50 protein-coding genes, 2 tRNA genes, 2 pseudogenes and 1 riboswitch (2 of these 55 cut by a window edge) are annotated in these 55,931 nt (G+C 70.7%); of the genes and pseudogenes, 36 read left to right on the top strand and 18 right to left on the bottom strand.

What is annotated here, in order from left to right:
- Positions 1 to 1,025: the end of a glycoside hydrolase family 48 protein gene (locus ABD419_RS11600; RefSeq protein ID WP_344486245.1), read on the top strand. The gene continues 1,591 nt to the left of window position 1, outside the view; the window shows 1,025 of its 2,616 coding nt (coding positions 1,592-2,616); the start codon falls outside the window, past its left edge; it ends in the stop codon at positions 1,023 to 1,025.
- 248 nt (positions 1,026 to 1,273) lie between these two features.
- Here ABD419_RS11600 and ABD419_RS11605 read toward each other — a convergent pair whose 3' ends face one another.
- Entirely contained in the window at positions 1,274 to 2,308 is a 1,035-nt protein-coding gene (locus ABD419_RS11605; protein ID WP_344486248.1) for a DUF1349 domain-containing protein, read from the bottom strand.
- A 132-nt stretch (positions 2,309 to 2,440) separates the two neighbouring features.
- Between ABD419_RS11605 and ABD419_RS11610 the strand changes: the two genes are divergently transcribed.
- The 9 genes and pseudogenes from ABD419_RS11610 (at position 2,441) to ABD419_RS11650 (ending at position 13,218) form a co-directional block, all read left to right on the top strand.
- Positions 2,441 to 2,728: a hypothetical protein gene (locus ABD419_RS11610; RefSeq protein ID WP_344486251.1), complete on the top strand. Its 288-nt coding sequence runs from the start codon at positions 2,441 to 2,443 to the stop codon at positions 2,726 to 2,728.
- A gap of 223 nt (positions 2,729 to 2,951) precedes the next feature.
- Positions 2,952 to 4,793 carry a molecular chaperone DnaK gene (gene dnaK / locus ABD419_RS11615; protein ID WP_344486253.1) on the top strand — a complete coding sequence of 614 codons (1,842 nt, stop codon included), beginning with the start codon at positions 2,952 to 2,954 and terminating at the stop codon, positions 4,791 to 4,793.
- Positions 4,793 to 5,356, top strand: a pseudogene (gene grpE / locus ABD419_RS11620) (nucleotide exchange factor GrpE); the annotation flags it as partial. The gene dnaK and the pseudogene grpE, both read left to right, overlap by 1 nt.
- Before the next feature lie 283 nt (positions 5,357 to 5,639).
- On the top strand, positions 5,640 to 6,764 hold the full coding sequence (gene dnaJ, locus ABD419_RS11625) for a molecular chaperone DnaJ (RefSeq protein ID WP_344486256.1): 1,125 nt from the start codon (positions 5,640 to 5,642) through the stop codon (positions 6,762 to 6,764).
- A gap of 259 nt (positions 6,765 to 7,023) precedes the next feature.
- Complete coding sequence (locus ABD419_RS11630; protein WP_425556028.1) at positions 7,024 to 7,347, top strand: heat shock protein transcriptional repressor HspR; 324 nt, start codon at positions 7,024 to 7,026, stop codon at positions 7,345 to 7,347.
- Between the two features lie 124 nt (positions 7,348 to 7,471).
- The gene (locus ABD419_RS11635) at positions 7,472 to 8,854 is read left to right on the top strand and encodes a hemolysin family protein (RefSeq protein WP_344486261.1); all 1,383 of its coding nucleotides are present in this window, start codon (positions 7,472 to 7,474) and stop codon (positions 8,852 to 8,854) included.
- Complete coding sequence (locus tag ABD419_RS11640; RefSeq protein ID WP_344486263.1) at positions 8,851 to 9,870, top strand: hemolysin family protein; 1,020 nt, start codon at positions 8,851 to 8,853, stop codon at positions 9,868 to 9,870. Before ABD419_RS11635 ends, ABD419_RS11640 begins: the two co-directional genes overlap by 4 nt.
- Positions 9,871 to 10,032: 162 nt before the next feature.
- The gene (locus tag ABD419_RS11645) at positions 10,033 to 11,367 is read left to right on the top strand and encodes a coiled-coil domain-containing protein (RefSeq protein WP_344486266.1); all 1,335 of its coding nucleotides are present in this window, start codon (positions 10,033 to 10,035) and stop codon (positions 11,365 to 11,367) included.
- Positions 11,368 to 11,598: 231 nt separating this feature from the next.
- Entirely contained in the window at positions 11,599 to 13,218 is a 1,620-nt protein-coding gene (locus ABD419_RS11650) for a beta-N-acetylhexosaminidase (protein WP_344486269.1), read from the top strand.
- 192 nt (positions 13,219 to 13,410) lie between these two features.
- Here ABD419_RS11650 and ABD419_RS11655 read toward each other — a convergent pair whose 3' ends face one another.
- On the bottom strand, positions 13,411 to 14,346 hold the full coding sequence (locus ABD419_RS11655; protein WP_344486272.1) for a C40 family peptidase: 936 nt from the start codon (positions 14,344 to 14,346) through the stop codon (positions 13,411 to 13,413).
- A gap of 9 nt (positions 14,347 to 14,355) precedes the next feature.
- Positions 14,356 to 14,506: riboswitch (cyclic di-AMP (ydaO/yuaA leader) on the bottom strand.
- Between the two features lie 207 nt (positions 14,507 to 14,713).
- Here ABD419_RS11655 and ABD419_RS11660 point away from each other — a divergent pair.
- From ABD419_RS11660 to ABD419_RS11675, 4 genes are all read left to right on the top strand, one after another.
- Entirely contained in the window at positions 14,714 to 15,061 is a 348-nt protein-coding gene (locus ABD419_RS11660; protein WP_344486275.1) for a metal-sensitive transcriptional regulator, read from the top strand.
- Between the two features lie 45 nt (positions 15,062 to 15,106).
- Positions 15,107 to 15,316 carry a heavy-metal-associated domain-containing protein gene (locus ABD419_RS11665; protein ID WP_344486278.1) on the top strand — a complete coding sequence of 70 codons (210 nt, stop codon included), beginning with the start codon at positions 15,107 to 15,109 and terminating at the stop codon, positions 15,314 to 15,316.
- A 94-nt stretch (positions 15,317 to 15,410) separates the two neighbouring features.
- Complete coding sequence (locus ABD419_RS11670) at positions 15,411 to 15,593, top strand: hypothetical protein (RefSeq protein ID WP_344486281.1); 183 nt, start codon at positions 15,411 to 15,413, stop codon at positions 15,591 to 15,593.
- 11 nt (positions 15,594 to 15,604) lie between these two features.
- Positions 15,605 to 15,961 carry a hypothetical protein gene (locus tag ABD419_RS11675; protein ID WP_344486284.1) on the top strand — a complete coding sequence of 119 codons (357 nt, stop codon included), beginning with the start codon at positions 15,605 to 15,607 and terminating at the stop codon, positions 15,959 to 15,961.
- A 119-nt stretch (positions 15,962 to 16,080) separates the two neighbouring features.
- Here the strand turns inward: ABD419_RS11675 and ABD419_RS11680 are convergent, their stop codons facing one another.
- The 4 genes from ABD419_RS11680 to ABD419_RS11695 form a co-directional block, all read right to left on the bottom strand.
- A complete protein-coding gene (locus ABD419_RS11680) occupies positions 16,081 to 16,653 on the bottom strand; it encodes a peptidoglycan-binding domain-containing protein (protein WP_344486287.1) in 573 nt (190 codons plus the stop codon).
- Positions 16,654 to 16,873: 220 nt separating this feature from the next.
- Entirely contained in the window at positions 16,874 to 17,767 is an 894-nt protein-coding gene (locus ABD419_RS11685; protein WP_344486289.1) for a sugar ABC transporter permease, read from the bottom strand.
- Complete coding sequence (locus ABD419_RS11690; RefSeq protein ID WP_344486292.1) at positions 17,767 to 19,311, bottom strand: ABC transporter permease subunit; 1,545 nt, start codon at positions 19,309 to 19,311, stop codon at positions 17,767 to 17,769. The genes ABD419_RS11685 and ABD419_RS11690 overlap by 1 nt, the downstream gene beginning before the upstream one ends.
- Before the next feature lie 37 nt (positions 19,312 to 19,348).
- Entirely contained in the window at positions 19,349 to 20,584 is a 1,236-nt protein-coding gene (locus ABD419_RS11695) for a sugar ABC transporter substrate-binding protein (protein WP_344486295.1), read from the bottom strand.
- Positions 20,585 to 20,739: 155 nt separating this feature from the next.
- Here ABD419_RS11695 and ABD419_RS11700 point away from each other — a divergent pair, with 155 nt between their 5' ends.
- From ABD419_RS11700 to ABD419_RS11725, 6 genes are all read left to right on the top strand, one after another.
- Positions 20,740 to 21,741, top strand: coding sequence for a LacI family DNA-binding transcriptional regulator (locus ABD419_RS11700; RefSeq protein ID WP_344486298.1), 1,002 nt, complete (start codon positions 20,740 to 20,742; stop codon positions 21,739 to 21,741).
- A gap of 14 nt (positions 21,742 to 21,755) precedes the next feature.
- Entirely contained in the window at positions 21,756 to 23,306 is a 1,551-nt protein-coding gene (locus tag ABD419_RS11705) for a glycoside hydrolase family 13 protein (protein WP_344486301.1), read from the top strand.
- Between the two features lie 134 nt (positions 23,307 to 23,440).
- Entirely contained in the window at positions 23,441 to 23,770 is a 330-nt protein-coding gene (locus tag ABD419_RS11710) for a YciI family protein (RefSeq protein WP_344486304.1), read from the top strand.
- 130 nt (positions 23,771 to 23,900) lie between these two features.
- Complete coding sequence (locus ABD419_RS11715) at positions 23,901 to 24,170, top strand: FitA-like ribbon-helix-helix domain-containing protein (protein WP_344486307.1); 270 nt, start codon at positions 23,901 to 23,903, stop codon at positions 24,168 to 24,170.
- Positions 24,167 to 24,601, top strand: coding sequence for a type II toxin-antitoxin system VapC family toxin (locus tag ABD419_RS11720; protein ID WP_344486310.1), 435 nt, complete (start codon positions 24,167 to 24,169; stop codon positions 24,599 to 24,601). The genes ABD419_RS11715 and ABD419_RS11720 overlap by 4 nt, the downstream gene beginning before the upstream one ends.
- On the top strand, positions 24,598 to 24,795 hold the full coding sequence (locus ABD419_RS11725) for a FitA-like ribbon-helix-helix domain-containing protein (RefSeq protein ID WP_344486313.1): 198 nt from the start codon (positions 24,598 to 24,600) through the stop codon (positions 24,793 to 24,795). Before ABD419_RS11720 ends, ABD419_RS11725 begins: the two co-directional genes overlap by 4 nt.
- Positions 24,796 to 24,882: 87 nt before the next feature.
- On the opposite strand, the gene fbaA is transcribed toward ABD419_RS11725, so the two are convergent.
- Positions 24,883 to 25,905, bottom strand: coding sequence for a class II fructose-bisphosphate aldolase (gene fbaA / locus ABD419_RS11730; protein ID WP_344486317.1), 1,023 nt, complete (start codon positions 25,903 to 25,905; stop codon positions 24,883 to 24,885).
- 185 nt (positions 25,906 to 26,090) lie between these two features.
- On the opposite strand from fbaA, the gene ABD419_RS11735 reads away from it, so the two are divergent.
- The gene (locus ABD419_RS11735) at positions 26,091 to 26,291 is read left to right on the top strand and encodes a hypothetical protein (protein WP_344486320.1); all 201 of its coding nucleotides are present in this window, start codon (positions 26,091 to 26,093) and stop codon (positions 26,289 to 26,291) included.
- Between the two features lie 55 nt (positions 26,292 to 26,346).
- Here the strand turns inward: ABD419_RS11735 and ABD419_RS11740 are convergent, their stop codons facing one another.
- On the bottom strand, positions 26,347 to 28,425 hold the full coding sequence (locus ABD419_RS11740) for a S9 family peptidase (protein WP_344486323.1): 2,079 nt from the start codon (positions 28,423 to 28,425) through the stop codon (positions 26,347 to 26,349).
- Between the two features lie 150 nt (positions 28,426 to 28,575).
- On the opposite strand from ABD419_RS11740, the gene ABD419_RS11745 reads away from it, so the two are divergent.
- Both ABD419_RS11745 and ABD419_RS11750 read left to right on the top strand, forming a co-directional pair.
- The gene (locus ABD419_RS11745) at positions 28,576 to 29,484 is read left to right on the top strand and encodes an ATP-binding cassette domain-containing protein (protein ID WP_344486326.1); all 909 of its coding nucleotides are present in this window, start codon (positions 28,576 to 28,578) and stop codon (positions 29,482 to 29,484) included.
- Positions 29,481 to 31,352 (top strand): YhgE/Pip family protein, encoded by a 1,872-nt coding sequence (locus ABD419_RS11750; protein WP_344486329.1) that lies wholly within the window; start codon positions 29,481 to 29,483, stop codon positions 31,350 to 31,352. The genes ABD419_RS11745 and ABD419_RS11750 overlap by 4 nt, the downstream gene beginning before the upstream one ends.
- Positions 31,353 to 31,556: 204 nt before the next feature.
- Here the strand turns inward: ABD419_RS11750 and ABD419_RS11755 are convergent, their stop codons facing one another.
- Positions 31,557 to 32,318 (bottom strand): TetR/AcrR family transcriptional regulator, encoded by a 762-nt coding sequence (locus tag ABD419_RS11755; protein ID WP_344486332.1) that lies wholly within the window; start codon positions 32,316 to 32,318, stop codon positions 31,557 to 31,559.
- Between the two features lie 93 nt (positions 32,319 to 32,411).
- Here ABD419_RS11755 and ABD419_RS11760 point away from each other — a divergent pair, with 93 nt between their 5' ends.
- Positions 32,412 to 32,801: a VOC family protein gene (locus tag ABD419_RS11760; RefSeq protein ID WP_344486334.1), complete on the top strand. Its 390-nt coding sequence runs from the start codon at positions 32,412 to 32,414 to the stop codon at positions 32,799 to 32,801.
- 191 nt (positions 32,802 to 32,992) lie between these two features.
- Here ABD419_RS11760 and ABD419_RS11765 read toward each other — a convergent pair whose 3' ends face one another.
- Entirely contained in the window at positions 32,993 to 34,240 is a 1,248-nt protein-coding gene (locus ABD419_RS11765; RefSeq protein WP_344486337.1) for a glycoside hydrolase family 27 protein, read from the bottom strand.
- Between the two features lie 239 nt (positions 34,241 to 34,479).
- On the opposite strand from ABD419_RS11765, the gene ABD419_RS11770 reads away from it, so the two are divergent.
- Positions 34,480 to 34,556: transfer RNA gene (locus ABD419_RS11770), tRNA-Phe, on the top strand.
- Positions 34,557 to 34,722: 166 nt separating this feature from the next.
- On the opposite strand, the gene ABD419_RS11775 is transcribed toward ABD419_RS11770, so the two are convergent.
- The 3 genes from ABD419_RS11775 to ABD419_RS11785 form a co-directional block, all read right to left on the bottom strand.
- Complete coding sequence (locus ABD419_RS11775) at positions 34,723 to 36,222, bottom strand: hypothetical protein (protein ID WP_344486340.1); 1,500 nt, start codon at positions 36,220 to 36,222, stop codon at positions 34,723 to 34,725.
- Between the two features lie 169 nt (positions 36,223 to 36,391).
- Positions 36,392 to 37,681, bottom strand: a complete 1,290-nt coding sequence (locus ABD419_RS11780; protein ID WP_344486344.1) for a nucleotide-binding domain-containing protein — start codon at positions 37,679 to 37,681, stop codon at positions 36,392 to 36,394.
- Positions 37,668 to 38,249, bottom strand: coding sequence for an SLATT domain-containing protein (locus tag ABD419_RS11785; protein ID WP_344486347.1), 582 nt, complete (start codon positions 38,247 to 38,249; stop codon positions 37,668 to 37,670). The genes ABD419_RS11780 and ABD419_RS11785 overlap by 14 nt, the downstream gene beginning before the upstream one ends.
- A 298-nt stretch (positions 38,250 to 38,547) precedes the next feature.
- Between ABD419_RS11785 and ABD419_RS11790 the strand changes: the two genes are divergently transcribed.
- The 3 genes from ABD419_RS11790 to ABD419_RS11800 all read left to right on the top strand — a co-directional run bounded on the left by ABD419_RS11790 (position 38,548) and on the right by ABD419_RS11800 (position 40,726).
- Positions 38,548 to 39,114 carry a pyridoxamine 5'-phosphate oxidase family protein gene (locus ABD419_RS11790; RefSeq protein ID WP_344486350.1) on the top strand — a complete coding sequence of 189 codons (567 nt, stop codon included), beginning with the start codon at positions 38,548 to 38,550 and terminating at the stop codon, positions 39,112 to 39,114.
- A gap of 102 nt (positions 39,115 to 39,216) precedes the next feature.
- Positions 39,217 to 39,657, top strand: a complete 441-nt coding sequence (locus ABD419_RS11795) for a universal stress protein (protein ID WP_344486353.1) — start codon at positions 39,217 to 39,219, stop codon at positions 39,655 to 39,657.
- A 67-nt stretch (positions 39,658 to 39,724) separates the two neighbouring features.
- Positions 39,725 to 40,726, top strand: coding sequence for a 2-hydroxyacid dehydrogenase (locus ABD419_RS11800; RefSeq protein ID WP_344486356.1), 1,002 nt, complete (start codon positions 39,725 to 39,727; stop codon positions 40,724 to 40,726).
- 46 nt (positions 40,727 to 40,772) lie between these two features.
- On the opposite strand, the gene ABD419_RS11805 is transcribed toward ABD419_RS11800, so the two are convergent.
- Positions 40,773 to 43,151: a phosphoketolase family protein gene (locus ABD419_RS11805; RefSeq protein WP_344486359.1), complete on the bottom strand. Its 2,379-nt coding sequence runs from the start codon at positions 43,149 to 43,151 to the stop codon at positions 40,773 to 40,775.
- A 146-nt stretch (positions 43,152 to 43,297) separates the two neighbouring features.
- Here ABD419_RS11805 and ABD419_RS11810 point away from each other — a divergent pair, with 146 nt between their 5' ends.
- Complete coding sequence (locus tag ABD419_RS11810; RefSeq protein WP_344486362.1) at positions 43,298 to 44,536, top strand: GAF domain-containing sensor histidine kinase; 1,239 nt, start codon at positions 43,298 to 43,300, stop codon at positions 44,534 to 44,536.
- Here the strand turns inward: ABD419_RS11810 and ABD419_RS11815 are convergent.
- A complete protein-coding gene (locus ABD419_RS11815; RefSeq protein WP_344486365.1) occupies positions 44,529 to 45,170 on the bottom strand; it encodes a response regulator in 642 nt (213 codons plus the stop codon). The two genes, ABD419_RS11810 and ABD419_RS11815, sit on opposite strands and share 8 nt — an antisense overlap.
- Before the next feature lie 36 nt (positions 45,171 to 45,206).
- On the opposite strand from ABD419_RS11815, the pseudogene ABD419_RS11820 reads away from it, so the two are divergent.
- The 4 genes and pseudogenes from ABD419_RS11820 to ABD419_RS11835 all read left to right on the top strand — a co-directional run.
- A pseudogene (locus tag ABD419_RS11820) lies at positions 45,207 to 45,761 on the top strand (GNAT family N-acetyltransferase); the annotation flags it as partial.
- A gap of 39 nt (positions 45,762 to 45,800) precedes the next feature.
- Complete coding sequence (locus tag ABD419_RS11825; RefSeq protein ID WP_344486627.1) at positions 45,801 to 48,041, top strand: acetate--CoA ligase family protein; 2,241 nt, start codon at positions 45,801 to 45,803, stop codon at positions 48,039 to 48,041.
- A gap of 110 nt (positions 48,042 to 48,151) precedes the next feature.
- A complete protein-coding gene (locus ABD419_RS11830) occupies positions 48,152 to 49,432 on the top strand; it encodes an NAD(P)/FAD-dependent oxidoreductase (RefSeq protein WP_344486368.1) in 1,281 nt (426 codons plus the stop codon).
- Positions 49,433 to 49,495: 63 nt separating this feature from the next.
- On the top strand, positions 49,496 to 50,008 hold the full coding sequence (locus ABD419_RS11835) for a flavodoxin family protein (RefSeq protein ID WP_344486371.1): 513 nt from the start codon (positions 49,496 to 49,498) through the stop codon (positions 50,006 to 50,008).
- Positions 50,009 to 50,064: 56 nt separating this feature from the next.
- On the opposite strand, the gene ABD419_RS11840 is transcribed toward ABD419_RS11835, so the two are convergent.
- Positions 50,065 to 50,601: a hypothetical protein gene (locus tag ABD419_RS11840; protein ID WP_344486373.1), complete on the bottom strand. Its 537-nt coding sequence runs from the start codon at positions 50,599 to 50,601 to the stop codon at positions 50,065 to 50,067.
- Between the two features lie 228 nt (positions 50,602 to 50,829).
- On the opposite strand from ABD419_RS11840, the gene ABD419_RS11845 reads away from it, so the two are divergent.
- From ABD419_RS11845 to ABD419_RS11855, 3 genes are all read left to right on the top strand, one after another.
- Positions 50,830 to 50,912 (top strand) — tRNA-Leu (locus ABD419_RS11845).
- Between the two features lie 204 nt (positions 50,913 to 51,116).
- Positions 51,117 to 51,488, top strand: a complete 372-nt coding sequence (locus tag ABD419_RS11850; RefSeq protein WP_344486375.1) for an SHOCT domain-containing protein — start codon at positions 51,117 to 51,119, stop codon at positions 51,486 to 51,488.
- A gap of 65 nt (positions 51,489 to 51,553) precedes the next feature.
- Positions 51,554 to 52,384: a mechanosensitive ion channel family protein gene (locus ABD419_RS11855; RefSeq protein ID WP_344486378.1), complete on the top strand. Its 831-nt coding sequence runs from the start codon at positions 51,554 to 51,556 to the stop codon at positions 52,382 to 52,384.
- 70 nt (positions 52,385 to 52,454) lie between these two features.
- Here ABD419_RS11855 and ABD419_RS11860 read toward each other — a convergent pair whose 3' ends face one another.
- Both ABD419_RS11860 and ABD419_RS11865 read right to left on the bottom strand, forming a co-directional pair.
- Entirely contained in the window at positions 52,455 to 54,344 is a 1,890-nt protein-coding gene (locus tag ABD419_RS11860) for an alkyl/aryl-sulfatase (protein ID WP_344486381.1), read from the bottom strand.
- A gap of 45 nt (positions 54,345 to 54,389) precedes the next feature.
- A protein-coding gene (locus ABD419_RS11865) for a SulP family inorganic anion transporter (protein ID WP_344486384.1) crosses the window boundary here: on the bottom strand, positions 54,390 to 55,931 show its 3' portion. It continues 165 nt past the right edge of the window; only the last 1,542 of its 1,707 coding nucleotides appear in the window; its start codon lies beyond the right edge, outside the window; it ends in the stop codon at positions 54,390 to 54,392.

Consider the following 55,931-nt stretch of genomic DNA (forward strand, 5'->3'; position numbering starts at 1 on the left):
TCAACAACTGCCCCGACGGCACCGGCAAGAACTCGTTCCACTACCTGATGAGCTGGTACTACTCGTGGGGCGCCGGCATGAACGGCGACTGGTCCTTCCGCATCGGCGGCTCGGGCGTCCACCAGGGCTACCAGAACGTCATGGCCGCGTACGCCCTCTCCGAGGGCGGCCTGGCGCCGGACTCCCCGACCGCGGACGACGACTGGGCCCAGAGCCTGGAGGCGCAGCTCGACTTCATCGAGTGGCTCCAGGTTCCGGCCGGGGCCCAGGGCGCCGGCGCCATCGCCGGCGGCGCGACCAACAACTGGGGCGGCAACTACGGCAGCCCCACGACGTCGGCCGAGCACGCGGGCCTGTACTACGACGAGCAGCCCGTGTGGCACGACCCGCCGTCGAACCGCTGGTTCGGCTTCCAGGCGTGGGGCATGGACCGCACCGCGCAGTACTGCATGGAGACCGACGACGCCCGCGCGTGCGAGATCCTCGACAACTGGGTCGAGTGGGCCCTGGGCGAGAGCGAGATCACCGCGACGGACTACAGCATCCCGGGCGACATCGAGTGGAGCGGCGAGCCGGGGGCGGGCCTGTCCGCCACGGTGACCAGCATGTCGCAGGACCCCGGCGTCGCCGGCGCGTTCGCGAAGATCCTCTCGTACCACGCCGCGGCCACCGGCGACACCGCGTCGCAGACGGCCGCGTCGAACCTCCTGGACGCGCTGTGGGCCGCCAACGACGGCGTCGGCGTGACCCAGACCGAGGCCCGGGCGGACTACTGCCGCTTCGGCGACGAGGTCTACATCCCCGAGGGCTGGACCGGCACCATGCCGAACGGCGACGTGCTCGAGAACGGCGTCACCTTCATCGAGACCCGGTCGTTCATGACCGAGTTCGAGGGCTGGGACCAGGTCCAGGCGTACATCGACGGCGGTTGCACCGGCCCCGCGCCGGAGTTCAACTACCACCGCTACTGGCACCAGGTCGAGGTCGCGACGGCCTTCCAGACCTACGCCGCGCTCTTCGAGTAAGCAGTAAGAGGTAGACGGGCGGCCGGTCGCATCAGCGACCGGCCGCCCCTCGTCTGCGCTGCTGCCGGGGTGCTGCTGCCGGGGTGCGGCCGCCGCCATGCGACTGCCGGGGTGCTCCGCGCTGAGCACACAGGTCGGGTCCGCCCGGATCGACCGGCCCACCGGGCCCGACCTCTATGCTCAGCGGCGTCCGGCACCCCTCTGCCGGGCCGCTGCGCCCGCCGCGCGCCCTCGCGCGGCGGTGGAGTTCAGTCGAGGTCGATGTCCAGGTCCATGCCGGCGTCCCAGAACGTCTGGGCGACCGGGTGGGTGCTGGCGATGCCGCTCATGGCGGGGACGCCGCCGGGGAGGTACGTCGAGGCGATGGTGGTGTAGTCGACGCCGTCGTCGGCGTGGGCGACGGTCACGGTGTCGCCGGACCTGATGAGGCGCAGCCAGATCTCGTCGGACTCGGTGTCCACGGGGAACAGGGACCAGTCGGTGCGGCCGCGGGTGGTGACGGTGCTGATGAGGTGCTGCCCGCCGAGGTACTCCGCGCCGGTGCGGACCCAGTTGGACTCGTCGACGCGGATGGCCAGGGAGGCCTCGGCGTGCTGGTGGCGGTGCTCGGGGCGGAGGCGGAGGGCGATCTCGCCGTCGCCCTTGAGCTCGAGTCCGTAGATGTAGACGTGGTCGCGCTGGGGCTCGCTCCCGGCGCTTCTGACGAGGGTGGTCTTGCTTTCGAAGTAGGGACTGATCACTCCACCGTCAACCGTCCATTGTACTTCTTCTGAAGGAGACTGCATCACTCTATGATGCCACACGTGAAAGGGTCGTTTTACGACATAACGGGCATGGTAACCCAAAGTTAATCCGCAGTTAGGGTCGGTAACCGGACCGTAATGCCAGCTCAACAGGCATCTGCAAGCACTGAAAGCGGTTTGCGTTACGTCCCTTGGATAACGCTGGCAGATCCACTGGAGTCGCTTCCGAAACCCTTGTCCCGCAAGCTCACTCATTGCACGGCAATCGCGCGGAGTCCCATCCGCGCGCCGGTTTGCAGGCGACCGGTCCAGGCTACTCCCTCCGCGCCAATGGCGCCTCCCGCACGGGAGCGCCATTCCCGTTCCATGTGATTCGCGCGCGAATGCGAGATCGCCTCCGTATTGCGCGGCGCCGGGCGGACTAGAGTGCCGAGTGCTCATACCCGTGTCCTCTCGGGCTACTCGACCGTTAATCCGGATGGAGGAGTACGCAGGCACGGAAGCGAAGGCGAATGAGGAGATAGCGTGAGCATGCAGCATTCAACGAGGCCGGGGGCGCCGGAGTCGGAAGCGCCCGAAGGGCGCGGACTGCCGCGGCAGGAACGCACCGCTCCGCCTCGCCGCTCTCGCCACACCGCCGAACCCCCGGCCACCGCCCCCGGGCAGGGCTCCATGGTCGTGCCGATCCCCGCGCGCTCGCGCCGCGCCCGCCGCGAGCAGCCCTCGAAGCTCTTCTCGCTGGAAGAGCCGCCGCCACTGGAGGCGCCGGCCGGCATCACCGAGATCACCGGCTGGAACCTGGCCGCCGCCATGTGGCGCGACCACCTGCCCGAGCAGCTCCTGGGCATCGACTGCGCCTCCTGCAAGCAGGCGTGGCCCTGCGACACCTGGAAGATCGCGGACGACCTGCTCACCGAGTGCTGCGAGGCCGCCGGAGGGGCGCCCGCCGCCGCCCGCTGATCCCGCCTGACACAAAGTTGAGTCGACCTGACTCAACTTTAGTGTATTTAGTCACAATACCTGTGATCGCCTTGACAGTCGACGCGGCCCTGATGAACATTGAGTCTATCCGGCTCAACTTGGTTCTGGGTTCCCGCCCGGCCGCTTGAGACAGCGCCTTCCGCACCACGGTCTCCGACCCGGCGTGCGAGGGCATCAGTTTCGACTACGTCAGGAGATCAACATGGCACGTGCGGTCGGCATCGACCTCGGCACGACGAACTCCGTGGTCAGCGTCCTCGAAGGCGGGGAAGCCACGGTCATCACCAACGCCGAGGGGGCGAGGACCACCCCGTCCATCGTGGCCTTCGCCAAGAACGGCGAAGTGCTCGTCGGCGAAGTGGCCAAGCGCCAGGCGGTCACCAACCCCGACCGCACCATCCGCTCGGTCAAGCGCCACATCGGCACGGACTGGGCCGTCGACATCGACGGCAAGTCCTACACCGCGCAGGAGATCAGCGCGCGCATCCTCATGAAGCTGAAGCGCGACGCCGAGGCCTACCTGGGCGAGAACGTCACCGACGCGGTCGTCACCGTGCCGGCGTACTTCTCCGACGCCCAGCGCACCGCCACGAAGGAGGCCGGCGAGATCGCGGGCCTCAACGTCCTGCGCATCATCAACGAGCCCACCTCCGCGGCGCTCTCCTACGGCCTGGACAAGGGCGAGGAGGAGCAGACGATCCTCGTCTTCGACCTCGGCGGCGGCACGTTCGACGTCTCGCTGCTGGAGATCGCCGACGGCGTCATCCAGGTCAAGGCGACCTCGGGCGACAACCACCTCGGCGGCGACGACTGGGACGACCGGGTCATCCAGCACCTGGTGAAGACCTTCAACGGCCAGTACGGCGTGGACCTGTCCAAGGACAAGATGGCCATGCAGCGCCTCAAGGAGGCCGCCGAGAAGGCCAAGATCGAGCTGTCGTCCGCGACGCAGACCTCGATCAACCTGCCGTACATCACCGCCGGCCCCGACGGGCCGCTGCACCTCGACGTCTCGCTCTCGCGCGCCGAGTTCGAGCAGATGACCTCCGACCTCCTCGACCGCTGCAAGAAGCCGTTCGAGCAGGCCGTGAAGGACGCCGGGATCAACGTCTCCGAGATCGACCACGTCATCCTCGTGGGCGGCTCGACCCGCATGCCGGCCGTGTCCGACCTGGTCAAGCGCCTCATCGGCCGCGACGCGCACAAGGGCGTCAACCCCGACGAGGTCGTCGCCATCGGCGCGACCCTCCAGGCCGGCGTCCTCAAGGGCGAGGTCAAGGACGTGCTGCTCCTCGACGTCACCCCGCTGTCGCTGGGCATCGAGACCAAGGGCGGCATCTTCACCAAGCTCATCGAGCGCAACACCACGATCCCGACGAAGCGCTCGGAGGTCTTCACGACCGCCGACGACAACCAGCCGTCGGTGCTCATCCAGGTCTTCCAGGGCGAGCGCGAGATCGCGGCCTACAACAAGAAGCTCGGCACGTTCGAGCTGACCGGCCTCCCGCCGGCCCCGCGCGGGGTCCCGCAGATCGAGGTCACCTTCGACATCGACGCCAACGGCATCGTGAACGTGTCCGCGAAGGACTCCGCCACGGGCAAGGCCCAGTCGATGACGATCTCCGGCGGCTCCAGCCTCGCCAAGGACGACATCGAGCGGATGATGTCCGAAGCGCAGGAGCACGCCGAGGACGACCGGCAGCGCAAGGAGGAGGCCGAGGCCCGCAACATGGGCGAGTCGCTGGTCTACCAGACCGAGAAGCTCCTGGCCGAGTCCGGCGACAAGATCCCCGAGGAGCTCAAGGGCAAGATCAACGACGCCACCTCGGACCTGAAGGCGGCCCTGGGCGGCACCGACATCGAGGCGATCAAGCGCGCCACCGAGGAGCTGTCGAAGGTCAGCCAGGAGGCCGGGCAGGCCATGTACGCGGCCGCGCAGGCCGACCAGGGCGGCCCGCAGCAGCCGGCCGGCGGCGCGGGCGGCCCCGGCGCCGACGACGTGGTCGACGCCGAGATCGTGGACGACGACAAGGACCAGAAGTAGTGGCGGACGACAAGAAGGACGCCGACGACCCGCAGCCGCCTCCCGAGGACGGCGACGCCGCCGAGCCCGAGGCCGAGGACGAGCTGACGGTCGACGACATCCTGGCCGCCGCCTCCGACGACGGCCAGGCCGCCGACGACGCGGTCGCGGTCCTCCAGGCGACCCTGGAGGAGCGCACCCGCGACCTCCAGCGGATCACCGCGGAGTTCCAGAACTACCGCAAGCGCGTCGAGCGCGACAAGGCCCGCTCCGGCGAGCTCGCGACGGCCGGGGTGCTCCAGAGCCTCCTGCCGGTGCTCGACGACCTCGACCGGGCCCGGGAGCACGGGGACCTCAACGGCCCCTTCGGCTCCGTGGCCGACCAGCTCGTGAACGCGCTCACCAAGCAGGGCCTGGAGGCCTTCGGGGTGAAGGGCGACCCGTTCGACCCGCAGGTCCACGAAGCGGTCGCGCACATGCAGATGCCCGGCGTGGACGGTCCGACCTGCATCGACGTGATGCGCTCGGGCTACCGCCTCGGCGACAAGCTGCTGCGCCCGGCCCTGGTCGCGGTCGCGGAGCCCTCCGACGAGCCGGAGCCGGCCCCCGCGGCCGAGCCCGAGGAGCCGGAGGCCCCCGAGGCCGAGGCCGCCGACGCCGACGAGGCGCCCGCCGCGACCGAGCCGGTCGAGGCGGACGGGGACGCGGCCGAGACGCTCGGCGCCGATGAGGACGCGACCGGCGACGAGGCCCCCGCGGCCGCGGAGCCGGAAGCGGACCAGGAGCCGGAGCCCAAGGGCAAGAAGAAGAAGGACAAGGGCCGGGACCAGTAGGTCCCGCCCCCGACGAGAACAGAGGAGGCGTCCGGTGGCATCGCAGGAGTGGCTCGAGAAGGACTTCTACGCCGTGCTCGGCGTGCCGCAGGACGCCTCCAAGAAGGACATCGAGAAGGCCTACCGGAAACTCGCCCGGGAATGGCACCCCGACCACAACCCGGCCGCCGACGCCGAGGAGCGGTTCAAGGGCATCTCCGAGGCCTACTCGGTGCTCCACGACGACAAGTCCCGCGGCGAGTACGACCAGATCCAGCTCATGAAGTCCGGCCGCGGCGGCTTCGGCGGCGCCCACGCCGCCGGCGGGATCAACCTGGAGGACCTGTTCGGCGGCGGCGCGTCGTCCGGCGGGTCGTTCTCCGACATCTTCGGCGGCCTGTTCGGCGGCGGCGCGGGCCAGCGGCGCCGCGGCGGCGCCGCGCGCGGGAACGACCTGCGCACCAACGTGACCCTCGACTTCGCCGACGCCGTCAAGGGCTCCACCACGGAGCTGCGGATGCGCGCGCCCGGCGAGTGCGAGACCTGCCACGGCTCGGGCGCCAAGCCCGGCACCGCGCCCACGACCTGCCCGAAGTGCTCCGGCCGCGGGCTCGTCACCGAGAACCAGGGCGCGTTCAGCTTCGCGCAGCCGTGCCCCGAGTGCGAGGGCACCGGCACCGTCGTCACCGACCCGTGCACCGACTGCGGCGGCACCGGCGCCACCACCAAGGACCGCGCCATCACCGTCCGCGTCCCCGCCGGGATCGGCGACGGCCAGACCATCCGCCTCGCCGGGCGCGGCGCCCCGGGCGAGCGCGGCGGACCCGCCGGGGACCTCCTGGTCCGCGTCGCCGTCCGCACCCACCCGCTGTTCGCCCGCGACGGCGACAACGTGACCCTGCGGCTGCCGGTGTCCTTCCCCGAGGCCGCCCTGGGCGCCAAGGTGAAGGTCCCCACCCTCGACGGCCCGGTCACCCTGAAGGTCCCCGAGGGCACCCCGACCGGGCGCGTGCTCCGCGTCAAGGGCCGCGGCGTCCCCGGCAAGGGCGACCTGCTCGTCACCGTCGACGTCGAGGTCCCGTCCTCGCTGACCGCCGAGGCCCGCGAGGCCCTCGAGAAGTACGCGGCGGCCGCCCCCGCGGCCGACCGCGCCAAACTGGAAGAGCTGACGGGGCAGTGAGCCCCGCGGCGCTCGAAGGACGGCGGACCCCCGCGGGGGACCGCCGGAACAACCGGCGAGCCCTCCGGCGTTGTACCGAACGCGCGGCGCCCGGCGGCGCCCCGGGCCCCGGAGAGAGGAGTGAACCGTGAACGGAGCCATGCCCGACGGCACCCATCCGCGCGTGCGCATCGAGATCTCCTACGGCCGCGGCCCCGACGAGGAGATCGACTTCGACGCGAAGATCCTCGCGATCTCCGCGGCCGCCGAGCTCGCCGGGATGCACCCCCAGACCCTCCGCCAGTACGACCGGCTCGGCCTCGTCGAGCCCGCCCGCACGCCCGGCGGCGGCCGCCGCTACTCCGCGCGCGACGTCACGCGCCTGCGGGAGATCCAGCGCCTGAGCCAGGACGAGGGCGTCAACCTCGCCGGCATCAAGCGGATCATGGACCTCGAACGCGAGGTGCACGCGATCCGCGCCGAGGCCCAGGCCGTCGTCGAGGAGCTCCAGCGGGCCCGCCGCCAGCTTGCCGAGCTGCGCGCCCTCGCCGGCCCGTTCGCCCGCTCGACCGACATCGTCCTGTGGCGGGGCGAACAAGGATGACCGCTTTCCCGCCGGACCGGCCCCGTTAAGATCGCCCCATGCGACGAAGACGACGACGGTACCGAAGTCCGGGGCCCCGCTGCGGAACCTCCGCATCGGAGCCCCCCTCCCCGGAGCGTGAGCTGTGCTCATAGCGATCGGGCTGGTCATCATCCTGGCCGTCACGGCCGCCACGGGCTTCTTCGTGGCACTCGAGTTCGCCTACACCGCCGTCGACCGGTCCAAACTGGAGGACCTCGCCGCCGGACCGGACCCCAGGCGCGCCTCCCGGGCCCGCCGGGCCCTCAAGATCTGCGGCAGGCTGTCGTTCGCCCTCTCGGGCGCGCAGCTCGGCATCACCGTCACCGCCCTCTTCGTCGGCTTCTTCGCGGAGCCGTACCTCGGCGAGGGGCTCGCAGCGCTCCTCGGCGTCGCCGGCGTCCCGGCCGCCGTCTCGGTCACCGCCGGCACCGTCCTCGCGTTCGTCATCGCGAACGTCGTGCAGATGATCCTCGGCGAGCTCGGCCCCAAGAACCTCGCGATCGCCCGCACCGAGGCCCTCGCCCTCGCCCTCGCGGCCCCCACCGGCACCTACCTCACCGTGTGCGGGCCGATCATCCGCTTCTTCGACGCCGCGTCCACGCGCTTCCTCAACCTCCTCGGCATCCAGCCGGTCGAGGAGCTGGAGCACAACGCCACCGCCGAGGACCTCCACCGCATCATCGACGTCTCCCGCGACGAGGGCGCCCTCGACGCGGAGCTGTCGGTCCTCCTCGACCGCGGCCTCGACTTCTCCGACACCGTCGCCGAGCAGGCCATGACCCCGCGCGTCGGCGTCCAGACCCTCCCCGCCCAGGCCACCGTCGCCGACGCGGTCGCCGCGCTCGCCGACGGCCACTCGCGCTTCCCCGTCGTCGGCGACGACGTCGACGACCTGCGCGGCGTCGTCGGCATCAACCAGATCATCGCGGTCCCCCGCGCCGACCGCGGCGTCGTCACCGTCGCCGAGATCGCCGACCCCGCGATGCTCGTGCCCGCGTCCCTCCCGCTCCCGCAGCTCCTCGACCAGATGCGCGGGCGCCACCGCCAGCTCGCCTGCGTCGTCGACGAGTTCGGCGGCTTCGCCGGGATCGTCACCCTGGAGGACCTCGCCGAGGAGCTCGTGGGGGAGATCCGCGACGAGCAGGACCGCTTCGAGGCCGTCCCCGTCGCCCTCGCGGGCGGCGGCTGGCTCATCCCCGGGCGCTGGCGCGTCGACGAGGTCGCCGACGCCACCGGCATCCAACTGCCGCAGGGGGAGCACTACGAGACCATCGCCGGCCTGGTGATGGCCGAGCTCGGCCGCGTCGCCCACCCCGGCGACACCGTGGAGGTGCCGACCGCCGCGGCGGGGGACTTCTACGACGAGGACGGCGACGGCGAGGCCGACCCCGTCCCGCGCTCGGTCAAGCTCGTCGTCGTCTCCTCCGCCCGCCATGTGCCGCAGGCGATCGAGCTGCGGCCCGCCACCGGGGAGGAGGCGCCGTGAGCACCGGCTCCGCTCTGCTGATCTCCGCGGTCCTCCTGGCCGCCAACGCGTTCTTCGTGGCCGCCGAGTTCGCGCTCGTGGCCTCGCGCCAGCACCGGCTCGAACAGGACGGCTCCGCCGCCGCCCGGGCCGCCCTGCGCGGCACCAGGAACCTCTCGCTCATGCTCGCGGGCGCCCAGCTGGGCATCACCGCGTGCACCGTCGGCCTCGGCGCGCTCGCCGAGCCGGCCCTCGCGCACACCATCGAGGTCCCGCTGGAGCACCTCGGCCTCGAGGCCGCCGCGCACCCGATCGCCTTCGCGATTGCGCTGGTCATCGTGGTGTTCCTCCACATGGTCGTGGGCGAGATGATGCCGAAGTCGTGGGCGATCACCCACCCCGAGTCCTCGGCGATGGCGCTCATCTGGCCGTTCACCGGGTACGTGTGGCTGACGAAGCCGATCCTGCTGGGCCTCAACCACGGCGCGAACGCGATGCTCAAGCTGTTCAAGGTCGAGCCCGCCGACGAGAAGGCGCAGGCGCACTCCCCCGAGGAGCTGCGCTACCTGCTCCGGTCCTCGGCCGCCGCGGGGGTCCTCGGCGAGGAGGAGCACCAGATGCTCGCCCACGCCATCGAGGTGCAGCGCCGCGGCGTCGGCGAGGTCCAGATCCCGTGGGCCGAGGTCGTCACGATCCCCGCCGCCGCGACCGCGGTCGCCGCGGAGGAGCGCAGCCGCGACACCGGGCGCTCGCGCCTGGTCGTGGTCGACGCCGACGAGCGCCCGGTCGGGCTCGTCCACGTCCGCGAGGCCGTGCAGGCCGCTCCGGACGCGGCCGTCGCCGACCTCGCCGCGGCCCCGCTGCTGGTCGCCGCCGACACCACCGTCGCCGGCGCCGTCACGCTCATGAAGCGCCAGCGCGCCCAGCTCGCCCTCGTCACCGGCCCCGGCCGCGAGGTCACGGGCCTGGTCGCGATGGAGGACCTGCTGGAGGAGATCATGGGCGACTTCTACGACGAGACGGACGCGACCGCCTAGCGCACCGGGCACCTGAGCGGGCCTCGGCTTCGGCCGGGGCCCGCTCCGCGCGTCCCTGGACGTTTTCACCGCGACACGCGCGCCGGGCGTGTTCGTCGCGCGATTCGGGCCCTTCAGGCGTGATCATGATTCATCAACCGTTTCCTGTAGCTCTGGAAGACCATGTCGAAATTCTTCGAGGAAACCGGGCCCGAATTCGCCGTCTCCATGCGCGGCTACGACCGCCACCAGGTCGACGAGTTCACCTCCCGGCTGTATCAGAACATCAAGACCCACGAGCAGCACCGCGACGAGGCGGCGCGGGCACTGGAGGCCGCGGAGCAGCAGCTGCGCCGCGCCGAGGAGCGCATCGGCGCCCTCGAGCGGCGCGTCTCCGAGCGCGCCACGCAGATCGCCGAGGCCGAGCAGCCGACGCTGGCCGGGCTGGGCGCGCGCGTGGAGAAGATCCTGCGCGCGGCCGAGCAGGACGCGGGCGTCCAGAAGGCGGACGCGAAGCGCCAGGCCGCGTCCCTCATCACCGAGGCCCGCTCGGAGGCCGACGCGATGATGCGCGCCGCGCACGCCGAGGCCGCCGAGATCACCGCGACCACCGACCAGGACGTCACCGAGATCCGCTCGCGCGCGGTCAACGAGACGACCGAGCTGCGCGAGAACGCGCGCCGCAACCACGACCTCGCCGTCGCCGACGCGCACCGGGAGGCGCAGACCGCGCAGAGCCAGTCCCGCGCGGCGGCCGAGAAGGCCCGGTCGCAGGCGGAGCGGGAGATCGCGGTCATGCGGGCGACCTCGGAGCGGGAGATGACCGAGCTGAAGTCGATCGCGGCCCGCGAGTCCGACCAGCAGCGGGCCGCCGCCGGGCAGCTCCTGTCGGAGGCCGCGGAGTTCCGCAAGAAGAAGACGCAGGAGCTGACGCTGGCCGAGGCCGACCGGCGCGAGCGGGCGCAGAAGGAGGAGGCCGACCGGCACCAGCAGGCCATCGCGACCGCGCAGCGGATCGTCTCGGAGGCCGAGGACCGGCTGGCGCTGGCCGAGGAGCGGGCGCGCTCCGCGGAGAACCGGGCGGTCGAGCGCCGCGAGGAGGCCGACCAGCAGGCGAAGGACGCCGTGCACCGGGCGGCCGAGCAGGTCAAGTCGATCCGGTCGGAGTCCGAGACGGAGGCGGCGCGGCTGCGGCGCAGCGCCGAGGAGCGGGCCGCCGAGCGCGTGCATCCGCTCGCGGAGGAGGTCGCGGCCCTGGAGCGCCAGCGCGACAGCGCCGGTTCGAACCTGACGGACCTGCGCCGCCAGCTGGGCCTGGTCTCGGGGGGCGACGAGGAGAAGACGGTCTCGTCCTCACTGTCGAGCTCGTTCGACTCGCCTTCGGCCGGTTCGGGGTACGACTCGCCGTCGACCGCCGGGGTGTTCGAGTCGGAGTCGGCGCCGCTCATGCCGATCAACCGGCAGCGGGAGTCGCCGGAGGACCTGGACGCCACCCAGCACCTGCCGAAGGTGCACTAGCCGCCCCCGCCGCGCGCCGCGGTCGCCCGCGCGTCGAGCAAATCCGCTCGGTGCACTGGCCGACCGCGGCGCGGCCCTATATTATAAATAAACTGAACTAATTCGGTGGGAGCGTCGCGCCCCAGCCCGGGGCCGGGTCCCCTCCGAACCGGTTCCGCCTCGGCGTGGCCGCACCCTCGGCGACGCGCGCGAGCCGGACAACTGCACCTCGACCACAGGAGCCCCCGCACTATGCAGCGCCGCATCTCGCTGATCCCACAGCCGCAGCAGCTCACGGCCGCCGACGGCGACCTCGACCTGGCCACCCTCGACGCCATCGCCGCCGACCCCGAGCTGCACCCCCTCGCCTGGCTCCTGTCCGACCTCCTCAACCGGGGCACCGGCCTGCGCCTGACCGTGAACGGACCCGCCGACGGGGGTCGCGTCCTGCGGATGCGCCTCGAAGGCGACCGGCCCGCGGACCTGACGACCGCCGCCGAGGCCTACCGCCTCGACGTCACCGCCGACGGCGTCGACCTCGCCGCCGCCCACCCCGCGGGCATCGCCCGCGCCATCGCGACCCTCCGCCAGCTCCTCCCCGCCGACGCGCTCCGCGAGGCCCCGGCCGCCGCGCCGGTGCTGCCGCTGGTGTCGATCGTCGACGAGCCGCGGCTGCGCTGGCGCGGCGTCATGCTCGACGTCGTGCGGCACTTCCAGCCCAAGGACTTCGTCCTCAAGATGATCGACCGGGCCTGGCTGCACCGCCTCAACGTCGTCCACCTGCACCTCACCGACGACCAGGGCTGGCGCTTCGAGGTGCCCTCGCGCCCGAAGCTCGCCGAGACCGCGTCCTGGCGCGCCGAGACGAAGATCGGCCACGCCCGCGACGAGGCCTCCGGCTACGAGCCGACCCCGCACGGCGGGATCTTCTCGGTCCCGGACCTGCGCGAGATCGCCTCGTACGCGCGCGAGCGCCACATCCTCATCGTCCCCGAGGTCAACCTGCCCGGGCACGCCCGCGCGGTCCTCGCCGCCTACCCCGAGCTCGGGGCGGGCCAGGACAAGCCGGTCTCGCCGACGTTCGGCGTGTTCGAGGAGGTCCTGGAGCCGACGCCGGAGGCGCTCGACTTCGCGCTGGAGGCGTACACGGCCGTCGCCGAGGTCTTCGAGGGCCCGTTCGTCCACATCGGCGGCGACGAGGTCCCGATGACCCAGTGGGAGTCGTCCCCGGTGGCCCGCGAGCTCATGGAGCGCGAGGGCATGGAGGACGTGCGCGGGGTCCAGGCCTGGTTCACGAAGGCGTTCTGCGAGCGGCTCACCTCGATGGGCAAGCGCGTCATCGGCTGGGACGAGATCCTCGACGGCGGCGCCCCGGCCGAGGCCGTGGTCCACGTGTGGCGCAACGAGGCCTACGTCAAGAAGGCCATCGAGGCGGGCCACCAGGTCGTGGCCTCGCCCGAGCCGTACGCGTACTACGACCACTACGAGAGCGACGACCCCGCGGAGCCGCTGCGCATCCACGGGCTCACCACGGTCGACAAGGTCGCCGGCTGGGACCCGGTCCCGCCCGGGATCGACCCCGACAAGGTCCTGGGCATCCAGTGCCAGCTGTGGTCGGAGTACCTGCCGACCCCGCGCGACGTCGAGTACTCGGCGTTCCCGCGCCTGTCGGTCATGGCCGAGGTCGGGTGGACCGGCCTGGACGTGCGCAAAGCGAACCCGGTCCAGGACCGCCTGGAGGACCACCTGGAGCGCCTGCACGCCATGGGCATCGACTACCGGCCCCCGTCCGGCCCCGAGCGGTGGCAGCGCGGCGGCACCGGCCGGCGCGCCCGCTACAACTGGACCTTCGAGGAGCACCAGCCGGAATGACCGGTCGGTAACGAAAACGTGAGAAGCCCTTGCGTCCCGCTGGAGCGGATCGCAAGGGCTTCTTTACGATGGAGTGGTCCCCGGCGGCGGTGGGGCTATTGCGGGTCAGCAGCAGGGTCAGCAATCGGGAGCGCCCACGCCGCCGCCGGGGAGTCTGCGCCCCGGGGTCCGGGGCCGTCTCGCGGCGGTCGGCTACGGCCGGCCGTAGCCGTCGATCCCCATGATGTCGAGGTCGGCGATCTTCACGACGGTCGTCGAGTTGGGGGCGTGGATGATCTGGCCGTCCCCGATGTAGATCGCCACGTGGCTGAGTCCGTTGTAGAACACGAGGTCGCCGGGCTGGAGCTCGCTGCGGGAGATCCGCGCGGTCTCGTTCCACTGCATCTCGGTGTTGTGCGACAGGCTCACGCCGGCCGCGCCCCACGCGCCCTGGGTCAGGCCGGAGCAGTCCCAGGTGTCGGGGCCGTCGGCGCCGTACACGTAGTCGTCGCCCAGCTGGTCGTAGGCGAACGCCACGACGGCGGAGTCGCCGGTGTAGTCCCCCCACTCCTCCTGGTACTCCTCGCGGACCACGTCGTCGTACTCCGCCTCGAGGGCGTCGATCTCGTCCTCGATCTCGTCCTGCTGCGCCTCGATCTCCGCGAGGATCTCGTCGGCGCTCTCCTGGAGGGCGACCAGTTCGGCCTGGCGGGTCTCCAGCTCCTCGATCTGCGTCAGGGAGTCCTGGAGGGTCACGCTGTCGGCCTCGGAGAGGGTCGACAGGTACATGAGGCGGTCGGCGAAGTCGCTGGGGTCGCCCGCGAGGACCGAGTTGACCATCGCGAAGTCGCCGCCCGCGTAGGCGGTCGCGGCGATCTGGGCCATGCGGTCCTGGGCGGCGAGGCCGGCGGCCTCGAGCGCGGGGAGCTGCGCCTGGATGTCGGCGATCAGCTGGTTGGCGTCCTCGAGCTCTTCCTGCTTGGCGTTGTAGTCCTCGATGACCTTCTCGAGCTCGGAGTGCTGCGCGTCGATCTCGTCCTGGATCTCGTCGCTGGTCTGGGCGGTCGCCTGCGAGGACGTGAAGAGCGCCGCCGCCGCGGGCAGCAGGGCCGCGGCCGCGATGGCGGCCGCGATACGCCGGGTACGCACCAAGGGATGCGCTCCTTCCTTTTGCCGCCTACCGGGTTAGCTGTCGGGTTCGGGCGGAAGGAAGGGTCGCCCTACGCGCGATGCGCGATTCACCCCGCCGGCCGTCGATGCGGCCGACTGCTGGTTCCCCGGCTCGGCGAAGCTGGGGCGCTTCAACCGACTCGACGGTGCCGCACGGCGGATACGGGGTGTATCGCAAGTTTCCGACGCGACGGCTTCACGTTAGAGGGCGTCCACAACGGTGACAAGGGCAGGGGGAGAATTTCTCGCACAATGGCACGGAAAACTACCGGCCGCTGCGCAGGGCTGACGAGCAGTTGCCGACATACCCCGCTGGGGTATACACTCACGACCGGAGGGAAGCGACATGGCAAGCGAAGAGACCCCGCACGGCGCCCACGCGCCGGACGGCGGCGACGGCGGTCACGACCACTACTGGTACCACGGCGACAAGGCCGCGCTCACGCGCCGCCTCAAGCGCATCGAGGGCCAGATCCGCGGCATCCAGCGGATGGTCGACGACGACCAGTACTGCATCGACATCCTGACCCAGATCTCCGCCTCCACCAAGGGCCTCCAGGCCGTCGCGCTCAACCTCCTCGAAGGCCACCTGGCCCACTGCGTCGCCGAGGCGCAGACCTCCGGTGACCCGACCGCCGCCCAGGCCAAGGTGAAGGAAGCCTCGGACGCGGTGGCCCGCCTGCTCAGAACCTGACCCGCGGGCGCCGCGGCGCCCGCACATCCTCCGAGGAGATCCGCAATGGAAACCGTGTACGTCGTCAAGGGCATGACCTGCGGCCACTGCGCCGGCAGCGTCACGCAGGAGCTCACCGCGCTCCCCGGCGTCGAGAACGTCGACGTCGCCCTCGACACCGGCAGGGTCACCGTCACCAGCGCCGCCGCCCTCACCGAGGAGCAGGTCCGCGAGGCGGTCGACGAGGCCGGCTACGAACTCGTCGGCACCGCCTAGGACGCCGTCCCTCGCAGGCCCTGGACACCGGTTCACCCGGTGTTCAGGGCCTCACCGTTGCGGGCGGCGGGACCGCCTGACGTACAGTCGACGCATGGCAGTCTCCGACGACGACCGTTCCGTCGAACTCGACGAGGACTTCTCGGTGCTCCCGGACCAGACCTCCGACGACACCGACCGGGGCTGGGGCGAGGCCCCCGCGACCCGCCGCACCCGCGGTGAGCTCACCGCCCGCGACCGCGACCTGCTCGCCGAACGCCCCCCGCACTGGTCCTGACGGAGGATCCCGTGGCAGAACCGTTCCCGCCCGCCGAACGAGTCGAACTCGTCGCCCGCGCCATCCTGCTCCGCGCCGGCATCGCCCGCTTCCAGGAGGAGCGCCGCGCCAACTGGGACCGCCTCGCGAAGGCGCACCGCCCCACCGACGTCTCCGCGCGCCTCCAGAACGCCGACGACCTCGCCACCCTCGACGACGCCCTCCGCCTCATGGACCGCGCCATCGACCTGCTCGAGTCCCCCGCCGAGGACCGCGTCGCGATCGTCGCCTTCGGCATCGAGCAGCTCCAGCACCGCGTCACCGAGCTCGAGGAGTACGCCGACCTCAAGGAGCCCCTCGGCCTCCTCCGCGAACTCATCGAGAGCTGAACGCGACAGGCCCGGACCGAAGGGTAACCCGGTCCGAGGGAGTTCCTTCGGGTGGTATCGGGATGCGGCGGACCGCCGCATCCCGACTAGGTCGAGGTCGTGCGAGCAATTCGGGGGCGTCAGTAGCTCGTACTCGACCAGCTGGCGGTCTCGAGGTCTCGATAGGACCACCTAGCGTCGGAGACGGTTCGGCGGAAGTCGAGCGCGATTGAGCAGTAGCCCTGTGAGTAGTAGACGCAGTAGGTGTACCCGACCTGGCTGCTCGAGTCCAGCGAAGAGTTCCGGTACAGCTCGTTGTACGCCGCGGTCCACGTGTCCGGTCCGACCCACCCGTCAGAGCCGAGGCCGTGGGCTTCCTGCCAGTCCTCAGTGACGGCGGCGGTATTGGATCCGAACTGGCCGTCGATGAAGGCGTTTCGGGTTGCTGTTCCATAGCCCTTCCAGGTGGCGAGGATGTTCTGCCACATCCGGACGACGTTCCCGGAGGTCATACAGCTCGAAGCGGAACTGCACAGCGTGGGGTTGTCATTCCAGCCGCCGGTGATGTAAGCGGCGGAGGCCATGGAGGGCGTCGCTGCGATGACACCGACGGAGATGGCGACGACCAGGAGCAATCGGCGGACGCCGAATCCGCGTGCCGAAGCGGGTCTGACCGCCTTCAGAGGGCTGACCGAACCAGGGGAGAGGGCCATGAGGGTTCCAATCAGGAGAATGGGGAAGATTCGTAAGGAAGCTATCGCATTCTGTAATGTGAAGTCCAGATCACAAAATGTGATCTAGATAACGCTTTCTCGTCTGTGTGTCGCGTCGTTCAGCAGGAACAGGGAAGGCCCGGACCGAGGGGAGGGAGGCTCCCCCTGGTCCGGGCCCGGGTGCGCCCCGAAGGGCGCGCGTGTCGAGCAGGGTCTGGTTCTAGCCCTTCACGGCTCCGCCGGTGAGGCCGGAGACGATGTAGCGCTGGAGGCTCATGAACACGGCCACCGTGAGCACCGAGGTCAGCAGCGTTCCGGCCGCGAAGATCCCGAAGTACGAGGCCGGCGAGTTGTCCGCCGTCAGCGTCTTCAGGCCCACCGCGAGCGTCATCTCCGGCCGGTCGGTCAGGAACAGGGACGCGAGGATGAAGTCGTTCATCGTCCCGACGAACGCGAGGATCCCCGAGATCGCGATGATCGGCGCCGCCAGCGGCAGGATCATCCCGAAGAAGATCTGCGCGTGCGAGGCGCCGTCGATCGTCGCCGCCTCGTCGAGCTCCTTCGGGATCGTGTCGAAGAAGCCCTTCATCAGCCAGGTCGAGACGCCGAGCGCCCCGCCCATGTACACCAGCATCAGCCCGAGCTTCGTGTTCAGGCCCGCGACCGGGTAGAACTCGCCGATCGCGCCGAAGATCAGGTAGAGGGCGACGACGGACAGGAACGCGGGGAACATCTGGATCAGCAGGAGGAACAGCAGCATCGGCCGCCGTCCCCTGAACCGGAAGCGGCTGAACGCGTACGCCGCCAGCGACGAGATCAGGATCGAGATGAACGCCGCCGGGACCGCGATCATGAGCGAGTTCGCGAACCACGATGCGAACGGGATGTTCGGGTCCGAGAACAGCCGCTCGAAGCTCGTCAGGCTGAACTCGGTCGGGATCAGGCCGGTCGCGGACAGGGTCCCCTTGGAGTTGAACGCCGCGGAGACCACGTAGAGGATGGGCACGAGCCCGAACACGAGCACGATGAGCGCGACCAGGTGCCGCCAGCCGTAGTCGGCCAGCCAGTTGCGCGACCGCCTCCGCTTGGGACGTGCCTCAGTTGCCGTTGCCATCAGTACACGTCCTCCTGGCTGCGGGTGGTCCGGAACATGACCGCCGAGATCGTGGCGACGATCAGGAAGATGAACACGCTGACCGCACTGGCGAAGCCGTAGTCCGCGGTGGTGGCGCCGAACGCCTGCCGGAAGGCGTAGGTGATGAGGAGGTCGGTGCCGCCGACCGTCTCGCCCGCGGGGAACGGGTTGCCGCCGCTGAGCAGCTGAATCGCGTTGAAGTTGTTGAAGTTGAACGCGAACGAGGAGATCAGCAGCGGTGTGAGCGCGATGAGCAGCAGCGGCAGCGTGATCTTGCGGAACGCGGTCACGCCGGTCGCCCCGTCGATCTTCGCCGCTTCGAGCGAGTCCGCCGGGAGCGCCTGCAGCGCGCCGAGCGAGATGAGGAACATGTACGGCCAGCCGAGCCAGGTGTTGGCGATGAGGACCATCGCACGGGCCGCCCAGGTCTCGCCGTACCAGTTGACGCTGAGCCCGAACAGGTCGTTGACGAGTCCGTAGTCGCGGTTGAACATCTGCGCCCACACCAGCAGCATCGCGAACGACGGCATGGCGTACGGCAGGATCATGAGCGTCCGGTAGACCTTGGTGCCGCGCATCGACGGCTTGTTCAGCGCCATCGCGGTGCCGAGGCCGATCGCGAAGGTGAACAGGACCGATCCGGCCGCGAACATGACGTTCCAGGCGAACACGCCGAGGAACGGGCCGCGGATCTCGGGGTCGGTGATGACGCTGAGGTAGTTGTCGAAGCCGATGTTGACCCGCCATCCGACGAGCGCGAGCTCGCCGTCCTCGGTGGCGAAGCTGCCGTCCTCGTTGTCCGCGTACCAGACCGTCCCGGTCGCCGAGTCGGTGATGCAGTCGCAGCCCTCGTCGTACGAGCGCGTGGACGTCCCCTCGAAGGCGGAGAGCCCCTGGACCTTGATGCCGGTCTCCGCCCCGGTGGGGACGGCGAGTTCGGCGAGTTCGCCTTGGCGCTCATTGAGGTCGGCGAGGGTCCACACGGTGTATCCGGGGGCGGCGGTGACGCGGCCGGTCCCGTCGACGGTGGCGCCGTCGAGCTCGGTGAGGCCTTCTTCCGTTCCGGCCCAGGTGGAGCCGTCGGCCTGGTCGGTCAGCAGGAGCGTGAGGTCGCCGGCGGCGGACTCGCCGACGGCGAGGAGGTACGTGGCGCCGTCCGGGGTCTGCTGCACGCCCGCGGCGATGATCGCCTCGACGGCACCGTCCTTGTCGGTCCGGTGCCCGTCGCCGTAGTTGGAGAACGAGGTGCCGGCCGTCATCACCACGGGGGCGATCTGGAACGCGATGAGCAGGAGCGTTCCGGGGACGAGGTATTTCAGGGGGATGGAGCGGCGTTGGAGGTAGGTGTAGAAGACGATCACGACGATGATCGCTTCGAGCACCAGGCCCCACCAGGCTCCGGCGCTGATGAGCGGCAACGCCGCCCAGACGGCCAGCGCGGCCACCACCGCGAGTACCGAGATCTTGATGATCAGGCCTGCGGCGGTGGTGGAACCGGCCGTCTGGGCACGTTGGTCGAGCATTCCTGCGCGTTCCTTCGCTCTGGGACTGGCCGGGACGCTACGCGCCGACGGCGTCGCGGATGGTCTGCGCGGCGGTGGCGGCGGCGTCGGCTCCGGTGGAGACGCCGTCGATCGCGTCGGCCTGAGCGCGGCCGAAGGGCTCCCACACGGAGTCCATGGCGGGGATGTTCGGCATGGGCACGGCGTTCTCGCCGGCGGCGGCGAAGCCCTGGATGTCGGTGTTGCCCGCCGAGAAGGTCTCGGCGGCGGCGGTGAGCGCGGGGAGACGGCCCCCGGCCTCGGCGAGCTTGAGCTGGAGGTCCTCGGTGAGGACGTAGTTGGTGACGAACTCCTGGGCGAAGACGGCGTTCTTGGCGCCGGTGGCGATGTAGAAGCCCTGGACCCCGAGGAACGGGGAGGCGGGGCCCTGGCCCTCGAAGCCGGGGATCGCGGTGACCTCGTACTCGAGGCCGGCGCCCTGAACGTCCGTGAGGGCCCAGGGGCCGGAGATCATGAACGCGGTCTTCTGCTCGACGAAGAAGGGGATCACGTTGGAGGCGTCGTAGGTGGTCTTGAGGACGCCGGACGCGCCGAGCTCGGCGAACTTCTCGAACGCGGCGACGCCGCCGGCGGAGTCGACCCCGACGTCGGACGGGTCGAGGTTGCCGGCGCCGTCGTCCTTGAAGAGGTAGCCGCCCATGGACGAGAACAGCGGGTAGGCGCTGTAGGCGTTGCCGTCGACGCCGACCTCCATGGTGAGGACCTCGTCGGTGCCGGCGGCCTGGCCGGCGGTGACGAGCTCCTCGAAGGTGGCGGGCGCGGTCGGCGCGAGCGCGGTGTTGCGGATGAGGCCCAGGTTCTCGAGGGCGTAGGCGACGCCGTAGAGGTTCCCGTCGACGGTGAACGCCTTGACGGCGGTCTCGTTGAGGGCGGCCTGCTGGTCGGTGCTGAGGGTGATGGGGGCGACCGCTCCGGCGGCGGCGTACTGGCCGGCCCAGTCGTGGGCGCCCACGACGATGTCGGGGCCCTGGCCCTGCTCGGCGGCGGTGAGGAAGTCCTGGCGGAGGGTGCCCACGTGCTCTTCGACGGTGACCTTCACGCCGACGGTGGACTCGAAGTCCTTGACGAACTCCTTGAGGACGGGGGTGCGGGTCTCGTCGGCCCAGATCACGAGTTCGCCCGAGAACTCCTCGGTGGTCTCGTTGTCGGAGCCGCCGTCGTCGGAGCCGCAGGCTGCGGCCGCGCCGAGCGCGGCGGCGGAGACGGCGGTGATACCCAGGGTCCTTCTGCGCATTGTCTTCTTCTCTCCTCATTGAGGGGCCCCGGGGCGGGGGCCGCTGGTCCGGGACTCGCGTACCCGACTGCTTACGACATTAGCAAGATGTTTCAGAACCAGGAAAGCCTTGCAACCAAACTGTTGCCAAGTTTCAGATAGGCTAGTCTGTCATCATGCGGCTTCGACTCTCTGACATCGCCCGGCAGGCCGGGGTCAGTGAGGCAACGGTGTCCCGGGTCCTGAACGACAAGCCCGGCGTCGGTCAGCAGACCCGACAGTCCGTCCTCACTGCGCTCGACGTGCTCGGCTATGAACGCCCCCAGGCTCTCCGCAAGCACGCTATCGGCCTGATCGGCCTGGTCGTGCCTGAACTCGAGAACCCGATCTTCCCGCTGTACGCGCAGACGATCTCGAACGTCCTGGCCGGTTCCGGCTACACCCCGGTGCTGTGCACCCAGACCCCCGGCGGGGTCTCGGAGGACGAGTTCGTGGAGATGCTCCGCGAGAGGGCGGTTGCCGGCATCATCTTCGTCTCGGGCCTGCACGCGGACACCACCGCGAGCACCGCACGCTACCAGGAGCTCAAGGACAAGCGCCTGCCGGTGGCCTTCGTCACCGGCCACCCGGAGGGCGTCGAGGCCGCCTCGTTCTCCTGCGACGACACCGTCGCCGCCCGGATCGCCGTCGACCACCTCGCGGGCCTGGGCCACTCGCGGATCGGCCTCGTGTCGGGCCCGGACCGCTACTGGCCGGTGCGCCGCAAGATCTCCGGGTACCGCGCCGCCATGCAGGGCGTCGGACCCGAGCTCATCGAGCTGACCCTGTTCGGCGAGCAGGGCGGCCACGCCGCCGCCTCGCGGCTCATCGACCGCGGCGCGACCGCGGTCGTCTGCGGCTCCGACATGATGGCCCTCGGCGCGATCCGCGCGGCCGAGGAGCGCGGCCTGACCGTTCCGCAAGACTTTTCAGTCGTCGGCTACGACGACTCCCCGCTCATCGCCCACACCAACCCCCCGCTCACGACCGTGCGGCAGCCGGTGCGCGACATCGCCACCGCCGCGGCACGGGCCCTGCTCGACGAGATCGCCGGGCAGCCCACCCCGTCGTCGGAATACCTGTTCCGACCCGAACTCGTCGTACGCGGTTCCACCGGTGCGGCACCCCGAGAAGACTGAAAGGGAACTCACCGATGAGTGAACACTGGTGGCGCGACGCGGTCATCTACCAGGTGTACCCGCGCTCCTTCGCCGATGCGAACGGCGACGGCATGGGCGATCTGGAGGGCATCCGCTCCCGCATCCCCTACCTCGCGAAGCTCGGCGTCGACGCCATCTGGCTGTCGCCGTTCTACGCCTCGCCGCAGCACGACGCCGGGTACGACGTCTCGGACTACCGGGCGATCGACCCGCGCTTCGGCGACCTCGGCGACTTCGACCGGATGCTCGCCGACGCGCACGCCGCCGGCATCCGCCTCATCGTGGACCTGGTCCCCAACCACACCTCGTCCGAGCACGAGTGGTTCGAGGCCGCCCTCGCCGCGGCTCCCGGCTCGCCCGAGCGAGAGCGCTACCACTTCCGGGACGTCACCGACCCCGAGGTGCCGCCGAACAACTGGCAGTCGATCTTCGGCGGTCCCGCCTGGACCAAGACCGACGACGGCGCCCAGTGGTACCTCCACCTCTTCGACTCCTCGCAGCCGGACCTGAACTGGGACAACCCGGAGGTCCACGAGGAGTTCAAGTCGGTCCTGCGGTTCTGGCTCGACCGGGGCGTCGACGGCTTCCGCATCGACGTCGCGCACGGCATGGTCAAGGCCGTGGGCCTGCCCGACACCGGCGGCGACGGCACGATCGAGATGATCGGCACCACGCAGGCCCCGTTCTTCGACCAGGACGGCGTCCACGACATCTACCGCACGTGGCGCCCGATCATCGAGGAGTACGAGGGCGACCGGATCTTCGTCGCCGAGGCGTGGACGGACTCGGCCGAGCGCCGCTCCCTGTACCTGCGCCCCGACGAGCTCCACCAGGCCTTCAACTTCGACCTGGTCCTCGCGCCGTTCAGCGCGGTCGACTTCCGCAAGGCCATCGACTCCGAGATCGCCAACAACGCCGGCGTGGGCGCGCCCTGCACCTGGGTGCTCTCCAACCACGACGTGCAGCGTCACGTCACCCGCTACGGCGGCGGCGAGCGGGGCCTGGCCCGCGCCAAGGCCGCGACGCAGCTCCTGCTGTCGCTGCCGGGCGTCGTGTACGTCTACCAGGGCGAGGAACTGGGCCTCGACGAGGTCCTCGACCTGCCCGCCGAGGTCCGCCAGGACCCGTCCTTCCACCGCACCGGCGGCGAGCAGATCGGCCGCGACGGCTGCCGCGTCCCGCTCCCGTGGGCGAAGGAGGGCGTCTCGCTCGGCTTCGGCCCCGCGGGCGAGCCCTGGCTGCCGCAGCCCGCGGCGTGGTCGGACCTCTCGGTCGAGGCTGAGGACGGCGCCCCCGGCTCCACCCTCGAGTTCTACCGCCGGGCCATCGCGACCCGCAAGGACCACCGGGCCACCGGCCTGACCTGGCTCGCCGACCCGGGCGAGAACGCGTTCGCCTTCGACAACGGCGCCCTCGTCGCGGTCGTCAACTTCGGCGACGAGCCCGTCCCGGTCGCCGGCTACGGCACCGAGGTCCTCCTCGCCAGCGCCGACCTCGCCGACGGCCACCTCCCCGGCGGCGCGGCGGTCTGGTTCGCCAAGTAGCACAAGCACATAAGGGGCGGCGGGCCGACGGCCCGCCGCCCCTTATGCGCTGCGACTGTCACACCCCGGCCATACGCTCGGACGAGACCCGGGCCGCCGCCCGGACCGGGAACCCACGACGATCGGAGGCCGGCATGCCCTGGTTCATCACCATCGGATACGGCGACGCCGCCGACTACGAGCGCACCGACCCCGCCCTGCGCGACGCCGCCCACGAGCACGACGCCCGGCTGCGCGAAGCGGGCGTCGTCATGGGCGTCGCCGGTCCACCCGTCCTGGTCCGCAACCCCGACTCCTCCGGCACCGCCACCGAGGACGGCCCCTTCATGCGTGCGGACCTCCCGGTGGCGGGCTTCGCCGTCATCGAGGCCGCCGACATCGAGGAGGCGACCCGCCTGGTGGCCCCGACCCCGTGCGCGGTGGCCCACGGCGTCGTCGAGGTCTGGCCCCTCCAGACCCCCTGAGCGCAGCAGACGCCGGGCCCCGCCGCGACGCGGCGGGGCCCGGCGCCGTTTCACGAAGCACACGCCGAAAGTTCGTCGTGTCCTCCCCGGATTCCGGTGCTAGCATCGGTAGCGTAAGGGGGTGAATGCAATGACCCATGTACCTCCCAAGACCCGCGACATGTCCATCCGCGGGCTCGACGCGCAGGTCTACGAAGCGATCCGTGTGCGGGCCGCGAAGCACGGCCAGTCCATGGAGGCCGAGATCCGGGAAGTCCTGACCCGCCTGGCCGACGGCGAGTTCGACCGTGACGCAGCGGGGATCGGCTCGCTCATCCGCTCCTACGTCGAGGACGTCGGCGGCGCGGACCTCGACCTCCCCGACCGCGACGAGCCCGACCGCGCACTGGACCTGTCTTGATCGTCGTCTTCGACACCAACGTCATTTCCGAGATCATCCGGGAGAACGGCGATTTCGGCATCGTCCTCTGGAGCAACAGGTACACCGCCGCGGCTCTGACCACCTCGGTGTGCATCGCTGAACTCAGGTGGGGCGTGGCACAGCTGCCGGCAGGCCGGAAGCGCGCCGCCCTCGAGATCGCAGTGGACAAGATCGAGATCGAGGCGTTCCGCGACCGCATCCTGCCGTTCGACGCGCGGGCGGCGGCGCACTACGGCCGGATCCGGCAGGTGCGGAGGGCGGCCGGTCGCCCGATGAGCTCGACCGATGCGATGATCGCGGCGATCTGCGCTTCCCGCGGCGCCGCGCTCGCCACCAGGAACGTCAAGGACTTCGAGGGAACCGGGGTGCCACTCCTCGACCCTTGGAAGGATCAGAGGACACCGGAATGAGCCAGGTGCAGAGCGGCGGCAAAGCCGTGGCGGCCGCCCACAGGTTGATCGTGCACGACCTCGATCCCGAGCTGTCCGACTGGCTGAGGAGGAAAGCGGCCGACAACAGCCGTTCGATGTCCTCGGAGGCGAAGGCGATCTTCGCGCAATCACGTGCGGCGGATGAGGCTCGGCGGTCCACCCGGATCGAATGACCTGTGGGAGTGCCGGGCGGCCGCCCGAAAGCGCCGCGAGCCCGGACCGGGAAACGGTCCGGGCTCGCAGTGCGTCGCGACTGGTGCTTACTTGATCTTGGTGCCCGCGGAGCGGAGCTGCTGGCAGGCCTCGACGATGCGGGCGGCCATGCCGGCCTCGGCGAGCTTGCCGTATGCGCGCGGGTCGTAGGCCTTCTTGTTGCCGACCTCGCCCTCGACCTTGAGCACGCCGTCGTAGTTGCGGAAGATGTGGTCGACGACCGGGCGGGTGAACGCGTACTGCGCGTCGGTGTCGATGTTCATCTTGATGACGCCGTGGTCGACCGCGTCGGAGATCTCCTGCGCGGTGGAGCCGGAGCCGCCGTGGAACACCAGGTCGAAGGGCTTGTCCTTGCCGACCTTGGCGCCGACCGCGTCCTGGATCTCCTTGAGGATCTCGGGGCGCAGGTGCACGTTGCCGGGCTTGTACACGCCGTGCACGTTGCCGAAGGTGAGGGCCGTCATGTAGCGGCCCTTCTCGCCGGCGCCGAGCGCCTCGACGGTGGCGAGGCCGTCCTCGACGGTGGTGTAGAGCTTCTCGTTGATCTCGGCCTCGACGCCGTCCTCTTCGCCGCCGACGACGCCGATCTCGATCTCGAGGATGATGTTGGCCTTGGCGGTGCGGGCGAGGAGCTCCTGGGCGATCTCCAGGTTCTCGGCCATCGGCACGGCCGAGCCGTCCCACATGTGGGACTGGAAGAGCGGCAGCTCGCCGCGGGCGACGCGCTCCTCGCTGATGGCGAGCAGCGGGCGGACGAAGCCGTCGAGGTGGTTCTTCGGGCAGTGGTCGGTGTGCAGCGCGACCTTGACCGGGTAGTTCTTGGCGATCTCGTGCGCGGCGGCCGCGAGGGCGACCGAGCCGGCCACCTTGTCCTTGATCGTCGGCCCGGAGAGGTACTCGGCGCCGCCGGTGGAGACCTGGACGATGCCGTCCGACTCGGCCTCGGCGAACGCGGCCAGGGCGGCGTTGAGGGTCTGGGTCGAGGTCACGTTGATGGCCGGGTAGGCGAAGGAGCCGGCCTTCGCCCGGTCGAGCATCTCGTTGTATTCCTCGGGTGTTGCGATAGGCATGCTGCCTGCTCCTTAGACAAGTCGTTGATTGCTCCCCGACCGGGGCCAGACCCAGACGCCGCTGTCTGAAGGCCTCGAGACTATTGCGTCGAGGTGAAGTATCGCCCACGAACATGTGACGGCAGAACTCAGGCTACCTGGTGGTTCACTGGTCGGACCGGGCCCTCGCCACTACGGTGGGGTTCATGAACTATCAGCAGGAATGGGCGGACGACTACGACGAGGTGTCCGAGTTCGATCTCGCGGACTCGGCCGAGCCCGGCGACGAGCCGGACCCGGAGTCGCCGGTCACCGACCCCGGCGTCCCCGACGAGGCGGACCCGGCCGACGCGGCCGAGCAGCTGTTCGCCGTCCCGCTCGACGAGGACGACGAGTCCCCCGCCTAGCGGAACGGGGCCCGGCCCCGCTTCCGCGGTGCCGGGCCCCGGTGCATTCCGGTCCTTACGCCGTACCCAGTCGGTCGAGGATCCATGCGAGGTTGAAGGCCTCTTCCTCCCAGGCGTCGTACCGCCCGGAGCGGCCGCCGTGGCCGGCCTCCATCTCCGTCTTGAGGAGCACGTCCGAGGCCGGGCTCTCGTGGCGCAGCTTCGCGATCCACTTCGCGGGCTCGTGGAAGCCGACGCGGGTGTCGTTGAGGCTGGTCACCGCGAGGATCGCCGGGTACGTGACGCCGGTGACGTTCTCGTACGGCGAGTACGACTTCATGTAGGCGTACACCTCGGGCGACTCGAGCGGGTTGCCCCACTCCTCCCACTCGATGACGGTGAGCGGCATGGTCGGGTCGAGGATCGTGTTGAGCGCGTCGACGAACGGGACGTCGGCGAGGACGCCGGTGAACCGCTCGGGGGCGAGGTTCGCGATCGCGCCCATGAGGAGCCCGCCGGCGGACCCGCCGCGGGCGACGATCCGGTCCGGGGCGGCCCAGCCGACGTCCACGAGGTGGTTCGCGGCGTCCACGAAGTCGGTGAACGTGTGCTTCTTGTGCAGGAGCTTGCCCTGCTCGTACCACTGCCGGCCCATCTCGCCGCCGCCGCGCACGTGCGCGATGGCGAAGACGACGCCGCGGTCGAGCAGGCTCAGCCGCGCGATCGAGAAGTACGGGTCGATGGAGTGCTCGTAGGACCCGTACCCGTACAGCAGGCAGGGCGCGGTCCCGTCGGCGGTGACGCCGGCCTTGGCGACGATCGAGATCGGGACCTTCGTGCCGTCCTCGGCCACGGCCCACTCGCGGTACTGGACGTAGTCGGCGGGGTCGAAGTCCCCGAGGACCGGGGTCCGCTTGCGCAGGTGCAGCGCGGCCTCGTCGATGTCGTAGTCGTACACCGAGGACGGGGTCACCAGCGACGTGTAGCCGAGGCGGATCTGCCGCGACTCGAAGTCGGGGTTCTCGCCGAGGCCGACGGCGTAGATCGGCTCGTCGAAGGCGATCTCGGTGAGGCTCCCCGCCTCGTCCAGGATGGCGACCTGGGACAGGCCGGCGCGGCGCATCGACACCACGACGTGGTCGCTGAAGGCGTCCGCCGACTCCAGGCGCACGGCCTCGTCGTGGGGGATGACCTCGTGGAACTGCGTGGTGTCGTCGACGGGGGTCCACCCGAGGGTGAAGTTCTCGGCGCCGCGGTTGTGCAGCACCCAGAACCGGTCGCCCTGGTGGTCGACGGAGAGCTCGACGCCCTGCTCGCGGCCGCCGCCGAAGAGCGTGAACTCGCCGGTGGGGTCGGCGGCGTCGAGGTAGCGCACCTCGGTGGTGATCTTGGAGCCGGAGACGATGAACAGGTACCGCTCGGAGCGGGTCAGGTCGATCCCGGTCCAGAAGCGCTCGTCGTCCTCCTGGTGGACCAGCACGTCCTTGTCCTCGTGCTCGCCGAGGACGTGGCGCCACACCTGGTGGGGGCGCCAGGCGTCGTCCACCTTGGTGTAGAAGAAGACCGAGCCGTCCAGGGACCACGAGCCGCCGTAGAAGACGTTCGGGATGTCGTCGGGGAAGTCCTCGCCGGTGCGCAGGTCGCGGAAGCGCAGGGTGAAGCGCTCGTCGCCGGAGTAGTTGACGGCGTAGGCGAGCAGGTTCCCGTCGGGGGAGACGTCGCAGGTGCCCAGGGAGAAGAAGTCGTGGCCCTCGGCGAGCTCGTTGCCGTCGACCAGGACCTCCTCGCCGTCGACGGCGACGCCGGCCTGGATCTCCGGCGGGGTGTCGCCGGAGGCCTTGAGGCGGCACTGGATGCCGTACTGCTTGCCCTCCTCCGTGCGCCCGTAGTACCACCAGCCGCGCTTGCGGACGGGCACGGAGAGGTCGGTCTCCTGGGTGCGGCCCTTGATCTCGCCGAAGATCGCCGCGCGGAGCCCGGCGAGGTGCGCGGTGCGCGACTCGGCGTAGGCGTTCTCCGCCCGGAGGTAGTCGAGCGTCTCGGGGTCCTCGGGGTCCTTCAGCCAGGCGTACGGGTCGTCGACGGTGTCGCCGTGGTGGGTTCGCGCGTGTTCGCGGCGGGGCGCCGCGGGTGTCGCGGGTTGCGTTTCCGACATGCCTCAACAATAAGGGCCCGGAGCGGGACGCGTCGGTCACAGCACGCCCGCCCGCAGTCGATCATAAGTTACTCATGAGTAACCTCCTTGCGGTTGGAATCCCTTGAAAACGCCCGAACCAGGGCGCACCGGCCTGTGAGGATAGTGCCCATGAGCGACAGGAGCGACGAAGCCGGGCCCGTGCCCGAGACGTCCGCCGAGGCGACCGGCGAGCCCGAGATCACCGCGCCCGCACCGGAACCCGCGGCCGAGCCCGATCCGGACCCGACCGCCGTGATCGAACGCCCGCGCGAGGGCGCCGCCGTCGCCCCGCCCCCCGCCGCCGCACCCGACCGCACCGCCGTCCTCGACCGCGCCGCCGACCTCGAACATCCGAGCGGCGACCCGTTCCTCGACGCCCGCGGCCTCACCGCGGCCGGCCGCCAGGGCGCGATCTTCACCGACGTCTCCCTCACCGCCCGCCCCGGCCAGGTCGTCGCCGTCACCGGCGACGGCGGCGACGGCCGCACCTCCCTCCTCCTCGCCCTCGCCGGCCGCTTCCGCCTCGACGCCGGGACCCTCACCGTCGACGGCCAGACCCGCCCCGGCCAGATCCGCCGCCGCTTCACGATCGCCCAGGCCGGCCCGCCGATCGGCTTCGCCGAGTACCACACCGTCGCGAGCTGCATCAAGGAGACGGTCGCCGTCTCCGGCGGCACCGCCACCGCCGCCAACATCCACGCCTGGCTCGACCGCCTCGCCGTCGGCGTCGACTCCGGCGACACCTTCGGCTTCCTCCCCCGCATCGACCAGATCCGCTTCGCCGTCGCCTGCGCGGCCGCCGCCCGCACCCCCGCCGTCGCCGTCGACGACGCCGACACCGGCCTCGACGTCTGCGGCGCCGAACGGGTCTTCGAGGCCCTCCGCACCGTCGCCGACGCCGGCCAGCTCGTCATCGCCGCCTGCACCCGCAGCAGCCCGCCCGCCGACACCGTCGTCGACCTCCGCGGCCGGCACCGCCCGCCCGAGCACCACCGCGACCACCGGCACGAGCGCGCCGGGAACGGAGGCCACCAGTGAGCCCGAACCTGACCGGCCCCTTCACGCTCGCCGCCGCCGAACTCCGCCGCTTCCGCGGCCACCCCATCCGCACCCTCGCGCTCGTCGCGATCGTCCTCATCCCGCTCGTCTACGGCGGCCTCTACCTCTGGTTCGCCTGGAACCCCTACGGCAAGCTCGACCAGATGCCCGTCGCCGTCGTCAACGAGGACACGGGCGCCACCGTCGACGTGAACGGCGAGAGCCAGGAGATCAACGGCGGCGACCAGCTCGTCGACCAGCTCAAGGAGGACCGCATCTTCGACTGGCGGTTCACCACCGCCGACACCGCGGCCCGAGGGCTCGAGGACGGCGACTACTACATGGTCATCACCGTCCCCGAGGACTTCTCGACCCGCCTCGCCAGCCTCTCCGGCACCGACCCCGAGCAGGCCACCGTCGAGTTCGACCTCAACGACGCCAACGGCTACGTCGCCGGCATCATGGCCTCCACCGTCGAGGCCGAGCTCCGCAACCAGATCAACACCGCCGTCTACATCACCTTCGCCACCACCATCTTCGGCGACCTCACGCAGCTCCACGACGGCCTCACCGAGGCCTCCTCCGGCGCGGCCGACCTCGCCGACGGCGCCGCCACCGCCCAGACCGGCGCGAGCGACCTCCAGTCCGGCCTCGGCGAGCTCACCACCGGCGCCCAGCAGGTCGCCGACGGCGCGAGCCAGGTCAGCGACGGCGTCGACCAGGCCGTCGGCGTCGCCCAGCCCGTCGTCCAGACCCTCGCCGGCGACTGGTCCCAGATCCAGACCGGCGCCGCCGGCGCCGCCGACCTCGCCGGCCGCGCGAACGCCGACCTCGACGCCGTCTACAGCGCCCTCTGCGGCGCCGACGCCGCCGACCCCGACGCCTGCGCCTCCCTCCAGGGCTACATCGATGACGCCGACGCCGTCAACGACGACATCCAGAACGCCAACGACACGATCCAGTCCACCTCCACCGACACGCTCAACCAGGCCTCGGAGGACCTGACGACCCTCCAGACCGGCGCGAGCGACGTCGCCGACGGCGCCGCCCAGGTCGCCTCCGCCGCCGCCACCGCCGAGGACGGCGCCGGCGACCTCGCCGACGGCCTCACGCAGCTCCAGGACGGCGCGACCACGCTCGCGAGCAGCCTCAGCACCGCCGCCGAGTCCGTCCCCAGCACCAACCCGGCCGACGACGCCGACAACGCCGAGGCCTACGGCAGCCCCGTCGCCGTCAAGGAGACGAACCTCAACCCGGCCGAGACCTACGGGCGCGGCCTCGCCCCGTTCTTCATCGCGATCGCCCTGTGGGTCTTCGGACTCATGGCCTACCTGGTGCTCGCCACCGTGAACCAGCGGGCTCTCGCCGGGCCGCTGCGCTCGGTCCCGATCGCGATCGGCGGCTGGCTCCCCGGCGCCCTCCTCGGCGTCCTGTCCGCGGTCGTCCTCTACCTCGCGGTCGAACTCGGCCTCGGCCTGGACCCGAAGGACGCCCTCGACACGGTCGGCCTGTCGATCCTCGTCATCCTCACGTTCTCCGCGATGGCGCACCTGTTCAAGCTCGCCTTCGGCACCGCCGGGAGCCTGCTCCTGGTGGTCCTGCTGATGCTCCAGCTCACCAGCGCCGGCGGCCTGTACCCGGTCGAGACCACGCCGCGGTTCTTCCAGCTCCTCCACCCGCTGCTGCCGATGGGCTACGTCGTCGACGCCCTCCGCGTCACGATCAGCGGCGGCGAGACCGCCCACGTCACGAGGGCGATCGTGATCCTGGGGGTCTACCTCGTGGGGGCGCTGGCGCTCTCCTCGCTCGTCGTGGCGACCCGGCGCAGGTGGAAGCCCGACAGCCTGAACGAGCCGCTCCAGGTGTGAGCCGGGGGGCCGCAGGCCGGGCCCTCCGGCGGGGCCGCCGAGCGGACCCGCGGCCGCGATCCGGCCTCAAGGGTCCGGCTCCGGTCCCAGGGGCCGGGCTCCCGGCCGGGGCCGCCCGTCGCGGACCCGCGGCCGTCACCGCCGTGCGGCAACTGACGGCGGCCTCGAACACGTTGTACGCGATACCGCTGAAGAAGCTGCGCATCACTCGTGCCGGTCCCGCTCGACGAGCGGCGCGAAGCCGTCCAGCATCCGCTCCAGTCCGAACCGGAAGGCGTGCTCGGCGTCGTAGGCCGCGTCGTGGGCCTCGCCCGCGGCCTGGCCGACCCGGACCGCGGTCGGGAAGCGCTCGGGGTCGAGGACCCTCGCGAGGAGGGGGCCGTTCGCCTCCCACCACTCCTGGTCGCTCATCGCGCTGGCGGCGCGCTCGGCGTCGGCCTGGGCCGCGTCCTGGGCGGCGATGCGCACGAAGCCGAGCAGGTGCGCGAGGGCGTCGTCCATCTCGACGTCGTCGAGGCCGAGGCCCTCCAGCGCCCGGAGCTCGTGCTCGTACTTCCCGCACTGCCCGGGCCCGAGCGGCGGCCGGCTCGGCGAGGCCGCGGCGGCCCAGGGGTGGGCCCGGTACAGCGCGTACGCGTCACGGGCCACCGCGGTCAGCCGCTCCCGCCAGGGGAGCCCGTCGACCGGCGTCCGCTCCATGCCCCCGAACAGGAAGTCCACCATCAGCGCGACGAGCTCGGCCTTCCCCGGCACGTACGTGTACAGCGTCATCGGGGCCTTCCCGAGCTCCTGCGCCAGCCGCCGCACCGTGACGGCGTCGAGCCCCTCGCTGTCGGCGAGCCCGATCGCCGCGGCGACCACCGCGTCGACGGTCAGCCCCTTCCGCGGCCCGCGGCTCGCCTCCGGCCCGGCCCTCCAGAGCAGTTCGAGCAGGTTCGGCCTCGGCGTCTCAGTGGCAGCACTCACGTCGAAAATCCTAACCGGAACACTTGTACATCGTACGACGTACTAAGTACAATATACAACGTACGAAGTAACGGTCCCCGTCAAGGAGCGCTCATGCGAATCACCTCGTCCGCCGTGTCCCTCAACGTCACCGACCCGACCGCCTCGGCCGAGTTCCTCAAGCGCCACTACGGCTTCACCGAGGACATGGCCGCCGACGGCTTCGTCTCGCTCTCCCGCCCCGACGCCGGGTTCAACGTGATCTTCCTGCGCACGGGCCTGTCGACCTTCAAGCCGGAGAGCGCCAAGGGCCACGCCGACGGCCTCCTCCTCGCGTTCGTGGTCGACGACATCGACGCCGAGTACGAACGCGTCCAGGCCGAGGGGGTCGCGATCACCACGCCCATCGAGACCGAGGAGTGGGGCGAGCGCTACTTCCAGACGGCCGACCCGAACGGCGTGATCGTGCAGCTCGTGCAGTGGATGACCGACCCCGCCGCCTAGCCGCGAGTCGGCCGCGGTGCGACCCGGCCGCAGCGACGACCCCGGTCCGCGTCCGCGCACGCGGCGGGCCCCGACCCGTCACGGGTCGGGGCCCGCCGCGCCTCGTCGATCAAGCCTGCCGCGCGGGCGAGGGCTCAGGGCCGCTTGGGACCACCGACGTATTCGGCCCGGAAAGCCTGCCGCGCGAAGGCTCAGGTGAGCCGGAACAGGGCCGAGGCGTGCGGCGGGAGCTTGGCGCGCAAGTGGTCGCCGGGGACGATGTCGGAGCGGTTCCAGCAATCCCGCACCCGGTCGGGCCGGGTCGTGCCCAGCGCCGCCCAGGGGAGCTGGATCTCGGCGGCCTCGGTGCCGCGGTTGAAGACGGCCGCGAAGGCGCCGTCCTCCGATGCCCAGGCGAGGTGCTTCCCCTCGCGCCATACCTCGCGGGCCCCGACCGGGTGGCGCTGCGCCGCCAGCACCTCGGGGTTGGTCAGCAGTTCGATCGTTTCAGCGCCCGACCCGGGCAGGTCCGCGCCGACCATGAGCGGAGACCGGGCGACGCACCACAGCGTGAGCATCGTCCGCTGCTCGTCGGGCGAGAGCAGGCTCTCCCGGGGCTCCCCGACCTCGGCGCGGATGCCGATGCGGCCCAGGGGAAGCATGTCGGCGTCGGGCCAGTGCCCGGGGCCGGCGTGCGGGGCCCACTCGCGGAGCAGGTCGAACGCGGCGTTGACGTCGCGCCAGCGGTCCCACAGGTCGGCGGAGATGCGCCACAGGTGCGAGTGGGCCTTGAGGTGCTCGGCGTGGCCGGTGGAGAGGTTCATGCCCGGCGAGAGGCTCAGGAGGATGTCGCGGTCGGCGCGGTCGATCGCGTGCCAGAACGCCTCGACCTCGTCCTCCCAGTACGGCGCGATCATGTCGTCGGCCTTGACGTAGTCCACGCCCCAGTCGGCGAACTGGCGCACCAGCGAGTCGTAGTAGGCCTGCCCGCCGGGGTGGGAGTGGTCGATCCCCCAGTTGTCGTCGACCCACGAGGAGCGCCGCTCCCGGTCGGGGATCTGCGCCGCCGAGTACTCGCTGCCCTTGATCGGGGTGTCGGCCGCGACGGCCTGGCGCGGGATGCCCCGCAGGACGTGCAGCCCGAACTTCAGCCCGAGCGAGTGCACGTAGTCCGCGAGCGGCTTGAACCCGGCGCCGCCCGCCGCCGACGGGAACCGGTTCGGCGCCGGCTGCGGCAGCCCGTACTCGTCGAGGACCAGCCCGGTCCCCGAGTTGTACCCGCCCGCCCGCGCCGCCGGGTCGTACCACTGCACGTCGACGACGACGTACTCCCAGCCGTGCGCGGCCATGTGCTCGGCGAGGAACTCGGCGTTGGCGCGGGTCTCGGCCTCGGTGACCGAGGTCCCGTACACGTCCCATGAATTCCAGCCCATCGGCGGAGTGGCAGCGAGTCGGGTCACAGAAACCTCCTCGGGGGGTAGGGTGCCCTGTACGCTACTCGCGCCCGCCGACGCCTTCCACTGCCCCGCCGGAAATCCTTGCGCCGCTTCGACTCGCCTCAACTGGGCGTCGACCCCCTCCCCGCCCCGCACCCCGCCTCCCCCCGGGGCCGCCGTCACGTTCCCCGCAATACCAGTTCGGCCGCCCGACCCGCCGTGTTGTACAGTGTTCACGGCAACGCGCACAACGCGTATGTCCTGGCCAGGTAGCTCAGTTGGTACGAGCGTCCGCCTGAAAAGCGGAAGGTCGCCGGTTCGACCCCGGCCCTGGCCACCATCACCACCAGGCAATTCAACCCCGTCTACCAGCGCGAACACTGGAAGACGGGGTTTCCTCATGTCCGGCTCCGACCGGTGAAATCCGGCTGGAAACGGCCAATCTGCGGCCCCACAGTGGCCCCGACATTTTACACAAATAGCATTTAGCAGACAAATCAGTCATTTCAAACATGAGGATGCCGCCTCCGGAAGGATGATTCTTCGGCCTGAAGCTGAAGCATCATCAAAGCGCGATCCATGTCCTGCGACGATGCAGAACCTTCGCGATGTCTTTGCGGCACAGCGGATTCGGCGCCTTCCAAATGGCGTGCCAGTTGTTCGGCGGTCGCCTTAGGCATGGTCGGCAGCACCCGGAACGGGTCGATCTCGGCCGCGTGAGCCCTGGCCCATGCGAGCCAGGCTGCGGCCCCCTCCCGGTCCGATGCAGAGACATCAGCGGTCTCGATCTGCTGTTCCAGCACGTCACAGTAGGTGCCGATCGCACGAGCGCGTTCGAACGCCTCCACCTGCCGGTAGAGCGTCTCGCCTCTGAACTGGGACAACGCGCGCGTGTGAGCGTCCGTTTCGGCCTTCTCGCGGGCGCGTTGCCGCTCGGCGGCCTCCTTCGCTTCCACTTCTGCCCGCTCGCCATCCTCCGCCGCGCGGGCGGCGAGGCCCTCCAGGATCTCTGGCAGGCGGTCTTCCAGCGTCCCGGTCTTGCGGTCGGCCCACCGCCACCGGATCCCCGACTTCGCGTGGGGCAGCTCGATCTTGAGCGTCTGCGACTTGATCGGATCGAGCGTCTGCGGGAACTCCTGATCGATGGCGACCTTATAGGAGTACCCCTCGACGACCACCCAGATCCAGCCCTCACGATGCTCCGAGTCCTGGCGTCGCCCGCTATAGTGCAGCTCAGGCTCAGCCGAACGGTCCCGGACCTGCCAGCTACGCTCCTCGGCGGCGGCAGCAAGCGCCTGCAACAGCAGCAGCGACCGGTACCGCAGCTGCTCCGGCATGGTGAGCTTCCCGGCATCATCGCGAAGCTGCGCTACGACCGGGTGCAGTCGGTCCAGCCGCTGCGGTACCGGCACCGGCGCCAGGGCCGCGGCGCGCTTGCGGCCCGCATTGGGATGGACACCGGCCACAAGCGCGATCGTCAAGTCGCCGCGTCCGGACCCGGTGCACTCGATGAACTCGCCCTCAGGCTCCAACCCGTACCGCTTCGCATAATGAACGGTCTTGCGCCAGTGCCCGCGCTCAGACTCATCCGGACTGGCGACGACAACCCGGCGCTCCCGAACCAGGCTCTTGACCAGCGCCAGCGCGTCCCGGCGACGAGCCCCAGAAGCGGCAGGACGCGTTCCCGCGCTCGGCCCCGGACTCAACTCCGCATCCGCGTCGAGCATGCGCCGCTGCTGCTTCGGCGGCAGTCCAGACTCGGATGCCGACGGTGCACCGTGGTGCTGTGCGCTGCCCCGATCGAGGAGGTCCCGGCCGGCCTCAGTGATCGTCGCCTGCCACTTCCCATCGGCCCTGCGAACCTTCACCAGGCCACGGGACGCAAGCGCCTTAGCTGTGATCCGCAGAGGCTCGCGGTCCTTCCCGCTGAGATCATCCCCATCCCCGATCAACCGCAGCGTCGAGCGCTGGTGTTCGTTCAGGAGCAGTGTCGTTTGTGCGTTCAACAGAGTCCTCCTACTCGCAGGAGCGCAGGTTCACCCATGCTTGCAGAGCGGTATCTCCTCAAACCTCCTTTCGCGCCGTCCGCGTGTCGCCCTTAAAGACACAGGAGATTTTGCTCGGACCGGTCCGATTGTCAGCCAAACGAAAGCCCGTCCGCCAGCGGTGGAGAACTCAGCCCTGGGGAGTAATCGGCACCAAGATCCGGTCTCGAGCCACCACTACGCCGTCCTTGATGGCGTAGCACTCGACGTAGTGGTCTCCACGGAAGGCGGACCGCTCATGTCGTGTCCGGTCCTGGCTCGATGCGATGATCTGGCCGCGTATGTCGTCGCGGCGCTCTGCTTCGAAACCTCGGTTGAGGACCTTCCACTTCAACTGGAACGGTTGAGGCACGTCGCAGTCCTGGACGGTGAAGTCGAGTTCCTTCTGCGGCAGGAGCGGCAAGCGGCTCTTTCGCATCGCACTGAGCTGCTGCGGCCTGAATCCGTTCTGGGTGACCCTGCAGTCGATCCTGAGGCTGTAGCGGATGTCGACAGGGAAGTAGTCCTCGATGAACTCCTCGGTGTCCTTGAACGAGCGGGCGTCCTGCGAAGCCTGGATAGACTTCGCGCTGGGCACCGGCCGCCCGAACACGGCCTTCCACTTCTGGTTCACCGCAGACTTGCCCTCGGCCTCGATCGCCTCCAGACACAGCTTGTACGCCTTCTTCGCCCGCCGCTGGAACGGCCGCTTCACATAGACGCGCTGGCCGCTGCCCAGCGCTGCGTAGTATTCGTGATCCTCCTCCTCCGACAAGAACTCGAAGAAATCCCGGACAATGAGGTCGTAGCTCGACGTCTTGGCCTTCTCGTACTCAGTGGCGTCCTTGAAGAAGTTGTAGGCCAGCGTGTCCATCAGGAGGCCGCCCATCACGACACCGTGCGAGTTCTTCCACGCGCGCGCCATCCTGCACAGGTTGCGCAGGTTCCCTGATGTCTCTCGGTCACGGATCTGCATGGCTTCGATCTCGGCGCGCGGTTTAGTCGTCCGCCACCGCTTCAGATGGGTGTCGGGGTGGGAGAACGATCGATCCTTGTTCTCGAAGACCGGCTGCACCTCGAACTTGAAGTCCGTGAACTGGACGACCACGATGCACTGATCAACACGCACTTCCGTCCTCGGGTACCGGTCCTTAAGCGTCCTTCGCACCCGCCTCAGAAGCCGTTCAGGGCCGGCCTCATCCTTGTAGTCGCCCCGGATCGAGGCGGGCAGGAAGAACAGAAGGTCGAGGTCGGAGATCCCCCGGGTTGCGGTGAAACGGCCGAAGGACCCGACCATCAACCGGTACGAGACCACACCATCGGCTGAGCGGAACTCCTTGTTCAGCGCCTTCACGATCTCGTCGCGCCGATCGGCGATGGCTTTGGAGTTGTCGACTTTCAGGTTCTCCAGCAGGCCGTCGAAGATCTCACTGGTCTCCACTTCGGTTCCTTTCCCCGGTGCTGCGGAGTTCGACGGGCAGCAGCAGATCGATCTCTCTCGTGGAGAAGGTCAGGTCCTCTCGCTCCTTCAGCGCCTCCTGCGCGCGTAAGTAGGCCTTGCCCGTCGTCCGAGGAGCGTCGCTGTAGATCGCGAACGCCTCCTCCTGAAGCCCGTCCCGTGCTGCCCGAGCGGCTTCGAGCGGTATCGACTTCGACTGGATGTCGACGATCAGCGACTGGTAGGACTCGCGCAGATTCCACATCTTGGCGGCCGTCTCCCGGTGCCGCTGCGTCTCTTCACCAAAGTTGAAGGTCTTGCTTCCCAGGTTCAGGGCAGTGACCGCCAATGCGATGAACGAAGTGACCAGCGCGCTCCACGACTGGTCCAGTACCAGCCCGAGCAGTGAGGCCAAGAACGTCCCAGAGCTGACCACCGTCAACCCCACCAGGAACCACTGCTGCCTCCGATGCTTCTGGAAGCACAAGTCGGCCTGCTTCTCGTGCGTCTTGTGCGTATAGGCCACACGGCCGTACGCCTCACGCACCTGCGCGAGCAACAGATCGTTCACGCCGCTGGTCCCAGCAGAATCTGTGCTGCCCACGCCAACCTCCGCTTCTATCGCTGAAAGTCACCCGCGTCAGATCGGAGCCTGCACGACTTGAGATAGACGACTCACCAGGCCGAATTCCGATCGCCTTTCGAACAGCATGAACCTGCGGTATGACAAAGCACCCTTTCGCGGGAACCGCACGAGTGGTGCCTGCCCGGGTATGTCCGATGACTTCAGAAGCGGCACTTGGAAAGTCCACGCCGCAAGACTCCCCGGATCTCCCCCGTTCGAGTGAGGTGATTGTCGGCCGCGGCACGTGCGAGCGCTGGTCGATGGAATCGACCCCGGATTCAGCCGGATGCGGGTTGTCGCGCAGGTCGGGACGAAGTTCCCCGTTCCGGCCGGGACGCCGCTGCTACGGTCGGATCGAGACCGGCGCTCGCCGGTGATCTGCCGGAGAGGGGTGGCCGTGATGGAGGAGCGAGTACCGATCGAGCTGGACTCGAAGGTCGCGATGGGCCTGCTCACGCACGCCGAATACGGACGGGTCGCGTTCGTCTCCGGCGGGGCGCCGGTGATTCGGCCGCTCAACCATGTGGTGTTCGAGGGCCGGATCATCGTGTACACGCAGCATGTGTCGGCCTTCGCTGAGGCGGTGCGTGCGCAGCCGGGTCTGGCGGTGGCGTATCAGGCCGACGAGATCGAGGCGCACAGCCACATCGGCTGGAGCGTCCTGGTCGACGGCACCGCTACCGACATCACCGGCGAGCCCGGTGCCGAACTGCTCGGCAAGCGCGTCCAGTCCTGGATCGACCGTCCCCTCGACGCGGTCATCGCCATTCAACCGGCCGCGGTCACCGGCCTGCGGATGACGATCAAGTAGGACGCCGTATCGGTGACCACCGGCATCGGCTCAGGGGACCTTCGTCTCTGATCTCCGACCGCTGCGGCGGCGAGACTGGAGGCCGAGAGGAAGGAGCGGGCCATGTCGAACCGCAACCAGGAGAACGGGATCGTCGTCGGTGTGGACGGGTCGCCCTCGTCGCACCGGGCGCTGGAATGGGCGCTGGCGCACGCCGCCGCAGCAGGGTTGGTGGTGACGGCCGTGCAGGCGTGGCAGATCCCCATGAACTACGGCACCGCGGCCATGATCCTGCCCGCGCAGGAGTTCGCCGAGGAGGCCCGCCGCAGCCTGGAGAAGACCGTCGAAGAGGCCGCCGCAGAGTTCCCGACGGTGCACGTCGAGCGCGTCGTCAGGGAGGGGCACCCCGCGAAGGTCCTGCTCGAGGTCGCCGACGGGGCCCGGATGCTCGTGGTCGGTTCGCGGGGGCACGGCGGCTTCGTCGGCGCGGTGATCGGCTCGGTGAGCCAGTACTGCGTCACGCACGCGCACTGCCCGGTCCTGGTCTTCCGCGGCGCCGCGTGAGACAGGGATCGGTGACGGGGCGGCGCGTGCCGCCCCGTTTTCGTATCGTCTGGAATGGAGGTCCGTGATGCGAGTGGCTGTGTTCAGTACCAAGCCCTACGACGAGAGGTTCCTGCAAGAGGCGAACCGTGAACGCGTGCACGAACTGTTGTTCCTGGAGCCGCGACTCAGCCGTGACACCGCGGTGCTGGCCGAAGGCAGCGAAGCGGTGTGCGCGTTCGTCAACGACGACCTCGGCACCGATGTGCTGGTCGAGCTCGCCAGGCGCGGGGTGCGGTTCGCGGCGCTGCGCTCGGCCGGGTTCAACCATGTGGACCTGCGCGCGGCGGCCGCGCTGGGAGTCGCGGTGGCCCGCGTGCCGGACTACTCGCCGCATGCGGTCGCGGAGCACTGCGCGGCCCTGATCATGGCGCTCAACCGCAAGACCCACCGCGCCTACAACCGGGTCCGCGAGCACAACTTCGCGCTCACCGGGCTGCTCGGGTTCGACCTGCACGGCCGCACGGTCGGCGTGGTCGGGACGGGAAAGATCGGGGTGTGCTTCGCGCGGATCATGGCCGGGTTCGGATGCCGTGTGCTCGCGTACGACCTCTATCCGAGCGAGGCGGCCCGTGCCGCCGGCGTGGAGTACACGGGGCTGGAGGATCTGCTGACGATCGCGGACATCGTCTCGCTGCACTGCCCGCTCACCCCCGAGACGCACCATCTCATCGATGCCGAGCGGATCGCGCTCATGCGGCCTGGCGTGATGCTGGTGAACACCAGCCGCGGGGCGCTGGTGGACACCGCGGCGGTGATCGAGGGGCTCAAGTCCGGTCGGATCGGGCACCTGGGGCTGGACGTGTACGAGGAGGAGGCGGGGCTGTTCTTCGAGGACCTCTCCGACCAGGTGATCGGCGACGACGTGTTCGACCGGCTCAGCTCGTTCCCGAACGTCCTCATCACCGGGCACCAGGCGTTCTTCACCGTCGAGGCGATCGAGGCGATCGCGGCCACGACGATCGCGAACCTGACCGCGTTCGAATTCGGCGGCGCCGGCCTCCACCCGGTCGTGCACGGCCTGGATTGAGGGCAGCCCGAAGGGGCGGGCGCGCAGGCCCGCCCCTCGTGCTCGGCTACAGCTCGAGCGGCCTGCCGGGGCGCCAGTCGGCGACGGCGGGGTGGTCGGTGCCGTGGGCGCGGGTGTGCTCGCGGCAGACCTGGCGGGCGTCCCACATCTCCTGCCGCAGGCCCGCGGTGTTCTGGCCCAGGCCCGGGACGCGGTCGATGACGTCGATGACGAGGGTGAACCGGTCGAGGTCGTTGAGCATGACCATGTCGAACGGCGTGGTCGTGGTGCCCTCCTCCTTGTAGCCGCGCACGTGGAGGTGCGCGTGGCCGGCGCGGCGGTAGGTGAGCCGGTGGATCAGCCACGGGTAGCCGTGGAACGCGAAGATCACCGGCTTGTCGGTGGTGAACAGCGCGTCGTACTGCCGGTCGGGCAGGCCGTGCGGGTGCTCGGTGTCGGGCTCGAGCCGCATGAGGTCGACGACGTTGACCACCCGGACCTTCAGGTGCGGCAGGTGGCGGCGCAGGAGGTCGGCCGCGGCGACGGTCTCCAGTGTGGGGACGTCGCCGGCGCAGGCGAGGACCACGTCCGGCTCGGTGCCGCCGTCGGTCGAGGCCCACTCCCAGATGCCCAGGCCCCGTTCGCAGTGGCGCACCGCCTCGTCCATCGTCAGCCACGCCGGGGCGGGCTGCTTCCCGGCGACGACGACGTTGACGTACTGCCGCGAGCGCAGGCAGTGGTCCATGGTGGACAGGAGGGTGTTGGCGTCCGGCGGCAGGTAGACGCGGACGACCTCGGCCTTCTTGTTGACGACGTGGTCGATGAACCCGGGGTCTTGGTGGGAGAACCCGTTGTGGTCTTGGCGCCACACGTGGCTCGACAGCAGGTAGTTGAGCGAGGCGATCGGGCGCCGCCACGGGATCGCGTTGGTGGTCTTGAGCCACTTGGCGTGCTGGTTGAACATGGAGTCGACCAGGTGGATGAACGCCTCGTAGCTGGTGAACAGGCCGTGCCGGCCGGTCAGGAGGTACCCCTCGAGCCAGCCCTGGCACAGGTGCTCCGACAGCACCTCCATGACGCGGCCGTCGGGCGCGAGGTGGTCGTCGCCGGGTTCGATCGAGGCGTTCCAGGCCCGGTCGGTGACCTCGAAGGCGGCGCCGAGCCGGTTGGAGGCGACCTCGTCGGGGCCGAAGAGGCGGAACCGGTCGGGGTTGGCGGCGATGACGTCGCGCACCCACTCGCCCAGGACCCGGGTGGCCTCGGCGTCCGTGCCGCCCGGCCGGTCGACGTCGACGGCGTAGTCGCGGAAGTCGGGGAGGATGAGGTCGCGCAGGAGCATGCCGCCGTTGGCGTGCGGGTTGGCGCTCATGCGCCGGTCGCCGCGCGGCGCGGCCGTCCGCAGTTCGGGCGCCGGGGCGCCGGTGGCGTCGAAGAGCTCCTCGGGCCGGTACGAGCGCAGCCACTGCTCCAGGGCGGCGAGCTGGGCGGGGTCGGTGCGGACGGCCCCGAGCGGGACCTGGTGGGAGCGCCAGGTGCCCTCGACCGGCTTCCCGTCGAGCTCGGCCGGGCCGGTCCAGCCCTTCGGGGTGCGCAGGACGATCATGGGCCAGCGGGGCCGCCCGGTCGCCGAACCGGAGCGGGCCTCGTCCTGGATCGCCCTGATGCGGTCGACCGCCGCGTCGAGGGTGCCGGCGAGGAGCTGGTGGACGGTGTCGGGGTCGTCGCCTTCGACCAGGTGCGGCTCGTACCCGAAGCCGCGCATCATCGCGAGCAGGTCATCGCGCGGGATGCGGTCCAGGACCGTGGGGTTGGCGATCTTGTAGCCGTTGAGGTTGAGGATCGGCAGGACCGCGCCGTCGCGGGCGGGGTTGAGGAACACGTTCGACAGCCATGAGGCGGCCAGGGGCCCGGTTTCGGCCTCGCCGTCGCCGATGACGCAGGCGACGAGGAGGTCGGGGTTGTCGAATGCGGCGCCATAGGCGTGCATGAGGGCGTAGCCGAGTTCGCCGCCTTCGTGGATGGAGCCGGGGACCTCGGGTGCGGCGTGGGAGGGGACGCCGCCGGGGAAGGAGAACTGGCGGAACAGGCGGGCCATGCCGGCCTCGTCGCGCCCGATGGAGGGGTGGTGCTCGGTGTAGGTGCCCTCCAGCCAGGTGTTGGCGAGCATCGCGGGTCCGCCGTGGCCGGGGCCGGCGATGTAGATCGCGTCCAGGGCGCGTTCGGTGATGATCCGGTTCAGGTGGGCGTAGACGAGGTTGAGCGCCGGACTGGTGCCCCAGTGGCCCAGCAGGCGCGGCTTGAGGTGCTCCGGTCGCAGGGGTTCGCGGAGCAGGGGGTTGTCGAGCAGGTAGATCTGCCCGGCGGTGAGGTAGTTCGCGGCCCGCCAGTAGGCGTCGAGCTGCCGCAGCCGCGCCTCGGTCAGCGGCCGGGAGAGTGCGGTGTCCATCTGTGGTCCTCGCGTTCGCGGTGGATTCGGCTGCCTCCAGCCTCATCCCGGCAGGTGGTTCCGCGGGAGGGACGGAGGTCCCCGGTTCCCGGGTCCAAGGCACTCGGATCTGTTGCGCTGCCGCCTGATCTCGATACGATGAGCCGATGGTGTCCCCGCCGCGCCCCGCGTACACCCCCGGACCGCCCGAGCCGCGCACGCCGATCGACCAGTTGCTCAGTGAGCTCGCCTCGCGGGTCGACGAGATCGTGCTCGACCGCGAGCGGCTGCGGGCCCTGCTGGACGCCGTCATCTCGATCGGATCGGATCTGGAGCTGGCCGCGATCCTCGACCGGATCGTCGCGGCGGCGCTCAAGCTCGTGGACGCCCGGTACGGCGCGATGGGCGTCCTCGACGGCGCGGGCGGTCTGGCGGACTTCCGCACCCAGGGGCTCTCGCGAGAGGAGATCGAGGCGCTCGGCGACCCGCCGACGGGCCGCGGGATCCTCGGCCACATCATCGACCATCCCGAGCCGCTGCGCCTGATCGACCTGTCGGCGCACCCGGCCTCGGTCGGGTTCCCGCCCGGGCACCCGCCGATGCGGACGTTCCTGGGCGTGCCGGTCACGGTGGGGGACAAGGCGTGGGGGAACCTCTACCTGACCGACAAGCGCGGCGGGGAGCTGTTCACCGAGGACGACGAGGCGCTCATCCAGGCCCTGGCGGCCGCGGCCGGCGTGGCGATCGACAACGCGCGGCTGTACACCGAACTCGCGGCCTCCCAGGCCGAGCGCGAGCGGCTGGTGGTCTTCCGCGATCGCGACAGGATCGGCCGCGACCTGCACGACCTGGTCATCCAGCGGCTCTTCGCGACCGGACTCGCCCTGCAGTCCATCGTGCACCTCGTGGACGCGCCGGACGCGGCTGCGCGGATCAACTCGGCGGTCGACGAGATCGACGGGTCGATCGCGGACCTGCGGGCGGCGATCTTCAGCCTCCACACCGACACCGACCAGGTGTTCTCCCAGACCGTGCGCGGCTTGTGCGGAGTGGTTCGCCACCATCTCGGCTTCGCACCGGAGGTTGGATTCACAGGTCCGGTGGACGAGGACGTGCCCGAGCGGGTGCGCATCGAGGTGCTGGCGATGCTGCGTGAGGCGCTCTCCAACGCCGCCCGTCATGCCAGCGCGACGAGCGTCGCGGTGTCCCTCACGGTGCAGAGGGGGGTGCTGCGGATGCTGGTGACCGACGACGGGCGCGGCATTCCGCCGCAGGCACCACGCCGCGGCCTGGCGAACCTCGCCGCGCGGACCGCCTCGCTCGGCGGCGAATTCGACATCGACTCGGTCGAGCCGTCCGGAACCGAGCTGCGATGGAGCATCCCGCTGGAGCGACAGGTCAACTGAAGACGCGGGAAGCGAGGACCGCGGCCTGGGTGCGCCGCTCCAGGCCCAGTTTGGCGAGGACGCGCGTGACGTAGTTCTTCACGGTCTTCTCGGCCAGGTGCATCCGCTCGGCGATCTGCCGGTTCGTCAGTCCTTCGCCGATGAGTTCGAGGATGCGCTGCTCCTGCTCCGAGAGCGACTCCAGCTCGCTCGCCTTGGGCGGGCCCGAGCGCAGGCGCTGCATGACCGCACCGGTCACGCGCGCATCCAGCAGTGAGCCGCCGGCGGCGAGGGTGCGGACGGCCTCGATGAGGTCGTTGCCGCGCACCTGTTTGAGCAGGAACCCGGCCGCGCCCGCCTCGATCGCGGTGAACAACGTCGCATCATCCTCATAGGAGGTGAGGATGACGACCGCGACGTCCGGGTCCTGTTCCTTGATCATGCGGCAGACCTCGACGCCGTTCCCGTCCGGCAGTTGCGCATCCAGCACCGCCACCTGCGGGCGCGCGGCGGGCAGGCGCCGCATCGCCTCGGCCACGTCCGACGCCTCGCCGACCACCTCGATGTCGCCGTCCCGTTCGAGGAGATCGCACAGCCCCCGCCTGACCACCTCGTGGTCGTCCAGCAGGAACACCCTGATCGTTGCAGTATCCATCCTTCGAGTATGGGCGCCTTCGCGCCAGCGGTCACCATGCCGAAGTCCGCTCTGCCGGGGACCTTCGTCCCCGGCCCGAGCAGGGACCGAAGGCCCGCCCCGGCCCGCCGTTCGGCACTGACCCCGCTCCTGCTTCGCGGCACACGATCGAGGCGGGGCCGACCGCCGGCCCCGCCGCGAACCGCAAGGAGCCTGTCATGGCACTCCGACCGCCCCCGGCCGTCGACGCACTCGACGCCGACGGCCGCATCGTCCGCCTCCGTCCGGTCGTCCCCGCCGACCTCCAGCCGCTCCTGGCGCTGCACGAAGGCTGCCCGCCGGCCGACCTGCGCTACCGGTTCTTCGGCTCCGGCCGCGGCATCCTCGGCATCGAGGCCAAGCGCCTGGCCGCCCTCAACGACACCGGCACGCGGCATCGCGCTCATCGTCGAATCCGACGCCGCCCCGGTCGCCGCGGCTTCCTTCCAGTGCCTGCCCGACCAGCCCGAGAAGGCCGAATTCGGCGTCCTCGTCGTCCCCGGCCACCAGCACCGGGGCCTGGGCACCCTCCTGCTCGAACACCTCGCACTCGCCGCCGCGGCCGGCGGCGTCAAGGAGCTCTCGGGCCAGGTCCTGGGCGGCAACTACAAGATGCTGCGCCTGGCCAGACGCCTCGCCCCGGACGCGCCGATGCCCTACGCCGACGGCGTGGTCGACGTCGTCCTCACCGCCGACCTCGACAGCACCTTCGCCGACGAGGTCGCCGAGCGCGAACGGGCCGCCGAGCGCATGTCCCTGCGCCCCCTGCTCGACCCGGTCTCGGTCGCCATTGTCGGTGCAAGCCGCACCGGCCGCGGCGTCGGCGCCGAGATCCTCGCCTCCATCGTCGAGGGCGACTTCGCCGGCGCGGTCTACCCCGTCCACCCCGAGGCCGACACGCTCGCCGGAGTCGAGGCGTACCCGTCCTTCGCCCAACTGCCGCAACCGGTCGACCTGGTCGTCATCGCCGTCCCCGCCCCGCACGTCGCCGACGTCCTGCGCGAGGCCGGCGCCGCGGGCGCGCTCGCCGCCGTCATCGTCACGGCCGGATTCGCCGAGACCGGTGACGCTGCGGCGCAGCGGGAGCTGGTGCGCATCGCCCGCGACCACGACATGCGCCTGGTCGGGCCCAACTGCCTCGGCGTCGTCAACACCGCCCGCTCGGTGCGCCTCCAGGCCAGCTTCGCCCTCGACGCGCCCGAACCCGGGGGCCTGTCCCTGGCCTCCCAGTCCGGGGCGGTCGGCATCGCCGCGCTCGCCCACGCCACCCGCACGGGCCTGGGCGTCCACTCGTTCGTCTTCCTGGGCAACAAGGCCGACGTCTCCGGCAACGACCTCCTCGCCTACTGGTACGACGACCCCGGCACGAAAGCCGTTGCGCTGTATCTCGAGTCGTTCGGGAACCCGCGCAAGTTCGCGCGCATCGCGCGGGCCGTGGCCCGCCGCAAGCCGGTCCTGGCCGTCAAGGGCGGCCGCTCCGAACCCGGGCGCCGGGCCGGACTCTCGCACACCGCCGCCGCGGCCACCTCTGACACCGCCGTCGACGCGCTCTTCGCCCAAGCCGGAGTGATCCGCTGCGACACCCTCGAACAGCTCCTCGACACCGCGCGCGTCCTGGTCGACCAGCCGCTTCCGCACGGCCACCGCCTCGGCGTGGTCGGCAACGCCGGCGGCGCGGGCGTCCTGGCCGCCGACGCCGCCTCCCGCGCCGGCCTCGCCCTCCTCGACCTGGGCGAGCGCGCCCGCGGACGCCTGGCCTGCGCCGCGTCCGCCGCCAACCCCGTCGACCTCGGCGCCGCGGCCGACCCCGGCGCGTTCGCCGAAGCCCTGGACGCGGCGGGCACCAGCGGAGCGGTGGACGCGCTCGTCGCGGTGTTCGCGGCCACCGGCACGAGCGACGTCGAGGGCACCCTCGCCGCGATCGGCGACGCCCTCGACGCCATGCCCGGACTCCCGGCCGCCGCCGTGGTCATGGGCCTGGCCGATCCGCCGACCGTGTTGGGCGCCAGACAGGTCCCGGTGTTCGCGTTCCCCGAGTCCGCGGTCGCGGCCCTGGGCAGGGCCGCCGACTACGCCGCCTGGCGCACCCGCCCCCTCGGGGCCCGCCCCGACCTGCCCGGCATCGACCGGGCCGGGGCCCGCGCCCTCGTCGACCGGCTCCTGGAGCACGGGGACGGCTGGCAGACCGCCGCCGACGCCGCTGCGATCCTGGCCTGCTACGACATCCAGCTCACGCCCGCGATCCGCGTCGCCTCCAAGGGCGAGGCCGTCGCCGCGGCCCGCGCCCTGGGCTACCCCGTCGCCGTCAAAGCCGACGACCCGCGCCTGATCCACAAGACCGGCACCGGGACCATCCACCTCGGACTCACCGACGCCCACGAGGTCCGGATCGCCTACGCCGAGGTCGCTGCCCGCGTCAGCGGCGACGAAAGCGCTGCCGTGGTGGTGCAGCCGATGCTCGACGCCGGTGTCGAACTCGCCGCCGGCATCGTCCATGACCCCCTCTTCGGGTCCCTGGTCATGGCCGGCCTCGGCGGCACCGCCACCGACATCATGGACGACAAGCAGTTCCGGCTGCTGCCGGTCACCGACGCGGACGCCGTCTCGATGTGGCGGTCGCTGCGGTCCCTGCCGCTGTTGGAGGGGTACCGGGGCTCGCGCCCGGTCGATACCGAGGCGCTCACCGACCTGCTGGTGCGGCTCGGCCGCCTCGCCGAGGACCTGCCCGAGATCGCCGAACTCGACCTCAACCCGGTCATGCCCGTCCGCTACGGGGTCCAGGCGGTCGACCTGAAAATGCGGCTCGCCCGCGTCGGAGACGAGCCCGACCCCGTCGCCCGCCGCCTCCGCTGAATCCCGCCGCCGTCGGGACCTTCGGCCCGGCGGCGGCGGCGCTTCGTCACTGTCCGGAGCCGCCGCGAAGCGATGGGATGGAAGCACCAGCCATCCTTTCGGGAGGAACCATGCGCACGCGGCCTCGCGTCGTCATCGCCGGCGGCGGCTTCGCCGGCCTCGAGACGGCCTTCACCCTCCGCTCCCGCCTCGGCGATCGCGTCGATCTGCGGCTCATCGCGAACGAGCACGACTTCCTGTTCCGCCCCAACACGATCTATCTGCCCTTCGGCGGCGACGAGGCGAAACTCCACGTCCCGCTCACTGACGCCGCCGTGCGCCGCGGCGTCGACCTCGTCCGCGCCTCGCTCAAGCGGGTCGACACCGACCTGCACCTGGTCGAACTCGACGACGGCACCATCGAGCATTACGACTACCTCGTCCTGGCCACCGGCGCGGCGATGCGGCCCGAAGAGGTCCCAGGGCTCGCCGAGCACGCCCGCACCATCTGGACCCCCGGACAGATGCACGACCTCGGCGACGACCTCGAACGCCTCCATCTCGCGGCCGCCGACGGCGAAGTCCGCCACGTCCTCTTCGCCGTCCCGCCGGGCAACAAGTGCGCCGGGCCCCTCTACGAGATCGCGTTCATGCTCGAGACCTGGCTGCGCCGCCGCCACCTGCGCGACCTCGTGTGCCTCACCTTCACCACGTATGAACATCAGTTCATCCAGGCGTTCGGACCCGGCGTCCACCACGTCGTCGCCGACGAGTTCGCCGACCGCGGCGTCAACGGCTACACCGACCAGGCCCTCACCCGCGTCGAGGACGGCATCGCCCACTACGCCAACGGCACCGCCCGCACCTTCGACCTGCTCGTGGCCTTCCCGCCCTACCGGGCCGCCGTCGACTACCCCGGCCTGCCCACCGACGACCGCGGGTTCCTCCTCACCGAACCCGACACCCGCCGCGTCCAGGGCACCGCGAACGTCTACGCGCCCGGCGACGCCGGCGACTTCCCCGTCAAACAGGCGTTCCTCGCCTTCCTCCAGGCCGACGCCGTCGCCGACGACATCGCCGCCCGCATCGACCCCGCCGCCGTCCCGGCGCCGCGCCGCTTCGCGCCGGTGAGCATGTGCGTCATGGAGATGCTCGACAAGGCCGCCTTTGCGCAAGTCCCGCTCCAGACCACCGGCGACCCCGCCGCACCCGTGCGGGTGGACCCCGACGCCGAGGAGGACTACCTCGTGGGTGTCTCCCCGATCTGGCGCCTGGGCAAGAAGGCCCTCGGCTACTACCTGCCCCACCAGTTCGCCGCCGGACGGCCCTTCCACGGCGGACTGGCCTGGCACGCCATGGAGCTGGGCCTCAAAGGCATGTCCAAGACCCTCGCGGACCAGGTCCGCGAGTGACCCTCTCGGCGGGGCCGGCGCTCATCGAGCACCGGCTCCGCCGCAGCGATGAAGGAGGACCAGATGCGAGCCGTAGTGGTGTACGAATCCATGTTCGGCAACACGAAACAGGTCGCCGAAGCCGTGGCCGCAGGCATCGCCGAGACGATGCCGGTCGACCTGTTCGAGGTCGGCCGGGCGCCGACGGCACTCAAACCCGATGTGGGCCTAGTCGTGATCGGCGCGCCCACACACGCTTTCAGCCTCAGCCGCCCCGCCACCCGGGACGAGGCGGCCAAACGCGCTCCCGCAGGGCTCGTCTCTCCTGGAATCGGAGCCCGCGAATGGCTCGGCGACCTCGACATCGCGCCCGGTACGCCGACCGCGGCGTTCTGTACCCGCGTTAAGGTCGTGTTCGCCGGGTCCGCGGCCAAAGCCGCGGCACGGCTGCTGCGCAAGGCGCGCTGCACACTCGCCGCCCCGCCCAAGGACTTCACCGTCGTCGGCACGCCCGGACCGCTCGCCCCCGGCGAGCTCGAACGCGCCCGCCGCTGGGCCGGGCGCCTCGCCCGCGCCGCCGCCTGCGTCCCCGAATGAACCACGACGGAAGCGGGCCGCGACCGGAAGGTCGCGGCCCGCTCGACACGGCCGGGCTACTTGAGCCAGGGGTACCCCCGGACCAGACCGGTCCGGCCCCAGCTCCTGCCGAACCCGAGCGTGTCCTCCGCGCGGGCCAGCGCCAGCCCGATCAAGAGGCCCGCGTAGACCAGGTGGTCGTCCATGAACGGGTTGTTCTCCGGCCACAGCGCAGCCGACCACATGAGCACCAGCAGCAGCGCGCCCGCGGCCGCGGCGATCCGCATCCCGACTCCCAGCACCAGCGCGAACCCGATACCGGCCAGGCCGATCATGAACAGCCAGTCGGCGAACGCCGACCCGGCCATGCCCTGGTAGAACTCCGCGAGCGGACCCTTCGTGGCGAAGGCCAGAAAGCCCTCGGTCGGGCTGCCGCCGTTGATCCAGGACGCGTCCCGCTCGGTGGCGAACCCGAGCCCGAACGTCTTGTCCAGGAAGGCCCACAGGAAGACCCATCCCAGAGCGATGCGCAGTCCGCCCCACACGTAGTCGACGGCCCGGTGCCCTGCCGTGCTCGGAGCGACGGCGGAAGCGGTTGCGGGAGAGGTGGTCATCGCGACTCCAATCGGTGTCCCACCGAGCCCATTGCCCGGTGACACCTATAGAAAACCGCAGATCAACCCTGGCATGGAGAGACCAGAAGCCTTGACTTATCAGGACGAAAGTCCCACCGGACATGGCTCACCTCATTGGAGGTGGTGTGCCTGCAAATGGTGGAGGTGAAGGGAGCGAACTCGTGGCTGCAAGGGGCAAGGCGAACTCGGACTTGGAGTGAGTTCGCAGGCCAGCCAGTTTCTGGGTGACTGGAGTGGGCGTCCGCCCGAGAAGCGGAAGGTCGCCGGTTCGACCCCGGCCCTGGCCACCATCACCACCAGGCATATCAACCCCGTTTACCAGCACGAACACTGGAAGGCGGGGTTTCCTCATGTCCGGCCCCCGTCCGGCTGGACCAGGTGAGATCGGGCCCGCCGCACTGTTCCGCCGTTTCGTGACCTGGCGGTCGATTTCTTGGGACAGTGAGTCATCGTCGGGACCGTCCCGGTCCCGATCCTGGCATGAGGGGGGCGCCATGTCGTTCTGGGATTTCTTCTGGCTGCTGCTGATCTGGCTGCCGCTGGTGATGATGTGGGCGTTCGCGCTGCTCGACATCTTCCGCCGGGACGATCTCAAGGGCTGGCTCAAGGCACTGTGGATCGTGGTCGTGATCCTGCTGCCGTTCTTGGGCACGCTCGTCTACCTGATCGCCCGCCCGGCCGGGGCGACCGCCGCCGAGCGGGCGGCCATCGACGCCGGCAGCCGCGAGTTCGTCGCACGGTACGCCCCGGACAACACCGCCGAGCAGCTCCGCGTGCTCGCCGACCTGCACGACCGGGGCAAACTCACCGACGAGGAGTTCCAAGCCGAGAAGACCCGGGTCCTCGGGGCGCCGTCGGCCGCGTGAGCGGGTGAGTTCCACGGGGGCGGGCGCCGCGCGGCGCCCGCCCCCGCACCGGTCAGGAGGCGACCATGCGTTCCGCTATCGATCTGGGCAACCTGTTCTCGCAGTCCTCCGTCACGGTCGGCCACGTGATCGTGGCACTGCTCATGGCCGCGGCGACCTGGCTGCTGTGGCGCCTGAGCCGCAAGGGCGCCACCCGGCTCCTCGGGAGGCTCAGCGGCATCTCCGAGCAGGCGAAGTCCGTCACCGCCCGCGCGGTCGGGTACGCGGTGCTGCTCGTGGGCATCGCCTCGGCGCTGGCGGTGCTCGGCGTGACCATACAGCCGCTGGTGGCCGTGTGCCTCATCCTGCTGGCCGTGCTCGCGCTGGTCCTGCGGGGGACGGCCGACAACTTCGCGGCCGGCGTCGTGATCCAGACGCGCCAGCCGATCCGCATCGGCGACCTGGTCGAGGTCGCGGGATGCAGGGGTTTCGTCAAGGAGGTCAACGGGCGGGCGGTCATCCTGCTGTCGCCGGACGGGCGCACCGTCCACATCCCCAACGGCGAGACGCTGTCGAACCCGATCGTGAACTTCACCGCCGGGGGCGTCCTGCGCGGGGAGGCCGAGGTGCGGACCGCCCGGGCGTTCCCCACGGACCGCCTCCTGTCGCTGCTCTGCGAGGCGGCCCGCGGCGTCCCCGCGGTGGCGGACCGCCCCGAACCGGAGGCGTTCCTGCGCTCGGCCGCGCCCGACCGGTGCACGGTGCTGCTGCGCTACTGGTACCGCTGGGACATGGAGCTGGAGGCCGGATCGCAGGTGGTGTCGGCCGTCGCCGCCGTGCTGGAGCGGGACGGCCTGCCCGCCGTGGTCGTCACGCCGCCGCCCCGCCAGCCGCTGACGCCCCCTGCGGCACTGTGACCGAAAGACGTGCACACGAGAGCGCCCCGGCCGACCGGCCGGGGCGCTGCTCTTCGGTGGACTCGACGCGTCAGGGAGTGACGATGTCGAAGTCGGGGTCGCCGGGGTCGAGGACGGCGGCGAGGCGCTGCAGGACCTCTGCGTCGCCGGTGATCTCGACGCCCTGGGCCGCGAGATGCTCCTGCCCGAGCCCGCCGAGGACCACCGACGGGAGCGCCTTCGCCGGTGCGCTCACGGTGGCGTCGGCGTCGCCGGGCTGCGCGGCCCTGGTGTAGGTGAGGCAGCCGTTCGACAGGCGCAGTCGGTACCGGTCGCCGGTGTCGGTCAGCGCCACGTCGATCGTCAACCGCTCGTCCCACGCCTTCGGGCCGTTCACCTGGATGGCGAGGGCGTCGAAGAGCAGTTCGGGCGTGAGCTGGCCGAGGATGTCGTGCGAGGCCGTGGCGGTCGGCGTGCCGAAGTTCCCCTCGCGCAGCTCGGTGGCGCCCGACAGGAAGAAGTTGCGCCAGGTGCCGTTCTCGGACCCGTACCCGAGCTGCTCGTACGTGTCGGCGAGCAGGTCGCGCGCGTCGGCGTGGTTCGGCTCGGCGAACACCACGTGGTTGAGGACCTCGGCGGCCCACCGGTAGTCGCCCGCGGCGAACGCGATCTGCGCGGCGTCGACGGCGTTCTCCGCCCCGCCCGCCAGGTCGACGTAGCGCTTGGCCCGCTCGACGGGGGTGTGCTGCCACAGGTTCGCGGGGTTGCCGTCGAACCATCCGAGGTAGCGCTGGTAGATCGCCTTCACGTTGTGGCTCAAGGAGCCGTAGTAGCCGTGCGAGGACCAGGTGCGCTCCAGCGCCGGCGGCAGGACGAGCTCTTCGGCGATCTCGGGGCCGGTCAGCCCCTGGTTGAGCAGGCGCAGGGTCTGGTCGTGGACGTAGCCGTAGAGGTCCCGCTGGGAGGCGAGGAATGCGACGGCGCGCTCGTTCCCCCAGGTCGGCCAGTGGTGGGAGGCGAAGACGACGTCGAGGTCGGCGCCGAACAGGTCGATGGTCTCGGTCAGGTACTTCGACCAGCCGTGCGGGTCGCGCACGACCGCGCCGCGCAGGGTCAGGAGGTTGTGGAAGGTGTGGGTGGCGTCCTCGGCCGCGCACAGCGCCTTGAAGTCCGGGAAGTAGATGAGCATCTCGGAGGGCGCCTCGGTGTCGGGCGCCATCTGGAAGACCATGCGCACCCCGTCCACGACGGCCTCCTGGCCGGTGGTGGTGATCTCGTCGGTGGGGACGATGAGGGTGACGGTGCCGGTCGAGGTGGTCTGGCCCAGTCCCGCGCCGACGGCGCCCTGCGGACCGCGGCTGAGGGCGGCGCCGTACATGTACCCGGCGCGCCGGGCCATCGCGGTGCCGGCGTAGACGTTCTCGGCGACGGCGTGCTCGACGAACCCCTCGGGTGCGAAGACCTTGACGGTGCCGGAGTCGACGTCGTCCTGAGTGGTGACGCCTTTGACGCCGCCGAAGTGGTCGACGTGGCTGTGGGTGTAGACCACGGCCCTGACGGGCCGGTCGCCGCGGTGCTCGCGGTAGAGCGCGAGGGCGGCCGCGGCGGTCTCGGTGGAGATGAGCGGGTCGATGACGACCACGCCTTCGTCGCCTTCGATGAAGGAGATGTTCGACAGGTCCATGCCGCGGACCTGGTAGATCCCTTCGACGACTTCGAAGAGCCCGGCGGCGGCGTTGAGCCTGGACTGCCGCCACAGGCTCGGGTTCACCGTGTCGGGGGCGTCGCCGTCGAGGAACGCGTAGGTGTCGTTGTCCCACACCACCCGCCCGTCGTCGGCGGTGACCGCCCCGGGCTCACGCCGAGCGATCAGGCCGCGGGCGGCGTCGTCGAAGTCGGCGGTGTCGTCGAAGGGCCCTGCTGCGAGGGTGTCGCGCTGCTGCGCGGCGATGGACGCTGAGGCGGGCTTTGGCTCGGTCATGCCGCTCATCGTCGCACCGGGTCACCGCCCGTGCACCGGAATCGGTCAAGGGTCCGACGGCGGCGGGGCGGCGGCGAGGCGCCGCTCCTCCCCGAGGAGGTAGGCGGCGTGGACCGAGGACATGACGCCCCCGCCGTCGCCGAGGAGCGCGCCTTCGAGCCGGCCGGCGAAGCGGCCGTGTTCGAGGCGGCGGCGCAGCGGTTCGGGGACGCCGCAGACGATGACGGTGACGCCGTTGCCCTCCCAGCGGTCCAGGAGCCGGTCGAGGGATTTCAGGAACGTGGCCGAGGGGATGCCCGCGGAGCCGCGCAGGGAGATCACCAGGGCGGCGTTCCGGGCGCCGGTGGTGTCGGGCCACTCCTCCTCGAGGCGATTGACCTCCGCGAAGAACCCGGAGCCGAGGTAGTGGAGGACGGTGGTGCGGTCGCCGGGCAGCACGGCCGGCGCTTCGGCGACGCGGAAGTCGCCGTCGTCGAGGGGCACGAGCTCGACGAGCCGCCCGCGCTTGCCGGCCTGCACCGTGTACAGCACCATGGACAGTCCGACGCCGATGAAGATCGCCTGCTGGAGCGGCAGCTGGGTGGTCGCGGCGAAGGTGGCGGCCATGGCCAGGGTCGAGAGCCAAGACGTGCGCGCCACCAGGCGGATGTCGCCCAGGCGCGAGACGACCAGCTCGGCGCCGATGACCAGGAGCAGGCCGCCGATCACCGCCATCGGGATCGCCCCGGCGAGCGGCCCGAGGACGAGCACGAGGACGATCAGCCAGGCCCCGGCGAAGATCCCCGCCCAGCGCGTGCGCGCCCCGCCGCTGGTGGCGACGCCCGTGCGCGACAGCGAGCCGCCGGTGGGCAGCGCCCCGAACAGGCCCCCGGCGAGGTTGGCGGCGCCTTGTGCGGTGAAGTCGCGCGAGGCGTCCGACCGGGAGCCGTCCGGATTCGGGACGGCGGCGCCGATCCCGGCCGCCTGCGCCAGCGCGATGAGGGCGATGGCGAGCCCGCCGTAGACGAGATGGGGCAGCGCGGACGCGTCGGGCAGCGTGAACGGCGGCAGCGAGCGGCTGATCGAGGCGATGTCGTCGACGCGCTCCACACCGGTGCCCAGGACGGCGACGGCGACCGTGACGGCGAGGAGCGCGATCAGGGTCGCCGACGCGCGCAGGCGCTTGAACGGGCGCACGACCGCCCAGACGGCGATGGTGGCGGCGGCGACGGCCACCGTCGGGCCGTCCCAGTCGCCCACGTGCCACAGCGCTTCGGCGAGCTTCCTGACGGTGTTCGACGACTCGGGCGCGTACCCGGTCGCGTCCTCGACGACTCCGGCGAGGATCTGCACCGCGATGCCCGCGGTGAACCCGGTCATCACCGCCGTGGAGACATAGGACATCGCCGAGCCGAGCCTGAGCAGCCCGAGGAGGACCATCCAGGCGCCGACCACGAGCGTCAGTGCCGCGACCGCGCCCGCGTCGCCGGGATCGAGCCCGGCCTCGGCGAGGATCCCCCCGGCCGACAGGGCGATCGCGCTGGTGAGGGTGGTGACCATGAGGACGGTGCGGGACAGGATCGAGCCGATGATCGTGGGGACCGCGCC

The organism is Glycomyces endophyticus (assembly GCF_039531525.1).
Taxonomy (GTDB): Bacteria; Actinomycetota; Actinomycetes; order Mycobacteriales; family Micromonosporaceae; genus Glycomyces; species Glycomyces endophyticus.

Bases quoted from the DNA above. Each gene is read 5' to 3' on its own strand.
- ABD419_RS11745 (WP_344486326.1), top strand. From the start codon at position 28,576: ATGAGCGACAGGAGCGACGAAGCCGGGCCCGTGCCCGAGACGTCCGCC.
- ABD419_RS11690 (WP_344486292.1), bottom strand. From the start codon at position 19,311: ATGCTCGACCAACGTGCCCAGACGGCCGGTTCCACCACCGCCGCAGGC.
- ABD419_RS11800 (WP_344486356.1), top strand. From the start codon at position 39,725: ATGCGAGTGGCTGTGTTCAGTACCAAGCCCTACGACGAGAGGTTCCTG.
- ABD419_RS11760 (WP_344486334.1), top strand. From the start codon at position 32,412: ATGCGAATCACCTCGTCCGCCGTGTCCCTCAACGTCACCGACCCGACC.
- ABD419_RS11860 (WP_344486381.1), bottom strand. From the start codon at position 54,344: ATGACCGAGCCAAAGCCCGCCTCAGCGTCCATCGCCGCGCAGCAGCGC.
- ABD419_RS11795 (WP_344486353.1), top strand. From the start codon at position 39,217: ATGTCGAACCGCAACCAGGAGAACGGGATCGTCGTCGGTGTGGACGGG.
- ABD419_RS11855 (WP_344486378.1), top strand. From the start codon at position 51,554: ATGCGTTCCGCTATCGATCTGGGCAACCTGTTCTCGCAGTCCTCCGTC.
- dnaK (WP_344486253.1), top strand. From the start codon at position 2,952: ATGGCACGTGCGGTCGGCATCGACCTCGGCACGACGAACTCCGTGGTC.
- ABD419_RS11835 (WP_344486371.1), top strand. From the start codon at position 49,496: ATGCGAGCCGTAGTGGTGTACGAATCCATGTTCGGCAACACGAAACAG.
- fbaA (WP_344486317.1), bottom strand. From the start codon at position 25,905: ATGCCTATCGCAACACCCGAGGAATACAACGAGATGCTCGACCGGGCG.
- ABD419_RS11630 (WP_425556028.1), top strand. From the start codon at position 7,024: ATGCACCCCCAGACCCTCCGCCAGTACGACCGGCTCGGCCTCGTCGAG.
- ABD419_RS11650 (WP_344486269.1), top strand. From the start codon at position 11,599: ATGCAGCGCCGCATCTCGCTGATCCCACAGCCGCAGCAGCTCACGGCC.
- ABD419_RS11725 (WP_344486313.1), top strand. From the start codon at position 24,598: ATGAGCCAGGTGCAGAGCGGCGGCAAAGCCGTGGCGGCCGCCCACAGG.
- ABD419_RS11715 (WP_344486307.1), top strand. From the start codon at position 23,901: ATGACCCATGTACCTCCCAAGACCCGCGACATGTCCATCCGCGGGCTC.
- ABD419_RS11815 (WP_344486365.1), bottom strand. From the start codon at position 45,170: ATGGATACTGCAACGATCAGGGTGTTCCTGCTGGACGACCACGAGGTG.
- ABD419_RS11850 (WP_344486375.1), top strand. From the start codon at position 51,117: ATGTCGTTCTGGGATTTCTTCTGGCTGCTGCTGATCTGGCTGCCGCTG.
- ABD419_RS11700 (WP_344486298.1), top strand. From the start codon at position 20,740: ATGCGGCTTCGACTCTCTGACATCGCCCGGCAGGCCGGGGTCAGTGAG.
- ABD419_RS11645 (WP_344486266.1), top strand. From the start codon at position 10,033: ATGTCGAAATTCTTCGAGGAAACCGGGCCCGAATTCGCCGTCTCCATG.
- ABD419_RS11705 (WP_344486301.1), top strand. From the start codon at position 21,756: ATGAGTGAACACTGGTGGCGCGACGCGGTCATCTACCAGGTGTACCCG.
- ABD419_RS11610 (WP_344486251.1), top strand. From the start codon at position 2,441: ATGGTCGTGCCGATCCCCGCGCGCTCGCGCCGCGCCCGCCGCGAGCAG.
- ABD419_RS11605 (WP_344486248.1), bottom strand. From the start codon at position 2,308: ATGCTGCATGCTCACGCTATCTCCTCATTCGCCTTCGCTTCCGTGCCT.
- ABD419_RS11680 (WP_344486287.1), bottom strand. From the start codon at position 16,653: ATGGCCCTCTCCCCTGGTTCGGTCAGCCCTCTGAAGGCGGTCAGACCC.
- ABD419_RS11825 (WP_344486627.1), top strand. From the start codon at position 45,801: ATGCTGCGCCTGGCCAGACGCCTCGCCCCGGACGCGCCGATGCCCTAC.
- ABD419_RS11665 (WP_344486278.1), top strand. From the start codon at position 15,107: ATGGAAACCGTGTACGTCGTCAAGGGCATGACCTGCGGCCACTGCGCC.
- ABD419_RS11685 (WP_344486289.1), bottom strand. From the start codon at position 17,767: ATGGCAACGGCAACTGAGGCACGTCCCAAGCGGAGGCGGTCGCGCAAC.
- ABD419_RS11670 (WP_344486281.1), top strand. From the start codon at position 15,411: ATGGCAGTCTCCGACGACGACCGTTCCGTCGAACTCGACGAGGACTTC.
- ABD419_RS11805 (WP_344486359.1), bottom strand. From the start codon at position 43,151: ATGGACACCGCACTCTCCCGGCCGCTGACCGAGGCGCGGCTGCGGCAG.
- ABD419_RS11830 (WP_344486368.1), top strand. From the start codon at position 48,152: ATGCGCACGCGGCCTCGCGTCGTCATCGCCGGCGGCGGCTTCGCCGGC.
- ABD419_RS11710 (WP_344486304.1), top strand. From the start codon at position 23,441: ATGCCCTGGTTCATCACCATCGGATACGGCGACGCCGCCGACTACGAG.
- ABD419_RS11660 (WP_344486275.1), top strand. From the start codon at position 14,714: ATGGCAAGCGAAGAGACCCCGCACGGCGCCCACGCGCCGGACGGCGGC.
- ABD419_RS11695 (WP_344486295.1), bottom strand. From the start codon at position 20,584: ATGCGCAGAAGGACCCTGGGTATCACCGCCGTCTCCGCCGCCGCGCTC.
- ABD419_RS11735 (WP_344486320.1), top strand. From the start codon at position 26,091: ATGAACTATCAGCAGGAATGGGCGGACGACTACGACGAGGTGTCCGAG.
- ABD419_RS11740 (WP_344486323.1), bottom strand. From the start codon at position 28,425: ATGTCGGAAACGCAACCCGCGACACCCGCGGCGCCCCGCCGCGAACAC.
- ABD419_RS11840 (WP_344486373.1), bottom strand. From the start codon at position 50,601: ATGACCACCTCTCCCGCAACCGCTTCCGCCGTCGCTCCGAGCACGGCA.
- ABD419_RS11810 (WP_344486362.1), top strand. From the start codon at position 43,298: ATGGTGTCCCCGCCGCGCCCCGCGTACACCCCCGGACCGCCCGAGCCG.